Source organism: Burkholderia sp. BCC1972 (assembly GCF_905339605.1).
Taxonomy (GTDB): domain Bacteria; phylum Pseudomonadota; class Gammaproteobacteria; order Burkholderiales; family Burkholderiaceae; genus Burkholderia.
Window position 1 is genome coordinate 57,672 of the sequence record NZ_CAJPGH010000021.1, and the last position, 57,671, is coordinate 115,342.

The 57,671-nt window shown below is 66.4% G+C and carries 50 protein-coding genes (2 of these 50 cut by a window edge); 14 read left to right on the top strand and 36 right to left on the bottom strand.

Going from position 1 to position 57,671, the window contains the following annotated elements; all coding sequences use genetic code 11:
- The 8 genes in view from U5798_RS26130 to U5798_RS26165 are tightly spaced (at most 49 nt apart) and all read right to left on the bottom strand, a layout consistent with a single transcriptional unit that may run on beyond the window.
- Positions 1-190, bottom strand: partial view of an NIPSNAP family protein gene (locus U5798_RS26130; RefSeq protein ID WP_322083673.1) — the 5' portion only. Its footprint begins 143 nt before the window's first position; 190 of the gene's 333 nt are visible here — the first part of the coding sequence; it begins with the start codon at positions 188-190; the stop codon falls past the left edge of the window.
- Positions 180-1,811, bottom strand: coding sequence for a bifunctional 3-(3-hydroxy-phenyl)propionate/3-hydroxycinnamic acid hydroxylase (locus U5798_RS26135; protein WP_322083674.1), 1,632 nt, complete (start codon positions 1,809-1,811; stop codon positions 180-182). The genes U5798_RS26130 and U5798_RS26135 overlap by 11 nt, the downstream gene beginning before the upstream one ends.
- 3 nt (positions 1,812-1,814) lie before the next feature.
- Complete coding sequence (locus U5798_RS26140) at positions 1,815-2,693, bottom strand: alpha/beta hydrolase (protein ID WP_322083675.1); 879 nt, start codon at positions 2,691-2,693, stop codon at positions 1,815-1,817.
- Positions 2,694-2,720: 27 nt separating this feature from the next.
- Complete coding sequence (locus U5798_RS26145) at positions 2,721-3,326, bottom strand: amino acid synthesis family protein (RefSeq protein ID WP_322083676.1); 606 nt, start codon at positions 3,324-3,326, stop codon at positions 2,721-2,723.
- Between the two features lie 48 nt (positions 3,327-3,374).
- Positions 3,375-3,890 (bottom strand): VOC family protein, encoded by a 516-nt coding sequence (locus U5798_RS26150; RefSeq protein ID WP_322083677.1) that lies wholly within the window; start codon positions 3,888-3,890, stop codon positions 3,375-3,377.
- A gap of 12 nt (positions 3,891-3,902) precedes the next feature.
- Complete coding sequence (locus tag U5798_RS26155) at positions 3,903-4,940, bottom strand: glycosyl hydrolase (protein WP_322083678.1); 1,038 nt, start codon at positions 4,938-4,940, stop codon at positions 3,903-3,905.
- Positions 4,941-4,955: 15 nt separating this feature from the next.
- Positions 4,956-5,768, bottom strand: a complete 813-nt coding sequence (locus tag U5798_RS26160) for an SDR family NAD(P)-dependent oxidoreductase (protein WP_322083679.1) — start codon at positions 5,766-5,768, stop codon at positions 4,956-4,958.
- Between the two features lie 49 nt (positions 5,769-5,817).
- A complete protein-coding gene (locus U5798_RS26165) occupies positions 5,818-7,398 on the bottom strand; it encodes an acetolactate synthase large subunit (protein ID WP_322083680.1) in 1,581 nt (526 codons plus the stop codon).
- 392 nt (positions 7,399-7,790) lie between these two features.
- Here U5798_RS26165 and U5798_RS26170 point away from each other — a divergent pair, with 392 nt between their 5' ends.
- Entirely contained in the window at positions 7,791-9,896 is a 2,106-nt protein-coding gene (locus U5798_RS26170; RefSeq protein WP_322083681.1) for a TonB-dependent receptor, read from the top strand.
- Positions 9,897-9,927: 31 nt separating this feature from the next.
- Here the strand turns inward: U5798_RS26170 and U5798_RS26175 are convergent, their stop codons facing one another.
- The 6 genes from U5798_RS26175 to U5798_RS26200 all read right to left on the bottom strand — a co-directional run bounded on the left by U5798_RS26175 (position 9,928) and on the right by U5798_RS26200 (position 16,882).
- Positions 9,928-11,181, bottom strand: a complete 1,254-nt coding sequence (locus U5798_RS26175; RefSeq protein ID WP_322083682.1) for an arsenic transporter — start codon at positions 11,179-11,181, stop codon at positions 9,928-9,930.
- Between the two features lie 37 nt (positions 11,182-11,218).
- Positions 11,219-12,484 (bottom strand): MFS transporter, encoded by a 1,266-nt coding sequence (locus U5798_RS26180; RefSeq protein ID WP_322083683.1) that lies wholly within the window; start codon positions 12,482-12,484, stop codon positions 11,219-11,221.
- Positions 12,485-12,497: 13 nt separating this feature from the next.
- Entirely contained in the window at positions 12,498-13,043 is a 546-nt protein-coding gene (locus U5798_RS26185; protein ID WP_322083684.1) for a hypothetical protein, read from the bottom strand.
- A 42-nt stretch (positions 13,044-13,085) separates the two neighbouring features.
- Positions 13,086-13,667, bottom strand: coding sequence for a hypothetical protein (locus tag U5798_RS26190; RefSeq protein WP_322083685.1), 582 nt, complete (start codon positions 13,665-13,667; stop codon positions 13,086-13,088).
- Between the two features lie 366 nt (positions 13,668-14,033).
- A complete protein-coding gene (locus U5798_RS26195; RefSeq protein ID WP_322083686.1) occupies positions 14,034-15,410 on the bottom strand; it encodes a sigma-54 dependent transcriptional regulator in 1,377 nt (458 codons plus the stop codon).
- A complete protein-coding gene (locus tag U5798_RS26200) occupies positions 15,392-16,882 on the bottom strand; it encodes a HAMP domain-containing sensor histidine kinase (protein ID WP_322083687.1) in 1,491 nt (496 codons plus the stop codon). Before U5798_RS26200 ends, U5798_RS26195 begins: the two co-directional genes overlap by 19 nt.
- 197 nt (positions 16,883-17,079) lie before the next feature.
- On the opposite strand from U5798_RS26200, the gene U5798_RS26205 reads away from it, so the two are divergent.
- Entirely contained in the window at positions 17,080-18,036 is a 957-nt protein-coding gene (locus tag U5798_RS26205; protein ID WP_322083688.1) for a mannuronate-specific alginate lyase, read from the top strand.
- Positions 18,037-18,052: 16 nt separating this feature from the next.
- On the opposite strand, the gene U5798_RS26210 is transcribed toward U5798_RS26205, so the two are convergent.
- From U5798_RS26210 to xylA, 17 genes are all read right to left on the bottom strand, one after another.
- Entirely contained in the window at positions 18,053-19,174 is a 1,122-nt protein-coding gene (locus tag U5798_RS26210; protein WP_322083689.1) for a porin, read from the bottom strand.
- Positions 19,175-19,334: 160 nt separating this feature from the next.
- A complete protein-coding gene (gene speB, locus U5798_RS26215; RefSeq protein ID WP_322083690.1) occupies positions 19,335-20,303 on the bottom strand; it encodes an agmatinase in 969 nt (322 codons plus the stop codon).
- A 47-nt stretch (positions 20,304-20,350) separates the two neighbouring features.
- Entirely contained in the window at positions 20,351-21,940 is a 1,590-nt protein-coding gene (locus U5798_RS26220) for a gamma-glutamyltransferase family protein (RefSeq protein ID WP_322083691.1), read from the bottom strand.
- A gap of 14 nt (positions 21,941-21,954) precedes the next feature.
- Positions 21,955-23,325: an aspartate aminotransferase family protein gene (locus U5798_RS26225; RefSeq protein WP_322083692.1), complete on the bottom strand. Its 1,371-nt coding sequence runs from the start codon at positions 23,323-23,325 to the stop codon at positions 21,955-21,957.
- Between the two features lie 79 nt (positions 23,326-23,404).
- Positions 23,405-24,169, bottom strand: a complete 765-nt coding sequence (locus U5798_RS26230; RefSeq protein ID WP_124455667.1) for an ABC transporter ATP-binding protein — start codon at positions 24,167-24,169, stop codon at positions 23,405-23,407.
- The gene (locus U5798_RS26235; RefSeq protein WP_322083693.1) at positions 24,166-24,906 is read right to left on the bottom strand and encodes an ABC transporter permease subunit; all 741 of its coding nucleotides are present in this window, start codon (positions 24,904-24,906) and stop codon (positions 24,166-24,168) included. The genes U5798_RS26230 and U5798_RS26235 overlap by 4 nt, the downstream gene beginning before the upstream one ends.
- Positions 24,903-25,601: an ABC transporter permease subunit gene (locus U5798_RS26240; RefSeq protein ID WP_322083694.1), complete on the bottom strand. Its 699-nt coding sequence runs from the start codon at positions 25,599-25,601 to the stop codon at positions 24,903-24,905. The genes U5798_RS26235 and U5798_RS26240 overlap by 4 nt, the downstream gene beginning before the upstream one ends.
- A 74-nt stretch (positions 25,602-25,675) precedes the next feature.
- Entirely contained in the window at positions 25,676-26,473 is a 798-nt protein-coding gene (locus tag U5798_RS26245; RefSeq protein ID WP_322083695.1) for an ABC transporter substrate-binding protein, read from the bottom strand.
- Between the two features lie 129 nt (positions 26,474-26,602).
- Positions 26,603-27,280 carry a GntR family transcriptional regulator gene (locus U5798_RS26250; protein WP_322083696.1) on the bottom strand — a complete coding sequence of 226 codons (678 nt, stop codon included), beginning with the start codon at positions 27,278-27,280 and terminating at the stop codon, positions 26,603-26,605.
- 347 nt (positions 27,281-27,627) lie between these two features.
- Positions 27,628-29,979: a hypothetical protein gene (locus U5798_RS26255; RefSeq protein WP_322083697.1), complete on the bottom strand. Its 2,352-nt coding sequence runs from the start codon at positions 29,977-29,979 to the stop codon at positions 27,628-27,630.
- A gap of 198 nt (positions 29,980-30,177) precedes the next feature.
- The gene (locus U5798_RS26260) at positions 30,178-32,463 is read right to left on the bottom strand and encodes a LamG-like jellyroll fold domain-containing protein (protein WP_322083698.1); all 2,286 of its coding nucleotides are present in this window, start codon (positions 32,461-32,463) and stop codon (positions 30,178-30,180) included.
- Positions 32,464-33,026: 563 nt separating this feature from the next.
- Positions 33,027-33,347, bottom strand: a complete 321-nt coding sequence (locus tag U5798_RS26265; RefSeq protein WP_322083699.1) for a hypothetical protein — start codon at positions 33,345-33,347, stop codon at positions 33,027-33,029.
- A 35-nt stretch (positions 33,348-33,382) separates the two neighbouring features.
- Positions 33,383-34,582: a sugar ABC transporter permease gene (locus U5798_RS26270; RefSeq protein ID WP_124455673.1), complete on the bottom strand. Its 1,200-nt coding sequence runs from the start codon at positions 34,580-34,582 to the stop codon at positions 33,383-33,385.
- Positions 34,579-36,138: a D-xylose ABC transporter ATP-binding protein gene (gene xylG, locus U5798_RS26275; protein ID WP_322083700.1), complete on the bottom strand. Its 1,560-nt coding sequence runs from the start codon at positions 36,136-36,138 to the stop codon at positions 34,579-34,581. Before xylG ends, U5798_RS26270 begins: the two co-directional genes overlap by 4 nt.
- 60 nt (positions 36,139-36,198) lie before the next feature.
- Positions 36,199-37,227 carry a D-xylose ABC transporter substrate-binding protein gene (xylF, locus tag U5798_RS26280; RefSeq protein ID WP_322083701.1) on the bottom strand — a complete coding sequence of 343 codons (1,029 nt, stop codon included), beginning with the start codon at positions 37,225-37,227 and terminating at the stop codon, positions 36,199-36,201.
- A gap of 88 nt (positions 37,228-37,315) precedes the next feature.
- On the bottom strand, positions 37,316-38,794 hold the full coding sequence (xylB, locus tag U5798_RS26285; RefSeq protein ID WP_322083702.1) for a xylulokinase: 1,479 nt from the start codon (positions 38,792-38,794) through the stop codon (positions 37,316-37,318).
- 4 nt (positions 38,795-38,798) lie between these two features.
- Positions 38,799-40,121 (bottom strand): xylose isomerase, encoded by a 1,323-nt coding sequence (gene xylA / locus U5798_RS26290; RefSeq protein ID WP_322083703.1) that lies wholly within the window; start codon positions 40,119-40,121, stop codon positions 38,799-38,801.
- 267 nt (positions 40,122-40,388) lie between these two features.
- Here xylA and U5798_RS26295 point away from each other — a divergent pair, with 267 nt between their 5' ends.
- The 3 genes from U5798_RS26295 (at position 40,389) to U5798_RS26305 (ending at position 45,501) form a co-directional block, all read left to right on the top strand.
- Entirely contained in the window at positions 40,389-41,582 is a 1,194-nt protein-coding gene (locus tag U5798_RS26295) for a DNA-binding transcriptional regulator (protein ID WP_322083704.1), read from the top strand.
- Positions 41,583-41,609: 27 nt separating this feature from the next.
- Positions 41,610-42,698 (top strand): aldose epimerase family protein, encoded by a 1,089-nt coding sequence (locus U5798_RS26300; RefSeq protein WP_322083705.1) that lies wholly within the window; start codon positions 41,610-41,612, stop codon positions 42,696-42,698.
- 733 nt (positions 42,699-43,431) lie between these two features.
- The gene (locus U5798_RS26305; RefSeq protein ID WP_322083744.1) at positions 43,432-45,501 is read left to right on the top strand and encodes a phosphocholine-specific phospholipase C; all 2,070 of its coding nucleotides are present in this window, start codon (positions 43,432-43,434) and stop codon (positions 45,499-45,501) included.
- 79 nt (positions 45,502-45,580) lie between these two features.
- Here the strand turns inward: U5798_RS26305 and U5798_RS26310 are convergent, their stop codons facing one another.
- The 4 genes from U5798_RS26310 to U5798_RS26325 form a co-directional block, all read right to left on the bottom strand.
- Positions 45,581-47,047, bottom strand: coding sequence for an aspartate/glutamate racemase family protein (locus tag U5798_RS26310; protein WP_322083706.1), 1,467 nt, complete (start codon positions 47,045-47,047; stop codon positions 45,581-45,583).
- A complete protein-coding gene (locus U5798_RS26315) occupies positions 47,044-48,318 on the bottom strand; it encodes a dicarboxylate/amino acid:cation symporter (protein ID WP_322083707.1) in 1,275 nt (424 codons plus the stop codon). The genes U5798_RS26310 and U5798_RS26315 overlap by 4 nt, the downstream gene beginning before the upstream one ends.
- 178 nt (positions 48,319-48,496) lie before the next feature.
- The gene (locus tag U5798_RS26320; RefSeq protein WP_322083708.1) at positions 48,497-49,411 is read right to left on the bottom strand and encodes a LysR substrate-binding domain-containing protein; all 915 of its coding nucleotides are present in this window, start codon (positions 49,409-49,411) and stop codon (positions 48,497-48,499) included.
- An 83-nt stretch (positions 49,412-49,494) separates the two neighbouring features.
- On the bottom strand, positions 49,495-50,415 hold the full coding sequence (locus U5798_RS26325) for a LysR family transcriptional regulator (RefSeq protein WP_322083709.1): 921 nt from the start codon (positions 50,413-50,415) through the stop codon (positions 49,495-49,497).
- An 81-nt stretch (positions 50,416-50,496) separates the two neighbouring features.
- Here U5798_RS26325 and U5798_RS26330 point away from each other — a divergent pair, with 81 nt between their 5' ends.
- The 9 genes from U5798_RS26330 to U5798_RS26370 all read left to right on the top strand — a co-directional run bounded on the left by U5798_RS26330 (position 50,497) and on the right by U5798_RS26370 (position 57,066).
- Positions 50,497-51,447: a 2-dehydropantoate 2-reductase gene (locus tag U5798_RS26330; RefSeq protein ID WP_322083710.1), complete on the top strand. Its 951-nt coding sequence runs from the start codon at positions 50,497-50,499 to the stop codon at positions 51,445-51,447.
- Complete coding sequence (locus U5798_RS26335) at positions 51,444-51,836, top strand: VOC family protein (protein WP_322083711.1); 393 nt, start codon at positions 51,444-51,446, stop codon at positions 51,834-51,836. The genes U5798_RS26330 and U5798_RS26335 overlap by 4 nt, the downstream gene beginning before the upstream one ends.
- 2 nt (positions 51,837-51,838) lie before the next feature.
- The gene (locus U5798_RS26340) at positions 51,839-52,297 is read left to right on the top strand and encodes a MaoC family dehydratase (protein ID WP_322083712.1); all 459 of its coding nucleotides are present in this window, start codon (positions 51,839-51,841) and stop codon (positions 52,295-52,297) included.
- Positions 52,297-53,517: a CoA transferase gene (locus U5798_RS26345; protein ID WP_322083713.1), complete on the top strand. Its 1,221-nt coding sequence runs from the start codon at positions 52,297-52,299 to the stop codon at positions 53,515-53,517. Before U5798_RS26340 ends, U5798_RS26345 begins: the two co-directional genes overlap by 1 nt.
- Positions 53,517-54,350, top strand: coding sequence for a shikimate dehydrogenase (gene aroE, locus U5798_RS26350; protein ID WP_322083745.1), 834 nt, complete (start codon positions 53,517-53,519; stop codon positions 54,348-54,350). The genes U5798_RS26345 and aroE overlap by 1 nt, the downstream gene beginning before the upstream one ends.
- 352 nt (positions 54,351-54,702) lie before the next feature.
- Positions 54,703-55,059 (top strand): DUF2946 domain-containing protein, encoded by a 357-nt coding sequence (locus U5798_RS26355; RefSeq protein ID WP_322083714.1) that lies wholly within the window; start codon positions 54,703-54,705, stop codon positions 55,057-55,059.
- Between the two features lie 105 nt (positions 55,060-55,164).
- The gene (locus U5798_RS26360) at positions 55,165-56,097 is read left to right on the top strand and encodes a hypothetical protein (protein WP_322083715.1); all 933 of its coding nucleotides are present in this window, start codon (positions 55,165-55,167) and stop codon (positions 56,095-56,097) included.
- 2 nt (positions 56,098-56,099) lie between these two features.
- Complete coding sequence (locus U5798_RS26365; protein WP_322083716.1) at positions 56,100-56,474, top strand: copper resistance protein CopC; 375 nt, start codon at positions 56,100-56,102, stop codon at positions 56,472-56,474.
- Positions 56,475-56,631: 157 nt separating this feature from the next.
- Positions 56,632-57,066, top strand: coding sequence for a hypothetical protein (locus U5798_RS26370; protein ID WP_322083717.1), 435 nt, complete (start codon positions 56,632-56,634; stop codon positions 57,064-57,066).
- Between the two features lie 172 nt (positions 57,067-57,238).
- On the opposite strand, the gene U5798_RS26375 is transcribed toward U5798_RS26370, so the two are convergent.
- Positions 57,239-57,671: the final stretch of a porin gene (locus U5798_RS26375; RefSeq protein ID WP_322083718.1), read on the bottom strand. The gene runs 704 nt beyond the window's last position; the window shows 433 of its 1,137 coding nt (coding positions 705-1,137); its start codon lies off the right edge, out of view — the gene reads right to left on this strand; it ends in the stop codon at positions 57,239-57,241.

Here is a 57,671-nt window from a genome sequence, read left to right on the forward strand (position 1 = left end):
CGCGATCGTCCAGCGAATCGAACGCCCACAGATAGACGAGCTGGTTCAGCGGCCCGATTTCCGTCGCAAAACAACCGACCATCGTGCCGAGCGCCTGCTCCTGCGCGGCGCGCCCGCATTCCGCGTACAGCCGCAGATATTCGGCGACGCCGCCCGGCACCAGCGTGTAGGTGCGTTGCTCAACAAACATGTGCTTCCTCCGGTTGTCGCGGCGCGAACGCCTGAAAGGCTGCGCTCACGCGGGCCATGCCCACGGCATCCGTCTGCGCCGCGACGTAGCGATCCGGGCGCACCACCACGAGCGGGCCGGCGTGCCGGTCGAACCAGTCCGCCAGCGCGTTGTCGACATCCTCGACGCACGTGCTGCCGTGGGTGCTGGTCACCCGCCGCGCGCGGCCGATGCCGCTGCGCGAACGACTGACCTGGACGAACGTCGCGCCGAGCGCCGCCCAGTACGCACGATCGTCGTCGCTCAGGCACGCCTGCGGATCGCATTGCCAGCCGACGATCGAGAACCACGGGCCCAGCACGTCGTCGAGCTTGCGGCGCACGCCGTCGGCCGTTTCGACGTCGGGCTGCGTGATCATCCTGCCGACTGAATCGCCCTGAGCCCCCGGCAGCACGATGCCCCGCGTATAGCTCGGCATCGGCTTGAAACGCATCTGCAGGATGTAGTCCTTCAGGCCCGGCGCATACCGCGCGAGCCCGAGGAAGCAGTCGCGCAGGAACGCGACGAGCCGGTTGGTCGGCATCAGCATCGCGCCGAACGCGTCCGCCAGGTCGATCATCGCCTTCGCATGGTCGCGCCGCTCCGATTCGTAGCTGCCGATCACGCCGGGATGCAATGTGCCGTTGACGACGCCCGCCAGTTTCCACGCGAGATTGCCCACGTCGCGCAAGCCCGCATTCAGGCCCTGGCCGACCCACGGCGGCGTCAGGTGGGCGGCATCGCCGACGAGCGCCACGCGACCGACCAGGAAACGTTCGGCGAGGCGCGAATGGTGCGTATAGGTTCGCGCGCGCACGATCTCGATGCGATCGACGTCATCGACGTACGGCGCGATCAGCGCGCGGATCGAGTCCGGTTGCGCGATCGCCTCTTCGTCCTCATGCGGGAACACGAGAAACTCCCAGCGCCGGAAATTGAACGGCAGATAGATGCAGACGTTCGGGCGGCGCGGGTCGCAGTTCAGCGCCGTGCACGGCTGGTCAAGCCCCGCGTTCTTCACGTCGACCACGACCCATTTGATCGGATGCGTCGTGCCGGCCAGCTTGACGCCCAGCAGCTCGCGCATCGGGCTGCGCCCGCCGTCGGCCGCCACCACGTAGTCGGCCTCCAGCGCATACTGCTGCCCGTCGGTGCGGCGCACCTGCAACGTGACGCGCGCGTCGTCCTGTTCCACGCCGACCACTTCCTCGCTGGTCCGCAGCGACACGTGCGGATAACGGGCCAGCCCGTCGCGCAGCGTCCGCTCGGCCAGTTGCTGCATGAAGATGTTGCGCCGCCACCAGCCGAATTCGCGTCTCGACGGGCGGATGTCGGCAAAGCACTCGCCGTTCGCCTTGAACATGCGCAGCGGCACGTTCTGGATGATGTCACGGCTCAGTTCGTCGGCGAGGCCTGCGGTCTGAAACATCCGCAATGCTTCATCGTCGATGCCGACCGCGCGCGGAAATTCGACGATCTGCGGCGCCTTCTCGATGATCACCGTCGCGACGCCATAGAGGCCCAGCAGGTTCGCCATCGCCACGCCGTTCGGGCCCGCGCCGACGATCGCGACCGAGGTCCGCTCCGGATTGTTCGCTTTCATGCGTCAGCCTCCCGTGCGCCACGCCGGATCGTCGAGACGATCGAGCCACGTGCGCAATGCGTGGTTGAACGCAGCCGGCTGATCGTCGTGCACGTAATGCGTCGCGCCGGGAATGTCGATCCGTTCGATTTCCGCATTGGCGGCCGCCATTTCGGCCGCCACGTCCGCGGACAGGAAATCCGAGTCACCGCCGCGCAACAGCAGCGTGGGCACGTGCAGGTTCAGGACCAGCGGCCACAGATGGACGAGTTGCTCCGGCGTCGCGGCCAGCCGGGCCGCCGCGATCCCTTCCGCGTCGTGCCGCCACACGATCCGCCCGTGCGCATCCTCTTTCAGCGAGTGCGCGATACGCGAATCGAGCGCGGATTCCGCGATGTTCGGCCGCTGGCGCCGCCAGAACGCGCGCGCGTCGTCCCACGATGCGAACGCGTCCGGCGTGTCCTGCAGCTCGCGCTTGATGCGCTCCGAACCCGGCGAGCCGGCCGACGCACCGGGGCCCATGTCCTCGATCACGAGACCCGCGAGCCGTTCCCGCTGTGCCGCCGCGTAGACGAACGCATTGGCGCCGCCCATCGAGTGCCCGACCAGCACGAATCGTCGCAGGTCGAGCGCCTGCACCAGCGCGTCGAGATCGCGCACGTAGGTGGCCGCGTAGTAGTCCCGGCGAGGATCCCAGTCGCTCAGCCCGCGCCCGCGCTGATCGAGCGCGACGACCCGGTAGCGGTCGACCAGCATATCGGCGACAGGCGCCCAGGTCTGCGCATAACTGCGCAGACCGTGCAGCATCACCACGGTCGGCGCGTCGTCGCGCCCCCAGCCTACGTAGTGCAGCCGCAGCCCATCGTTATCGACCCATCCATCCCTGGCGGATGCCGTGTTCATCATGTGCTCCCCGGCCGGCATGCGCACTCAGACCAGACCGTCGCGACCGACGATCTCGCTCGCCTTCAGGCCGCCGAGCCGCGCGTGCAGCCGGCCGCGCGTCGCGAACGCGAAGATCACCAGCACTTCGTCGTCGTTGGGCGCATCGGGAAACAGGCACGTCACCGTGTCGTAGTGCGAGCGCACGTAAAGCGCATCCTTGTGCGCGAGCGGCACGTCGATCACCGTATTGATCGGGCCGCGCTTGCCGCTCGACGGCACCCACGATTTCCCGCCGCCCAACGCCGCCCGGATCGGCTCCGCGAAGATCGACGTGAGGAACGCGTTGCCGTGTTCGTATTCCCCGGCCGAACCGACCAGGCAGGCCTTGCCGTAGCTCTCGATCGCGCGGCCCACGGCGAGTTCCTCGATGCGTCGCGCAAACTCCTTGCCGAGCGCGGGCGACGGGCGCACGAGATCGTCGAGGTTTTCGCTGAATCGCCCCGCATACGGGTTGTGAACGGCCGCGGCGATCACGATCTTGCGCAGCGGCTCGCCATCCGCGAGCTGGCCGGATTCGTTCGCGAGCGAGTCCTCGATCTGCGTGTACCACTTGCGGATATGAAAACCTTCGAAATTGGCGATCTTGCTCATCAGTATTCCTTTATAAAACGTCGATGATTCGTATTGAAAGGCAGCGCTTCAGTCGAACAACGGCTCGAGCTGGAAGGGATCGCTTGGCGCGTTGTAGCGATGCAGCACGCGTTTGCCCTCTTCGTCGTCCGTGACGGTTTCGCAGAAGAATTCGAGCCGGTTGCCGTCGGGGTCCGTGAAATACACGCCGATCCCGACCTTGTGATCGGTGATCTTGACGATCGGCACGTGGCGGCGGAGCAGCATCCCGTACAGGCGGCGCAGTTCGGTCAGGCCGCCGGCGATTTCGAGGCCGTAGTGCTGCAGGCCGATCGTGCCGAGCTCCGCATCCGACGCCGCGCGAATCAGCGCGATATCGTGGTGCTTCTGGCCGAACGACATGAACACCCACTGCTCGCCGCGCGCGGTTTCCGTCATGCCGAGCACCTCGGCGTACCAGGTGCTCGAGTGAACGGGATCGCGCACGAACAGCGACAGGTGGGTGCGCTGCACGCACGGAATCGGCAGCGGCAGGCCGCTCGCGTTCGCACGTTCGGCGTATTGCTGGATATCGGACGGTGTCATCGCTCGCTCCGCTCAGTGGGTCGACTGCGCGTGGGCCACGAGCGGCGCTTCGAACGGGGTCCACGCCACGGCCGTGATCTCGCTGAAATCGCGCCATTCCTTGGTCCAGTTCCGGCCGCCGTCGCGCGATCGGAACAGGTGTCCGTACTTGGTGCCCGCATAGACGAGCGCCGGCTCGGCCGCATGGACGCCGAATGCCCAGAACGTGGAGTTCGGCAGCGTGTGCAGGTCCGTCTCGCGCCACGCGTAGCCGCGATCGACCGAGCGGTAGATGCGGCTGCGGGTGCCCGGCGTGCCGTCGCCGATCGCCATCAGCAGTTCGCCGTCCGGCGTCGGCAGTTGCACGACGGTCCGTGTGTAGTACAGTCCGTCGAAGCGGTCGCGCGACTGCTTGCCGTCCCACGTCAGGCCGTCGTCCTCGCTCACGTACACGGCGTTGACCGTCAGCAGCACCGTGGTCTTCGGCTGGCCTTGCGTGGCAGGCAGCACGGCGATCGCGTGAATGTCGCTGTTGCGAATCGCGCTGCCCGGGCCGTCCACGCGCGTCCAGCTCGCACCGGCATCCCGGCTGCGCCACGCGCCGCCCTCCTCCACGCCGTACCAGACGTTGCGACCGTCTTCCGGGTCCACGCAGATCGTCAGCAGCCGCGGACGATTGACGCCCGAGCAAAATTCCGGAAACTCGGGCGCCGTTCTCGCCCAGGTCACGCCCGCGTCGCTCGACTTGTACAGCGCGGCGCGCGACGGCGCGCCGGTGCCTGCATAGAGCACCGCCGGGTTCGCCGGGTCGATCGCGATAGACCAGACCGTCTGCCCGTTCAGCAGGTTGTCGGGCCGGAACCAGTGCGCGCCGCCATCCTCGCTGATGCACAGCCCCGAATCGGCGCCGGCATAGACGCGCGACGGCGTCGCGGGGTCCACCGCGAGCGCGCGCACGATGCCGTCGAACTCGATCGGTTCGGCAAGCCCGAGGCGATGCCAGGTCGCGCCGTCGTCGTTCGAGCGCAGGATGCCTTGCCCGGCGGTGGCGACCAGTACGGTTGCGGTCATGAAATGCTCCTTGTGTCAGAGAAAAATGCCGCGCGTGAGCCCGCCGTCGCAGCCGATCGATTCGCCGGTGATCGAGCCGGATTTCGGCGACGCGAGAAACGCGACGATCCACCCCATCTCTTCCGGCTGCAGCACGCGGCGGATCGGCGTGACCTTCACGTAGTTGGCCTCGACCTCCGCGGCCGTGAGCCCCTGCTTCTGCGCTTCCTTCTCGTAGAGCTCGTGGATGTGCGGCGTCTCGACGACGCCCGGGTGAATCGTGTTGACCGTGATGCCGAACGGGCCGAGCTGGTCGGACAGCGTCTTGGTCAGATGCACGATCGCCACGTTGCGCATGCCGGACAGTTGCTTGCTGCCGCGGCCGGTCAGGCCGCCGATATTGACGATCCGGCCGAAGCCGTTGCGCCGCATGTAGGGCGCGGCCGCCTTCGCGCAACGCAGGTAGCCGACCACCTTGATATCGATGTCCTGCAGCAGCCCCTGCGGGTCGGCGTTTTCCAGCTCGGCCCGTACGAGCCCGCCCGGGTGCGCGGCGCCGTTCAGCAGGATGTCGAGCCGGCCGAAGCGCTCGACGCTCGCGGCCATCGCCGCTTCGACGGACGCCATGTCGGTCGTGTCCAGCGTGACGGGCAGGATTGCGCCGGCCGCGCTGCCCAGCGGCGCGAGCGCCGCGCGAATCTCGGCGGCCGCGACTTCGAGGTGTTCCATGCGTCGCGCGGCGATCGTGACGTTGACGCCTTCGCGCGCCAGTTCGAGCGCGACCGCCTTGCCGATGCCCATGCTGCCGCCGGTGATGAACGCGGCTTTTCCGTGCAGTTGCAGATCCATATCGATGAAAGGTGAGAGTCGGGATTGAAGAAAGGAGCGCGTTGCGCGATCAGGACAACTGCATTTCGATGAGCGTCGGCCCGTCGGTGCGCGCGAGCGCGCCTTCGAGCGCCTGCGCCAGCGCCTGCGTCGTGCTCGCACGTTCGGCCGGCACGCCATAGCCGCGCGACAGCGCGAGCCAGTCGATCGGCGGGTCGTCCAGTTGCGTCAGGCGGCTGGCGTGCGGCGTGTCGGCCGGCAGGCCGCTGCGCGCGAGCTCGGTCTGCAGGATCCCGTAGCGCCGGTTCGATGCGATCAGCATCACGATCGGCAAACGCTCGCGCGCCATCGTCCACAGCGACTGGATCGTGTACTGCGCGCTGCCGTCGGACTGCAGCGCGAACACGCGGCGATCCGGACACGCGACGGCGGCGCCGAGCGCCACCGGCAGGCCCTGGCCGATCGCGCCGCCCGTGTTCGTGAGGATGGTGTGGCGACGCGCGCGCGCCGAGGCGGTCACGAACGGGTAGCCGCACGTGCCGCCTTCGATCGACACGATCGCATCGGCGGGCAACGCATTCGCCAGCACGCGGCCGACGGCCTGCGGCGTGAGCGGCCCGTCCTCGACGCGCCAGCGCTCGACGCCCACGCCATCGTCGTTCGCCGCCGCGCCGATACGCTCGGCCAGCGCCTCCAGCGCGTCGTCCGCCGCCTCGCCCGGTGTTGCGAGCGTCGTGATGTCCTCCGGCCGCGCGAGTTCGCCCGGAATACCTTCGTAGCCGAAGTAGGTAACGGGCGCGAGCGCGCCCGCCAGCACCACGCGCCGTCCGGCCAGCGCCGCGAGCGCCGGCTCGGGGAAATAAGGCAGGCGGTCGATGTCCGGCAGGCCGCCGCCGCGCTCCGCCCGCGCCGGAAAAGTTTCGCTGAAGCAGGTCGCGCCGGTCGCCGCCGCGATGCGCGCCGCCGCACGCTGCCCTCGCGCCGACAGCGCGCGGGCGCCCATCAGCAGGACGGCGCGCTGGCCACTGAGCAGCAGATCGGCCACCCGTTCGACCCGAGCGGCATCGAACGACACCGCGGCCGGGCGAACGACGACGGGCGACGCCGCGCCGTGCACCCGGGCCGACTGGAGATCGACGGGCAGCACGAGCGTCGCGACACCGCGCTGCGCGCCCATCGCAGCGGCAATCGCGTCGGCCGTATCGGTCGCAAGGTCCGTGTCGCGCGCCACGCTGCGGTACCACACCGACACCGGACGGGCGAGCGATTCGATGTCGGACGTCAGCGGTGCGTCGTACTTCAGATGCTCGCGCGTGTGATCGCCGACGATGTTCAGGATCGGCGTGCGGGCGCGACGCGCATTGTGCAGATTGGCGATGCCGTTGGCGTGGCCGGGCCCGAGGTGCAGCAGCGTCATCGCGGGCTTGCCGACCATGCGGCCATAGCCGTCGGCGGCCCCCGTGCACACGCCCTCGAACAGCCCGAGGATCGAGCGCATGCCCGCCACGGTGTCGAGCGCACCGACGAACGGCATCTCGGTCGTGCCGGGATTGGCGAAACAGACGTCGACGCCGGCGTCTCGCGCCGTGGTGAGCACGACGCTCGCCCCGCTGCTTGCTTCGGTCACGCTGTCCAACTGTGGGAGGTTCATGCGGCTACTCGACGGGTTTGGCTGAAGTGTTTTTACTTTAATCCCGAATTACGGGATTTGTCAAACAACTCGTCTCGCTTTCGCATCCGCCATGAAGCTCACGTTTACCTTCGTAATCGCAGAAATTTCCGAATCGACGAGACGAACGCCTGTCTCTATCTTTGCCACAACAGAATTGATTTCCCATCATTCGGAATTTAATGAAATCGACACATCCCGTTGACCAGGCCCGCGTCTCCTGCCGTTTCGCTTCGGATGCCAAATCTCAAAATTACGATTGCAAATGCCTCTCATTTGCATTAAATTGCCGCGCAAATGTACTGTTTGGAACACAGATGCCGGCGCCAGGCCGCCCGCCGTGCCCGAACGCGAATCACACAAAAAGGAGGGGTATGAGCAGGAGGAACTGGGCGGCCGCACCGATGGCCATCGTCGTCGGCACGGCCGGCATGGGCGCCGCCGACGCGCAGGAAGCGGCGCTGCCCACCATCGAAATCTCCGCGCAACGCGCGACGGCGCCGTTTCGCACACGCGAATCCACGAGCGCGACGCGCAGCGAAGCGGACGTGATGGAGATTCCGTTCGCGGTCAGCAGCGTCGATACGAAGCTGATCCAGACCGTGGCCGCGACGCGCGGCGACGATCTTTACGACTGGGTCGCGGGCGTCTCGCGCCAGAACAACTTCGGCGGCCTGTGGGACAACTACGCGGTGCGCGGCTTCGCCGGCGACGGCAACACGTCCGGCACCGACTACCTGGTCAACGGCTTTTCGTGGAATCGCGGCATGAGCGTGCCGCGCGACACCGTCAACCTCGAGCGCATGGAAGTGCTCAAGGGGCCGGCGTCCGCACTGTACGGCCGCGGCGATCCGGGCGGGATCATCAGCTATACGACGAAGCAGCCGCAATTCGCACGCGCGAACACGATCGGCGTGTCGGCCGGCAGCTACGGCGCGTTGCGCCAGACCCTCGATTCGACCGGTCCCGTCACGAAATCGCTGGCGTACCGCTTCGTCGCGATGAACGAGAACAACGGCAGCTTTCGCGACACGGTGTCGAGCAAACGCTACCTGTTCTCGCCGTCGTTCACCTGGGACATCGGCGCGGACACGACGCTCCACTACGAGTTCGAGAGCGCGCGTCAGAGCGCACCGCTCGATCGCGGCGTGCTCGCGGTCAACGGCCAGCTCGGCATGATCCCCGCGTCGCGCTTCCTCGGCGAGCCGCGCGACGGCGACTACGACGTGCGCAACACGGGCCACCAGTTCACGCTCGAGCATCGCATCGATTCAAGCTGGTCGATCAACGCCGGCGTCGCGCAGCGCAACACCGACCTGTCGGGGCGCTCGTCCGAGGCATTCTCATTGCAGCCGGACGGCCGCACGCTGTGGCGCCGCTACCGGCAAGTCGCATTTCACTCGAACGACCTGCAAGGCCGCCTCGAGACGACCGGCACGTTCCGCACGGGCGGCATCGGCCATACGCTCGTGATGGGCGTCGATGCGTATCGCTTCAACTACGACCAGTTCGTCACGCGCTCCACGCCGACCGCCGCGGCGCCGTATGCGATCGACATCTTCGATCCGGTCTACGGCCAGCCCGCGCCGACGCCGCGCACCGCGACCAACCTGCTCGAACGCGACGACGGTCAGGGCGTCTACGCGCAGGACACGCTCGCGTTCGGGCCGCACTGGAAAATCCTGGCCGGGCTGCGCTGGGATCGCTTCCACCAGTCGATCGACAACCGCCTGAAGGGCGTGACGACCAGCCAGTTGCAGACCGCGGTGAGCCCGCGCATCGGCGTCGTGTATGAAATGAGCCCCGCGTTGTCGCTGTATGCGAACACCGCGTACTCGTTCCGGCCGAACAACGGCGCCGACATCAACGGCAACGCGTTCGATCCCGAGAAGGGCCACGGCTACGAAGCAGGCGCGAAATGGGCCGGCGCGCGCTGGCTCACGACCGTCTCGGCGTTCTACGTCACCAAGCGCAACGTACTGACCGCCGATCCGGCGAATGCGGGCTTCTCGCGCGCGGCCGGCGAAGTACGCAGCCGCGGCGTCGAATTCGAATGGAGCGGCGACCTCGGCCACGGCCTGCGCGGCATCGCCAACTTCGCGTACGTCGACGCCGAGGTCACGCGCGATTCCGTGCTGGCGTCCGGCTCACGCCTCGTCGACGTCCCGCGGTTGAGCGGCAGTGCGCTGCTGATGTACGAGACGACCCTGCCGTTCGCGGACAAGGCCGGCGCCGGTGCCGGCGTGATCTATGTCGGGCGCCGGGCCGGCAACACGGCCAACACGCAGGACGGCTTCGAGCTGCCGGCCTACGCGACCGTGCAGCTCAACGGCTATCTTCAGGTCAACAAGCACCTGCGTGCTTCGGTTGTCCTGAACAACCTGTTCAATCGCACCACCTACGTCAGCTCGTACAACAGCCTGTGGGTCACGCCGGGCGCGCCGCGCAGCCTGTTCGCGTCGCTCGCCTACTCGTTCTAGGGCGGCCGGGGCGGCTGACCGGCTTCGCGCGTCAGCCGCCGACCACGAACCGCGCGGCCAGTGCGAGCAGCAGCGCCGGCAGCATCACGCACGCACCGACCGCGAGGAATTCGCCGAAACCGATCTTCAACCCTTCGCGCCGGATCGCCGCAAGCCACAGAATCGTCGCGAGCGACCCGGTAACGGACAGGTTCGGGCCGAGATCGACGCCGATCAGCATCGCGTCGATCACCGCTTGCGGGCTGTGCGCGGCATCGATCGTCGAGCTCGCGATCAGTCCGGCCGGCAGGTTGTTGATCAGGTTCGACGCCAGCGCGACCGCGACGCCTGCTGCGGCCGCGGCAGCTTGTTCGCCGCCTTGCGTCAACTCGCGCAACAGCCCCGCCAGTACGCGCACCGCGCCGGTCCGGTCGAGCGTCTCGACGACGACGAACAACCCCGCGACGAGCGGCAGCACGCTCCATGAAATCGCACGAACGATCGGCACGCATGCCGCACGATCCCGCATCAGCACGCAAGCGAGCGTGACGACACCCGCCAGCGCGGTGGGCAACCCGAGCGGGCGATCCAGGACCGACACCACCGTCAGTGCGACGGCCGTTGCCGCGATCCCCGCCAGCGCGATGCGTCCGCCGTTCGTCAGCGGCTGCACCGTCAGCCCGGATTCGCAATGGCCGGCAAGCGCACGTCGCTGCACGATCCGCAGCATGACGAACGTGCACGCGATCGACACGACGGACGGCACCGCGAAATGCGCGAGCCATACGCCGAGCGACGGCATGCGTGCGCCATACAGCACCAGGTTCGCCGGATTCGAAATCGGCAGCACGAAGCTCGCGGCATTGGCGACGAATGCGCAGCTGTACAGCAGCGGCATCGGGTCGGCCTTCGCGCGGCGCGCGGCCGCGAAGACGGCAGGCGTCAGCACGACGGCGGTCGCATCGTTCGACAGGAACACCGTGGTGCCGATGCCGACCAGGTAAACCAGCGCGAACAACCGCCGGGCCGAACCATGCGCGAGATTGACGACGTGCGTCGCGACCCAGTCGAACAGCCCCTCGCGACGGGCCACCTCGGACAGCAGCATCATGCCCGTCAGGAACAGGTACACGTCGCCGCCTTTCGCGACGGCGCCCAGCGCCTGTGCGACGGGTAACAGGTTCAACACGACGAGCAGCAGCGCACCGCTCACGGCCCACGTGGCCTCGGGCCAACCGAAGGGGCGCGTGATGACGCCCGTGGTGGCGAGCGCGGAAATCAGCCAGGCAAGCGAAACAGGATTCATGAGCAAGTCGACAGAGGCATGAGAATCGGAACGGCTTTCAAGAGGACGTCGCCGACAGGTCGGCCGGCTTGCCGCACACGCTGCTCAGCGCGCGTGCATGACCGAGCCACAGCGCGAGCGAGCCGGTCGACACGGCACCGAGTACGACGAACGCGGCCGGATAGCCGAAGTGCCGGGCGAGCACGCCGCCCAGCACGGGACTGAGCGCCGCGCCGATCCCCTGTGCGGTCGCGACGGCACCCTGCCCGGCATTCACGCGGCCGGAGCCATGCAGCAGGCGAACGACGAGCGCGGGCACGACGACGCTTTGCAGGCCGGCGCCGATGCCGTCGAGCACCTGCACCGGCCATACGCCCGCTTCGCTCATCCACACCGCGGCGACCGCGCCGCGTACCGGCAGCACGAGGTACGAGAACAGCAACACGCGCCAGTAACCGTGCGCGCGAATCAGCCGGGGCGCGAGCCAGGCCGCCGCGATCATCACGCACTGCGCGATGACGATGGTCTGTGCGGTGAACGCGCTCGCGTTGCTGCGATGCGTGACGACGACGCCCATCCCGTAGAGCGGCAGCATCGCGGCATTGCCGAGATGAAACAGCGCGAGCGATGCGCCGAGCAGAACCAGCAGCCGGTTTTCGGCGAGCGTGCGCAGGCCGCCGACGCGCGACGTCGACGCCGTGTCGAACGCATCGGGATGCGCAGCCTCCGTTCCCGGCGCGGCGCCGGCGGGATCGAGTCCGCGCGCGCACGCATGATCGATCGCCTGCCCGGGAATCGCGAGCGTGCTCGCGATGGCGAGGACCGTAAACGCGCCGACGAGCGCGAACACCGCGTCGAATCCGACATGCCAGCCGAGCCATCCCGCCAGCGCCGCACCGGCGACGTTGCCGGCGTGGTTCGCCATCTGATTGCGCGCGAACTGCCGATCGAAACCCTGCCGACGCACGATGCCAAGCGTCACGCCCGCGACGGCCGGCGCGAGCGCCGCGCCGCTGACCGCGGCCAGGATCTGCGATGCCGCCACCGCCGGATAGCTGTGGACGAACATCATCGCCAGCGACGCGAGCGCCGTCGCGACGGTCGCCACGACGATCAGCGCCCGCTTCGCGCGCACCGCATCGACGAGCGCGCCAGCCAGCGGCGTGACAGCCATCGCGGCAAGCCCGGCCAGCGTCATGACCGAGCCGATCGCATCGGCGCCCCAGCCGCGCGACAGCAGGATGACGCCGACGAACGGGCCGAGGCCGGCCTGCACGTCAGCCAGGAAGAAGTTGAGCGATTCGAGCGCGCGCGCCGGTCTCATGGTCGTCGCACGATCATTCGGCATCCGCATCGACGAGCTCGGCAATGTCGGTCACGTCGAGCGTCGCACCGTGCGGCGTAATGACACCGTGCCCCCACGCCTGCACATGGACGCCGGCTTGCAGGTAATCGTGCAACGCTTCCGCCGCATGCGGCGGCAGCCGCAGCGCGACGCCGCTCGTCAGCAGCGCACCCGTCAACTCGCCCTTCGGGCCGTACAGCGCAAACGCGACTTCGCCTCTCATTTCCATGGGCTTTCGACTCGCCCGCGGCGGCTTCGGTGCTGCGTGCGCAGGCCCGTCGTCGACGATGTCGACGCCGTCGCGCCCGGTCAGTTGCACGGCCGCGATCATCGCCGCGCGGCGCAGCCGGGCGCCCCGCACGCGGATGCGGTCGCCGACCGCGACACGGCGCACCAATTCGCGGCCCAGGTGCGGCGGTACGTGAATCTGCAGGTCACCGTTCAGGATGAAGCCGTCGATGTCTCCGTGCGGATTGAGCAGGAATTGCGTGACGCGGCCGCGCGTTTCGGGCAGGCAGGCGGGATCGATCCAATGCATGGCAGGACTCCTTTTGATGGATTGAGGAACAGCGCCGCGCGATCAGCGCGCGACATCGTCATAGAGATTCACGACATGGCCCGGCGCGCCGAACGCCGTCGCCTGCAGCGCTTCGCCGTATGCGTTGCGCGTGCCGTAGCCGACGGCGGCCACGCGCTCGCCGGGTACAAGCAAGTCGCCGAATTGCCGGGCGGCCGGAACGGTCAGCTTGACGACCGCACCGCTGTCGAGCATCACGCCGTCCGGCTCGCCGCGCGGCGCGCGCGTCACGCGGCGCACGACGCCGGACACGCTCAGGCGGGCGAGGTTGACGCCGCGCAGCATCGGAGGCACGGGCGCGACGGGCGCGGGCGGCCGATCGGACAGCGACGCGCCGGTGCCGTCGTTGCGGACCACGCGCGCACGGATTTCATCGTCGCCGCGCCGTTCGCCGGCTACCGTGACGCGCTCGCCCGCTCGCACGAGCGCCGCCAGTTGCGAACCGAGATGCGGCGGCAGACGGACAAGCGTGCCGTCGGTCAGCACGAAGCCGTCGACGGTCCCTTCCGGATTGATCGTCAGCCGCGACAGCGTGCCGGAAACCAGCGCATCCGCTGCGGTGTCGTTGCCGGGGCCGGCAGGCAAACGTGCGCGAGGCCGAGGAGGCGGCGGAGGGGGCGGCATGGCGCCGGCCGGGTCTTCCACATGCGGCGCCGGCGGCACCTGCGCGACGCTGACCGTTGCGACGGCAACGAGCGCGGCAGCGCAGAGCGTGCGATACGACCGGGGAACGGCGGCACGGCACCGCGGCCGCAATCGAACGACAGACAGGTAGCGCTTCATGACGGGCTCCGGCGACGGGTTGCGATGCATCGCTATCCGCAATACCCGTGCCAACCCACGGCGCCCCATGTGGCCAAGGGCCGAACGATGAAACCCGCCAGACATGTCGGATTTCCCGACACGTTGCTTCACCGGATGTCGTCGATCCCGACAGTCGAATCGGCCCTGCTAGTCGTCGCGCTCGATCCCGAGATTCGCCATGCGCGCATAGAGCGACTGGCGGCCGATACCGAGCTGCCTCGCGGCCTCCGCGCGATTGCCGTTCGCGCGTTCGAGCGCATGCAGGATCGCCGCGCGCTCGACTGTCGCCAGCGCGTCGGGCAGCGGCATGTCGAGCAGGTGCGCCGGAACTGCATCGGTGCCCGACTGGCGCGCCGGCACGACGGCCAGGCCGAGATCGGCCGCACTGACGGCCGGCCCGGGAGCGAGCGCGGCCGCGCGCTCCATCACGTTGCGCAGTTCCCGCACGTTGCCCGGCCAGCGGTGATCGAGCAACGCGCGCTGAGCGTCGTTGGTCAGATGCAACGGACGCATGCCTGCCGCGTTCACCAGGAAATGCGCGGCCAGCGGAAGGATGTCGGCCACGCGATCCGCGAGCGGCGGCAGGTGCAGCGGAATGACGTTCAGCCGATAGAAGAGATCCTCGCGGAACGTGCCGTTCGCGACGGCGGCGGCGAGGTCACGGTGTGTCGCGGCCACGACGCGAATGTCGATTGTCGTAGCGCGATCCGCGCCGAGCGGCGTCACCTCGCGCTCCTGCAGCGCCCGCAGCAGCTTGGCCTGCATCGCGGCGGGCATGTCGCCGATCTCGTCGAGAAAGAGCGTCCCGCCGTCGGCCTCGACGAGGCGCCCCGCGCGATCGGCATGCGCGCCGGTGAACGCGCCGCGACGATGCCCGAACAACTCGCTTTCGAGCAGATCGGCCGGGATGGCCGCGCAGTTGACGGCGACGAACGGCCCTGCATGCCGCGCCGATGCCGCATGCAGCACGCGGGCCGCCACCTCCTTGCCCGTGCCCGTCTCGCCGGTCACGAGCACGGTCGCATCGGTCATCGCAGCCCGGCCGACCTGCTTTTGCACGTCGCGCATCGCGGCGCTCACGCCGAGCAGTCGCGGCCGGTCCGCTGAAGGTTCGCCTGCGAAACCGCCGTCCTCCGGCGCGGGCGCGGGCGGCTGATTCGCCGATACGACGCGTTCGAGCAGTTGCGCGATGTCCCGACGCCCGATCGGCTTCGTCAGGTGATCGAATGCGCCGAGCCGCATCGCTTCGATCGTGTTGTCGCTGGTCGCATGGGCCGTCAGCATGACGACCGGAATCGCGGCGAGCGCCGGATCGTCGCGCAGTTGCGCGAGCACGGCCAGCCCGTCCAGATCCGGCAGGCGGAAGTCCAGAAAGATGCATTCGATGCCGCCACCGTCGCGCAGCGCGCTCAGCGCGGCCCGGCCGGATGCGGCCTCGACCACCCGATGACCAAGATCGGCCAGCGTTTCGGCGAGGCCGTCGCGAAATGCCGCGTCGTCGTCGACTACGAGGATGTTTGCCATGGAATTTCAATCACGAATGCGGCGCCCTCGTCGAGGCGCGCCTGCCCGCCGTGCGCCGCCGCCACTTCGCGGACGACGGCAAGACCGAGACCCGTGCCGTCCGCGCGCCCCGTCACGAAAGGCTCGAAAATCCGCTCGCGCTGCGCGGCCGGCACACCGGGGCCGCTGTCCGACACGGCGATGCGCAGCCAGTCGCGCCCGGCGAACGGGCGCCGCTCGGCGGCGAGCGTGACCGCTCCGCCGTCGCCCGCGTGGTGCAACGCGTTGAGCAACAGATTGTCGAGCGCCCGCCGCATCTGGTCGGGATCGAAGGCGGGAAAATCCGACGGCCACGCGAGCCGTTCACCCTGCCCCGCGAGCGACAACGTCAAGTCGATCGCCTGCCGCTGCGCAAGCTCGCGGTGTGCTTCGACGACCTGCGCGAGCCACGCGTCGACGTCGACGCGTGTCGCATGCGGGCGCACCGGCTGCGTCAGCGCGAGCAGGCTCGACAACTGCGCATCGATGCGCTCGATCTGCCCGAGGATCACGCGCAGTGCATCCTGCTGCCGCCGGCCGTCGCCCGCCAGCGCGTTCTCCGCCTTCAGCCGCATCGCGCCCATCGGATTGCGAATCTCGTGCGCGACTTGCGCGGCCAGTTTGCCCAGCATGCCGAAGCGCTCGGCCTGCGCGAGGCGCGTACGGAGCTCGTCGGCCTGCTGTTGCAGTTGATCAGCGCGCCGCGCCCGCTCGTTGAACGCATCGATGACGCGGTCGAGATCGGGTTCGCCGACGTACGGCAGGTGATGCTCGCGAACGTCGGGGCCCAGCCCGCTTTCGATCCGGGCGAGATTGCGCTTCCAGCGGCGCAGCGCCACGGCCAGCGCCGCCGCGATCGCGAGAATCACGGCGAGCACGGCCGCGAGGCCCGTTGCCAGCAATTCCCCGTGCCGGCCCAGCGGCGGGCGCGCACGGGTCAGCATCCAGACGTACAGCCCCGATCCCCCGCGTACCGGACAGGCCGCCGCGATCACGGCGTCCTGCGCGCCTTCGACGACGTTCGCCGTCGCGCCATGCGTCGCGGCCGCGGCACGCAGCGTGCGGAGGATCAGCGGCGTTTCCGCTTCCGGAACATCGTGTTTGACGCCGCTGCCCTGATAAGTGGGAAAGGAATAGGCGAGAAAGCCGCTCGCGGCGGGTGCGGCGGAGGGCATCCAGAACCCGCCCTCCATGTCCGGGGCACGCGAAAGCACGATGTCGAGGATCGCATGCATCAGCTCCGGGGCAGGCCCGTCGGCCGCCGACGCGGCAGAGGCGCCGTAACGCGAAGCGACCGCTTCGCATGCCGACGCGCCGGCCGCCTTGGCGCTGGCCACCTGCTGACTCTCGGCGGAACTCGCCGTGACCCAGACGACCGCGACCAGCGTCGCGCACAGCGCCGCGACGACTGCCCAGAGCATGACGAGTTGGGTGGAAAACGACGGACGCTTCATTGAATCGAGGTGGTAGTCGAGGACGACAGAATAACGTATTGCATCTCACGTGAAGCCGCCGCGACCGCCATGCATCGCGCCGACGGCCTGGCGGGCCGGAACGGCGGCGGCTCGTCCCGGAAAGCCGGGCGAAAGCCTCGGGCGCTAGACTGCACGCGGTCCCGCGTCCAACCCGAAACGTCCTCGTCGAGCACCCCATGCGCACCGTTTCCGTTCGAGCCTTGTTCGCTGTCCTGTTCGCCGTCGGCACGCTCGTCGGCACGGCCTCCGCCAGCCGCGCATGCGACGTGCCCGCCCCCGTGCGGACGATCGATCCGCCCGGCTACTACGACGACCCCGCCGGTTATGCGCGCGACGTGAAGCCGATGCGCGACTTCGTCGCGAAGCTGAACACCGCGGCGGATCACGGCGACTGGTCGTGCGCATTGACGCTGCTCGACACCTGGGCGCAATCGGATGCGTTGATGGGCCATATCTCCGGTTATCAGGGCTACTACGAACGCTCGTGGGCCGGCACCGATTTCGCGATGGTGATCCTGCGCATGCCGCGCGGCTTGCGTGAAGCGAACCGCGCGCCATTCAACGCGATCGATCCGTGGCTCGAACGCATCGCGATCGCGACGCGCAATGCCGAAGCGATCAACCACCTGCACAACAATCTCGTGTACTGGGCAGGGCTTAACCTGATCGCGATCGGCACCGTCACCGACAATGCCAGCCTGATCGACTCCGGCTTGCTGCGGGTACGCGAAGGCATTCGCGACATCCGCCCGGACGGGTCGCTCGAGCGCGAGGTCAAGCGCGGCGACCGCGCACTCCACTATCACACCTTCGCGCTGCTGCCGCTCGTGTTCGCCGCCGAGCTCGTGCAGCGGCGCAACATCGATCTCTATCGCGAAAACGACGGCGCGATCGGCCGCCTCGCGAACCTCGTGATCGATGCGGTGCAGGATCCCGCGAGTTTCAGGAAGATCACGCCAATCAAGCAGGACCTGTTTCCGTGGACGTTCCGCGACGAACTGAGCTGGGTCGAACCGTACGACGCGCGCTTTCACGATCGCCGCCTGCCGGCGATCATCGCGCCGCGCCGCCCGTTCGCCGAATGGCGGCTCGGCGGAGACGTGACAGCGGCGTGGGGCGCGCCGCTGCCATGACGCACGGCGCATGCGGTCAGAAGCGGTGGCGAATGCCGACGATCGCCAGTTCCTGGGTCGCCTTGCCGCCATCGACATACGCGTCCGCGATCACCGCCTGCGCCGGGCCCGCGCCGTTGCTGCCCGACGCGTGCCCGTAGCTCATCGTCGCGTAGAGATCGGTGCGCTTGCTGAGCGCGTAGTCCGCCGCGAGCGTGACCTGCTGGTACGTCGCCGACGAATCGCCGTGCGATTTCAGGTAGTTGTAACCCGTCTCGAACAGCAGCGCCGGCGACGCCTGCCACGCGACGAACACCGAGCCGTTGTTGAAGCGCTCGGCCGCGCCGAACGTCGAATTTCCGTCGCGCAGATACTCCGCGTAGCTGTAATGGCCGCCCAGCGTGAATGCGCCGAGCACGTAGCTCACGCCGGCGCGCGCGATATTCACCGCGCTTGCCGTCGCATAGGCGTTATTGACCGGCGACAGGAAGATCGTATCGGCACTGCTTGCACCGCGCGTCGACAGCACCGCGTTACCGTTGTCCAGATGCGCATAGCCGGCGGCGACGGTCAACGGCCCGGCCGTGTACGACATCGCCGCGTTGTACGCCTGGCCCGAGCCGACCGAACCGGCCACGCCGCCGAACCCGTACATCGCGGCCACCTGCAGGCCGCCCCACGACGGGCTCACCCATTTGACCGCATTGCTGTTGCGGACCGAGCCGTCGGCGTTGTCGACGTCCCCGGGCGCCGTGAAGTACTCGAGAAAATTGTTCCCCTGCACCGGCAACACCAGATCCTGCAACGTATCCTGCTGACGGCCGGCCGTCACCGTGCCGAATCCGCCCGACAGCCCGACGAACGCCTTGCGTCCGAACAGCAGGCCGGCGCTCATCTTGCCGCTGTTCACGTTGAAGCCGTTCTGCAGGTTGAACAGCGCGCTCAGGCCGCCGCCGAGATCCTCCTTGCCTTTCAGCCCCCACTGGCTGACGGACATCTGTCCCGACTGCAGCTTGACCTGGTTGCTGGCGCCGCCCGTGTTATGCGTGTACTGAATCGATTCGTCGATGACGCCGTAAAGCGTGACCGAGCTTTGCGCAAATGCATTGCCGCACATGCCGGCCGCGCATGCGAGTGTGGTCGATGCGATCCATTTCATTGCCGTGCTCTCCTGTCGTTGCGTGGTTGATCCATCTGATTGACGTAATTCCGACATCATTCGGCATTCAATTCGGATAACGAATTGATATGCGTGATATCGATGCCGTTTTATTCCGAGGCTCACCGACTACGTGAATCGCCGGCGCCCCCTTTGAGCCCTACCTCACTGTGCGAGCGCGATGCCTGAACAGGCAGATCAGCTCGCTCGCCACGTGCGCGGCAGCAAGCGCGGTGATGTCCGCATGATCGTAGGCAGGCGCGACCTCGACCACATCCGCGCCGACCAGGTCGACCGACGTGAGCCCGCGGATGATCGACAGCGCCTGCGCGCTCGACAGGCCGCCCGGCACAGGCGTACCGGTGCCCGGTGCGAACGCCGGATCCAGCCCGTCGACGTCGAATGTGAAATAGGTCGGCCGCGCGCCGACGATCTCGACGATGCGTGCAATAGCCGCGTTCACGCCGTGCTCATGCACCCACGGCGCATCGAGCACCGGCACGCCCATGAAATCGTCGTTCCATGTGCGAATGCCGATCTGCACCGAGTAGGCGGGATCGATCAGCCCGTCCTTGATCGCCTTGTAGAACATCGACCCGTGATTGAGGCTGTCCGGCTGATCGTCGGGCCAGGTGTCGCAGTGCGCATCGAAATGGATCAGCGAAAGCGGCCTGCCGTACTTCTCCGCGTGGGCCACGAGCAGCGGGTAGCTGATGTAGTGATCGCCGCCGAGTGTCAGCATCCTTGCACCGGCATCGAGTACCGTGCGCGCATGCGCGATGATCGCCTCCTTGACGGTCGACGGGTTGTGCACGTCGAGCCAGCAGTCGCCGTAGTCGATCACCGCATAGTCGTTGAAGGGATTGATCCCCCACGGATACGGCAGCAGGACGCCGAGCTGGCTGCTCGCCGCGCGAATCGCGCGCGGGCCGAGCCGCGCGCCCGGACGGTTGGTGGTCGCGATATCGAGCGGCACACCGGTCACGGCGAGATCGACGCCGGCCAGCTCCTTCGTATACAGGCGCCGCATGAACGACACCACGCCCGCGTAGGTGTTCTCCTTCGACGAACCATATGGCGATTCGCGGCGGATCGCGCCGTCTCCGCGCACGACTGACTGCTTCTGCATGATGCGTCACCCCCCATTTTCGTGTGCCGACGATGCGGGCGCCCGTGTCAGATGCCCAGCGCGCAACCGTCCTTGCGATGGTCGGACGCGCCGATCAGCGTGCCGGCCTCCCAGTCGATCCGGATCGCCTGCGCGCCGCCGATCGCCCAGTTCGGCGCCACGAGATTGAAGCCGCGCCGCGCGAGCGCTTCGCGCGTCGCCGCGGGCATCGTGCATTCGACCTCCACCTGATCGGTGCCCGGCCGCGGAAAGATGCGCGGCAGGTCGATCGCCGTCTGCAAGTCCAGGTCGTAGTCGAGCACCTTCGACAGGAAGTGCGCATGCCCCATCGCCTGATAGTGACCGCCCATCACGCCGAACGTGATCTGCACCTTGCCGTCGCGCGTCACCATGCCCGGAATGATCGTGTGCATCGGCCTGGCGTGCGGCGCGATCGCATTCGGGTGGCCCGCTTCCAGCGTGAAACTCTGGCCGCGGTTGTGCAGCATCACGCCCGTTTGCGCGGACATGATGCCGCTGCCGAACGGATGAAACAGCGAGTTGATGAAGCTCGCGCAGTTGCGATCCTTGTCGACCACGCAGATATAGACCGTATCCTTGTGCTCCACCGGCGCCGCAACCGGCGCGCCGAGGGCGTGCAGCGCCGCGATGCGCTTGCGCAGCGACTCGACGGACGCATCCGACAACAGCGTATCCACGTCCATCGGCCGATAGCGCGGATCCGCCAGCAGCACGTCGCGCAGCGCATACGCGACGCGCGCGGCGTCGATCTCCCGGTGCAGGCGCTCGGCGCCGAGCGGATCGTCGTTCGCGTCGAATCCCTCGAGCAGCTTCAGCATCAGCAGCGCGACGACGCCCTGCCCGTTCGGCGGGCATTCGTGCACGTCGTAGCCGCGAAAGCGCGCGGTGATCGGCGTCACGTATTCGCCACGGAACGCAGCGAAGTCGTCCATCGTGTGCAGGCCGCCCATGGCGCGCAGGCGGGCCACGATATCCTCCGCGATCACGCCTTCGTAGAACACGCGCGGGCCCGCTTGCGCGATCGTCTCGAGGGTGCGCGCAAGCAGCGGCTGCCGATGCACGCTGCCCGCGCGCGGCGCCTGGCCGGCAACCAGCATCTGCGCGCGGCTCGTCGCGTCCAGCGACAGCAACTGCACCTGGTGCGCCCAGTCCGCCGCCGCGCGTGGCGCGACCGCATAACCGTCGCGGGCGAGCCGGATCGCCGGCGCAAGCAATGCGGAAAGCGGCAGCGAACCATGATCGCGCGCGAGCGTCGCCCACGCGTCGACCGCGCCGGGCACCGTCACCGCGTGCGGCGAGTGGCGGTCGATCGACGTGACGCCGAGCGCGCTCAGCCGCTCGACGCTGGCGGCGGCCGGCGCCCAGCCTGACCCGTTGAAGCCGACGATGTCGTCGCCGCCGCCGCGGGAATAGAGCGCGAAGCAGTCGCCGCCGATGCCGGTCGAGCCGGGTTCGACGACGCATTGCACCGCGCACGCGGCAATGGCCGCATCCATCGCGTTGCCGCCTGATTCCAGGATCCTGACGGCAGCCAGCGTCGATGCGGGATGCGACGTCGCGGCCATCGCTTCGGTCGACATCACGAGCGAGCGGCCCGGTTGTTCGAAATTCCTCATGGTGTTCTCCCGATTCAGCGTGCGGCCAGCGACCGGCGCCACGCGAGCGTGTCGTCGAGCGCCTGTTTCGACGCATCGAACAACTGATCGATTTCGTCGTGCGTGATGATCAGCGGTGGGCAAAAATTGAACGTATCGCCGAGCGCCCGCGTGATCACGCCGTACGTCAGCGCCCGCTCTCCGGCATGGATCGCCACGCCTTCGGACGGCGCGAACGGCGCTTTCGTCGCCTTGTCGGCGACCAGTTCGACGGCCGCGAGCAGCCCGGACCCGCGTGCCTCGCCCACGAGCGGATGCGCGGCGAGATCGGCCACGCGCTGCTGGAAGTGCGGGATCACGCTGCGCACATGGTCGAGCACGCCGTCTTCGTCGTAGATGCGCAGCGTCTCGAGCGCGACGGCCGCGCAAACGGGATGACCGCTGTACGTGAAGCCGTGGCCGAAGGTGCCGATCTTCTCGCTTTCGGCCACGAGCGCGCGATAGATCGCGTCGTTGACCATCAGCGCCGAGATCGGCAGGTAGCCGGCCGACAACTGTTTGGCGACGACGATCATGTCGGGTTGCATGCCGAAGGTTTCCGAGCCGAACATGTTGCCGGTGCGACCGAACCCGCAGATCACCTCGTCGGCCACGAGCAGGATGTCGTACCGCTTCAGCACGCGCTGGATCTTTTCCATGTAGGTGGCCGGCGGGACGATCACGCCGCCCGACGCCATGACCGGCTCGGCAAAGAACGCGGCGATCGTGTCGGGCCCTTCACGAAGGATCAGTTGCTCGAGCGAATCGGCGCAGCGCGTCGCGAACTGCTCCTCCGATTCGCCGGGCAACCCGTGACGATAGTAGTGCGGGCAGTCCGTATGCAGGACGCGATCGATCGGCAGGTCGAAATCGCGATGGTTGTTCGGCAGGCCGGTCAGGCTCGCGGAGGCGATCGTCACGCCGTGGTACGCCCGTGTGCGCGCGATGATCTTTTTCTTCAGCGGCCGCCCGAGCGCGTTGTTGTAATACCAGATCAGCTTCACCGCGGTGTCGTTCGCTTCCGAACCCGAGTTCGCGAAAAACACCTTCGACATCGGCACCGGCGCCATCGAGATCAGTTTCTCGGCCAGCAGGATAGACGGTTCGGACGACTTATGACCGAACGCGTGATAAAACGGCAGCTTTCGCATCTGCCGGTCAGCCGCGTCGGCCAGCCGCGGTTCGCTGAACCCCAGCGACGCGCAGAACAGGCCGCTCAGCGCTTCGATGTAGCGATTTCCTTCCGTGTCGTACACGTAGACGCCCTCGCCGCGCTCGATCACCATCGGCCCGACGTCGCGGTGGCGGCTCAGGTTCGTATACGGATGAAGGACGTGATCGATGTCGTTCTGCTTCAGCGTGTGCATGAGTACCTTCCTGGTTGAGTCTCTTCCATGGTCGTGTCTTCCGTGTGCGGAACCAGCCCGGATCGGCCGCCGGACCGCACTACTTGAGCCCGCCGGACAGGAACTTCTGCAGCCGGCTGCTTCTCGGCGTCTTCAAGATGTTGCGCGGATGGCCTTCCTCCTCCACCACGCCCTGGTGCAGGAACATGACGTGGTTCGACACCTCGCGCGCGAAGCCCATCTCGTGCGTGACGACGATCATCGTGCGTCCTTCGTGTGCGAGATCGCGCATCACCTTGAGCACGTCGCCGACCAGCTCCGGATCGAGCGCCGACGTCGGTTCGTCGAACAACAGCGCGTCGGGCTCCATCGCGAGCGCCCGTGCGATCGCGACGCGCTGCTGCTGGCCGCCGGACAGGTGCGCCGGATACGCATCGGCGAAGCGCGTCATGCCCACCTGCTCGAGATAGCGCTCCGCCCGCTCGCGCGCCTCCGCGCGACCGAGCTTCAACACGTGCAACGGTGCCTCGACGACGTTCTGCAGCACCGTCATGTGCGCCCACAGATTGAAATGCTGGAACACCATCGCGAGCCGCGTGCGCATCCGGCGCAACTGGGCGGGATCCGAGATCCTGATCCGGCCGCTGCGGTCGACCGACGTCCGCACCTCGCCGCCGCCGAGCGATACGCGGCCCGACGAAGGCGACTCCAGAAAATTGATGCATCGAAGCAGCGTGCTCTTGCCCGATCCCGACGAACCGATCACGCTGATCACGTCGCCGGGGTTGGCTGCCAGCGAGACGCCTTTCAGGACTTCGTTGTCGCCGTAGCGCTTGTGGAGATTTTCGACAGACAGTGCATTCATGTGGCGTTGCTCCGCGATTGCGCAAGCGTGGAAAGCGGCAATGGCCGCAGATGGACGAGCCAGCGCCGCTCGGTTGCCCGGATCAGCAGCGCGACGAGCCCGGTCAACGCGAAATAGACGGTGCCGACGGAAATGAACGCCTCGAACGGTGCGTAGTAGTTCGCGTAGAAATCCCGCGCGGCGCCCGTCAGGTCGATCAGCGTGATCGCGCTGACGAGCGACGTGCCGTGCAGCATCAGGATGATTTCGTTGCTGTAAGCGGGCAGGAAGCGGCGCAGCGCCGACGGCAGCACGATGCGGCGCCATGCGGTCGCACGGGACATCCCGTAGGCCTGCGCCGCTTCGATTTCGCCGTAGGCGGTGGCGCGGATCGCCCCGGCCAGGATTTCCACGGTATACGCACAGGTGTTCGCCGTGAGCGCGATCATCGCGCACCCGAACGGATCGCGCAGCAGCAAGAGCAGCGGATTGCCGCGCTGCCACGCGTCCTGGACCCACTGGAACTGGCCGAATCCGTAATAGACGATCATCAGTTGCGCGAGCAACGGCGTGCCGCGCATGAACCACGTGTAGACCGCCACGGGGCCATGCACGAAGCGGTTCGGCGACACGCGCAACACGGCCAGCGGAATCGCGAGCAGCAGCCCGAGGGCCAGCGAGCCCACGGTCAACTGCACGGTGACCCACAGCCCGCCGGCATACGCGCCGAGCAGCGGGATCCATTGTTCATGGCTCATCCGTGCAGCCTCCCCTCGCGCATGCCGCGGTTCAGGCGCACGCGGGCACGCGCCGCGCACGCCGTCGACCCCGACGTCACCAGCAGATACACCGCGCAGGCGGCGAGATAGAACGTCATCGGCGCCTGGGTCGTGCGGCCGGCCTGGTCGGAGATGAACATCACGTCGTGCAGGCCGATCAGCGACGCGATCGCCGTGGTCTTGAGCAGCACCAGCCAGTTGTTCACGGCGGCGGGCAATGCAAGCCGCGCCATCTGTGGAAGCAGGATGCGGCGAAAGGCGAGCCATCCCGAGAATCCGTATGCGCGCGCCGCCTCCATCTGGCCGCGCGGTACGCCGAGCATCGCGCCGCGGAACGTCTCCGTGTAGTACGCACCGAAAATGAAGCCGATCGTCAGCACCGCGGTGGCGAACGCGTCGACATCGGGCGCATGCAGGCCGAAGGCGGCCGACAGCCGGTTCAACAGGATCTGGCCGCCGTAGAACACCAGCAACATCATGACGAACTCCGGCACGCCGCGAATCAGCGTGGTGTAGGCAGTGGCGGCGGACACCAGCACGCGCGAGCCCGACAGCTTGGCCATCGCGCCCGCCATGCCGATGCATACGGCGAGCGCGACGGACAGCACGGCGAGCACGATCGTCACCTCGGCGCCGCGCAACAGGGCAGGCAGGTATTGCTGCAATGCGGACATGACGCTCCTTTCCAGCGCTCTCGGGATTCGTCCAGGGTGCGCCGGCGCATGCACGCGCGCCGGCGCGGCCCCGGTCAGTAGATATCGAAATCGAAGTACTTCTTCTCGATGGACTGATACACGCCGTTGGCGCGAATGGCCGTGATCGCCTGGTTCAGTTGCTGCCGGAGATCGTCGTCGGTCTTGCGCACCGGAATGCCGTAGCCCTCGCCCAGCAGCGCCTTCTGCTCGGGCGTCGTACCGACGATCGGCGTGCCGACGAACTTGAAGTTCGCGCCTTCCGGTTTCGTCAGGAACGCCGAATACGCGGCCGTCGCGTCCTGCAACGCGGCGTCGATGCGGCCCGAGCGCAGATCGAGGTAGACCTCGTCCTGGGTCGGGTAGCGCACCACTTGCACGCCGTTCTGCACCCAGTACGCGCTCGCGTACTTGTCGGCCAGCGTGCCCCGCTGAACGCCGACGCGCTTGCCCTTGAGTTCCGCCGGCGTCGCGTCCTTGACGGGGCTGTTTTTCGCGACGACCAGCCGGCGCGGCGTGTTGTAGTACTTGTCGGTAAACGCGACCTTCTGCTTGCGCTCGGCGGTGATCGCAACCGACGCGACGATCGCGTCGACCTTGTCGGCCATCAACGCGGGAAGCAGACCGTCCCAGCCGATCTGCACCAGCGTGCAATTGGCGTGCATCTGCGCGCACAGTGCATGGATGACGTCGATGTCGAAGCCCACCGGCGTGCCGTCCGGCTGCATCGACGAAAACGGCGGATACGCGCCTTCGTAGCCGATCCGGATGTCCTTCCACTCTTTCGCCTGGGCCTGCGCGGCCGCCAGCATGACGGTGGCGAGCACCAGGAATCTCATCATGGGTCGTTTCATGTTGCTACTCCGTAACGTGTTTCGGTGGAAATGACTGCGTGGTCGTGTTGCGTGGTTTTGGTACGATAATTGATTCGGATACCTTATCGACATGAACGAGACGCCGACCGCCGCCTCGTCCTGTTTCCGTCAGTTTCCGCCCGTCATCCAGTCACGCACTGCTGGTACGGTCGCTTCGATGTGCTCACGTACCGCTGCCTCGAGCGCGGCAGGATCGCCTCCCCGGATCGCGTCGATCAGCCCCATGTGGTCGTCGCGCGACGTCTTCGGCTTGTAGGCCCGCTCGAGCCACAGACGCATGTGCGGCTCCACCACCGTGTGCAACCCGGCGATCTGGGTGATCAGGCGCTGGCGCCCGCACAGCCGGCACAGATATTCGTGAAAGCTGCGATGCACGGTGACCCACTGCTGGCCGTCGGCTTCAGCGCGCTCCATCGCGTCGATCAGGCGCGTCAGTTCGTCGATATGCTGCGGCGTGATGTTCGGCAGCGCCATGCGCGCCGCCAGCCCCTCCAGCACGCCGCGCATGCCGAACACCACTTCCATCTCGTCGACGTCGAGCCCCCGCACGACCGCGCCGCGATTCGGACGGATCACGACCAGCCCTTCGCTCGCGAGCCGGCGGAACGCCTCGCGCACCGGCATCCGGCTCGTATTGATTTCAGCCGCGATGTCCTCGGGAATCAGGCGATCGCCGGCCTTGTACGTCCCCATCCGGATGCGGTAGAGCACGTGTGCGTAGGCCTCTTCCTCGGCCGTGGCGGGGAACTGGGGGTGCAGCGAAGGCGTACGGGTTTCCATATTCATGCATTGCCCATTCTCGCAAGGCGACCGGAATTGCCGGCGAAGCGCCCACAGCCGAATCGGCATGCGAGGACCCGCGAGCTACCGCCACCCTACATACGAAAGTATTTCGTAATAGTGGATATTTGTATCTATGGATGCACTATATGTCGCCATAAAAAATGTCGAATATGGGTTAACCCGTAGATATGTCATGCCGTGACGGCACGCGCAGGTCATGCTTGCGGACGGCTTCCGCAGTGACGACGCGCGGCCAGGACGAGCGATCGAACGCGTGCTCTGCAGACGTCGCGGCGGCCTCGACATATAGCCTGTCGAGGCCGCCGCAACCATGATCACGCGACGATCGATCAGGTCGACGAAGTGCCGTAGATGATGCCGCGACCGCTGTTGGGCGACACGTAGACGGTGCCGAACGTCCGCGGGTCGCCGACCACCAGCGCGTAGCCGCCCCACTGGTGCTGCGCATCGTTGATCTGCACCCAGGTCGCGCCCTGGTCGACGGAACGGAACAGCGCGATCACGCCGTTGACCGTGCCCGCCAGATAGATGGCCGGATAGTTCGCACCCGGCGCCGCCTTGCCGAACCCGACCGAGATCGCCGACGTGACGATGCCCGGCTGGAATGCATCCCAGCTCCAACCCGAGCTGCCGCTGCGATAGAGGCCGGACGATGTTGCAAGCCAGACCTGCCCCTGGACGCCGGTCACCGTCGATGCTTTGCCGCTCTTGGGCAGGCCGTGGGCGGAAACCAGCCACGTCGCGCCTTGATCGCCGCTGCTGTAGAACACGCCGTTCGTGCTGTCCCACGCATAGAGCAGGTCGGCATTGAGACCGTCCGAGAGCACCTGGATGCCGACCGGCAGCGGCGCTTTCGTCCACGCTCCCAAGCATGCGTTCCAGCTCGCACCGTTGTCTGTCGAGTAGACCGGCGCCACGTCGGACGGCGCCCACACGATCGTGCGGCCATCCGCGGACAACGCCACGGCCCCCGCCCCTTTCGACGAACCGGCCTGATTGGCGAACGCCGTCCACGTCGAGCCGCCGTCCTGCGACACGGCACCGAATGCGGTGCCGCCGGCCACGCCCGTGCCGACCATGACCATCTTCGCCGGCACGTTGCGTGCGAAATCGACACCCGTGCCGTTGCCGCCGTTGATGTTCGCCGCCGACCGCTTCGGCGCCTGGGTCAGATCGGTATGCACGAACCCGCCGATGTCGCCGAGGCCGCTGATGAGCGGAGCACCCGCCGTCGGCGAAGCCAGCGCGAGCACGGCGGTTTCCTCCACGCCGTTGGCGCCGATGGTCCAGCGGGTCGGCAGGCCGCGGTCGGCGTCGGTCAGGTTGGTCGTGCTCCAGATGGTCGCGCCCGTCGAATAGAACGCATGATCGACGTTCGACGGATCGATCACGACCTGCGGCCAGTTACCGAATCCGGCCTGCGCATTGCCATCCGTCAACCAGGGCGACAGGCTGGCGTCCCGCACCGCATTCGCGCCGACGTCCGTCCACGTCTTGCCGCCGTCGCCCGTGCGATACATCGTGTCGCTCGGCCACCAGTGATCCATCGTCATGACGACCGCGACGCCCGGGTTCCACGGATCGACCGCCAGGCCGCTGAAACCCGACGGGTAGTTGGTCGCCCCGGGCGGTGAGATGTTCTCCCACGTGCCGGCGTCGATGCCGTACTTCCACACCTGGCCGGCCGTCATGCCGTTGGGGCCCGCGGCGTTGCCGTACGTGACATACAGGTTGCGGTCAGGCCCGATCAGGCCGCGCTGCGGCATCATCGGGCTCGCCGGGCCGCCCGCGACCGCGTTCCACGTCGCGCCGCCGTCGCCGCTGCGATACAGGGTCGATGCCGCCGTGGCGGTCGACACGCCGGCGAACAGGATCTGGCTTGGCGAACCGTTTCCGCCGGAGCGCGGATCGAATGCGACGAACGCGACGCCGGCGCCCGTATCGTCGCTCGACAGCGCATTGAAGCCGCCCACCCTCGCCCAGGTCCGGCCGCTGTCGGCACTCTTCCACAGGCCGTTGGCGGCCGGTTGCGAACTGGCGTTCGAGCTTCCGTAGAACAGCGTCGACCCGTGGTTCGGATCCACCTGCAGCCGTTCGCCGACCTGGCGCCCATCCTGGTTGCCGCCGACCCGCAGGCCCAGCGGATACGACGTGAAGGTCGCGCCGCGATCCGACGATACGAGCACGGCGCCGTTCTGCGCCCACCAACTGGTGTAGAGGCCCACGACCATGTAAAGCATGTTCGGATTGCCCGGATCGACGGCGATGCTCTCGATCCCCATCCAGTGCGAGGTCGACGGCGGCGTCCAGTCGTTCAGCGGGATCCAGGTACTGCTCGCCGCGTCGTAACGATACGCGCCGCCGATATCGGTGCGCGCATACAGGAGCCCGCTTTGCCACGGATGCGCGACGAGGCCCGTTACATAGCCGCCGGCGACGACCCGCACGTTGCCCCACGTGTAGGCGGGCTGCGCAGCCGCGCCGCCGACGCCGGCAGCAGCGGCCTTGATCGAGGCCGCCAGCGGGCCGCCGCCGTCTGCTCCGCCGCAGGCGGAAAGCAACGTTGCGGCGCCGAGGCCGCCAAGGCCCAGCAGAAAGTGTCGCCGGGCGTTGCTTTCGATGCGGCCGTCCACCGCTTGATGCTCGGCCGGCTCGCATGCCGGCACATTTTTCTGCTCCATGAAACCACTCCTCTTCTCGTTGTGAATGAACGCAAGCCAGCGGCGAACGAACGGCACCGGCTGTGCGACAAACGCGGCGCCAGCGCGACATGGGCATGAGATAACGTAGGATACCGAATCGATTACCAGAACCACGCGACGCGCGTACTTGCGCTGCCGATGCGGGCCGCCATCGCGGCCCGCATGCTCATGCCGCAGTTACGTGGCCAAGGCCACGATCTCGCTGTCGCTCAACGCACGCGAGTACACGCGAAAATCCTGGATACGGCCGTTGAACGACGGATGCACCGCATCGCGGCCGAGCAGGCTCAATCCATCGCCGACCTGGCGCGGCGACAGCAGGATCTGATCGCTGCTGCCGACGGCTTGCCCGTCGATGTACAGCTTCGCGGTGTTGCCCTGCAGCGTGACCGCCACATGCGTCCAGCGGCCGGTGGGCAATGCGATGCCTGCCTCGACGGACTGCTCGTCGTTGTAGCTGGCGCCGGCGATCCCGAAACGCAGATGCCCGCCACCCGCTTGCGGGGCGAGCCGCATATAGGCGATGTTGTCGGTCCCCGCGAAGAAGAGGCAGCTGTCCCAATGGAGCGAGTTCGCGTACACCCACATTCCGGCGGTGAAATCACTCAGTTGACCGAATAACCCGGCCGGAAGCTGCAGACACGCTTGTTGACCGTCGAATGCGACGGCGTTGCCCGAACGCCGACCCGCTCCCCACGCCGCGCCTTGCGCGAGCGTTCCGTCGACGCGCTGGCGCGTGCCGTCGCCTGCGAAGCTCCAGCCGATGGCCGCGGCGCCGCTCCCGTCGTCCAGCCCCATCGACAACTGCATCTCGCCGGGGAAAGCCACGCGCAACGACGCGGAGGCTACCGTGCCTTGACTGGCCGCGCCAATGGCCTCGACGCGGTAGAACCAGACGCCGGCCGGCGGCGTATCGGTAAAGGTCAGGACGTCGCCTGCCGCCACTACGCCAAGATCCGCGAACGAACCGTCGGCGACGGTGCTGCGCTTGATCCGGTAGGACGCAGCGCCTACGCTGCCCCACCACGACAGGACGACGCGCCCGCCCGTACCGGCCGCGGACAGGCCGCCGGGCGCCTTCATCGACCCCGCATACGGCGGCAGGCGATGCGTGAGCGTGCCGAACACCATGTCGTCGCTGTTACTGGACCAGTAGTTCTGCTCGGTCATCGCGACGATCTTCGTGACGTTGGGCGCATCGATGCCCATGCGATTGACGTAGTGGTTGTAGATCGGCTCCCAGCAGCCGCGCATGCTTTGATAAGACTGGTTGTTGGCTGCGGTGAAAACACCCTGCGAGCTCCATTGACGTGCAAACGGCATCACGTAGGGCTTGCCGGCCGCATCGAGCAGGTTGGACTTCGCGACGTATTCCGCGCCGGCCAGGAACCGGTTGTTGTCGAAGCCGTACAGGTCTTCGCCCTGCTTCCACGCCATCTCGCACAGCGCCCCGCACAGCGACATGCCGAGCGTCGCGTGCCCCTGATCGCGCCCGCTCTCCTGCCATTGACCGAGGTAGCCGGGATGCATGAAGTACACGCTGTGCGCCGACGCGCCATTTCCGAAGGTCGCGCGAAAGTTGCCGAGGTTGTTCGCCTTGTAGTAGTCGATCGCCTGCTGATAGAGATCGGCCCGGTCGCAAAACACGCCGATGGCTAACGTGCCGCACAGTGCGGCCATATCCCAGTTCGCAAACGAGTCGAGGTGCAGGCTCTTGGTGCTGGTGTCGGTCAGCCAGCCCGACGACTGGTTCGCGAAGACCGTCAGCAGCATGTTCTTGAAGCGGGCGATGGCGTCCGGCGCCCATTTGGAATACGCTCGCATGAGCTCGCCAACGTTTGCCCATTGGTGCCCCTGAATGCCGGCAATCAGCCAGCCGGTCCAGTCTTCGTGCGCACCTGATCCCGGGGGAACCGACCACACCTCCTTCAGCACGGCCGACCACGCATCCAGCGTCGCCACCGCGAGATCCGCATAGCGATCGTCCTGCGAGATCTTCCAGCGCAGCGCACAACAATACGCGCGCTGGATGTCCCAGTACATCGCATAGACGCTGCGATCGGAGCGATACACTCCGCTGCGCGCGTTCGGCTTGCCGTTGAGATCGGTCGCAGCGCTCGCGCACAGCGTCGTCCACCACGTCGACCACGGCTGTTCCCCCGCCTTGATGCAGTCGCGAATCCGTGCGAAGTCCGCTTCGGCAAGCAGCAGCCCGGGATGGTTGAAACTCCCCTGCGTCGCGACGGTGGCCGATGCCGATGCCGCCGCGACGTTCGTGACGGGGCTGCCCTGCATCGCCGCGGCGGTCTTGCCCGCGACACCGCCATCTCCCCCACCGCATGCCGGCAGTAACGTGACGGCCCCGAGCCCGGCCACGAACCGCCGCCTTGAACGGCTGTCGACGTCCGCACCTGTATCGAGGATCGATACGATCTCCTTGCCCGCGCTGCTTCCTGCTTCCATGTTTCGTGACCTCGTAATCGTTGGCTTTAGTATGTGTTGGTCCGCAGAGACACCGTCCGAGAGGCGCGGGGGCACTGCGGATCACGGAGACTCGCAAGCGACTGTGACAAGCAGATGACTTGCACTCCGAATCGGATCCGCGTCGCGGAAAACTTCCGGCGCATTATCCGCATAACTGAGTAACTTTCCAGTACAAAAATATTTCCGTTTGGAATCGACCGGTCGTTCGACGTGCGGACCCCAGGCGAACGCGCCGGTTCGACAACCGCATGTTTCATTCGATGCCCGCGCGCAATGCATGCGTTATCCGACAGTTGCCCGCAGAAGTTCGCTTTTCCTGAAATTTCCGCAAGGCGTCCGTAGATCGAGCGCATCGATTCACACCGACGCGCAAACCGGTCGGGTAGCGGACAATCGTTCGAAGAAAGGGAACGGTAAAGTTCGCGCGGGGTGCGCGGGGTGCGCTGGACTCATGGGATTGATCGGACAACAACGCGCATGGTCCGGCACGAGCAACCGAACCACACGGCGCGCGGACCGCGCGCCGTCGCACCTCTCGCGCGTCAGCGCGCCGCGACCTCGCGCATAGCGTCGCCGCATCGTTCCGCGCGCTCGACGACACGCGCCAGCCGAATGATGTCGGTCAGCGCGAAATCGTTCGCGTCGGGCCTCGGCTGGTTGCGCTCGTCCGCTACGCGCATCGCGAACGCGAGCGCTTCGGAGCGCTCGCGCAGCAGCGTCCGCAGCGCATCCGCGATGATGCGGCGGTCGCGCGGATCGCCCAGGCCGAGCATCGGCCCATCACCGTGTTCGACGTCCGGCGTGGCGAGCGGCGCGGCCGCCAGCGCGGAGATACCGGGCACGGGAACCGAATTCCGTTTCATGTCTTCCTCTCGTTGACTGGCGGCCAGGCGCCGCCTCACCGCCGGTTCGACCGCGACACCACGTCGATCCACACCGCGAGCACCAGCACCGCGCCCTTGACGATCATCTGCCAGTACGCGTCCACGTCGAGCATCGACATCCCGTTGTCGAGGCTCGCCATCACGAGCGCGCCGATCAGCGCGCCGTAGACCGTGCCCGACCCGCCGCGCATCGACGTGCCGCCGATGAAGCACGCGGCGATCGCATCGAGCTCGCCCATCGTGCCGGCGGACGGCGACCCGGCCGCGAGCCGCGCGGTGTTCACGAGGCCGGCAAACGCGCACATCAACCCCATCAGCGCAAAGATCGCAAGTTTCACGCGATCGGTGTCGACGCCCGACAAGCGCGTTGCCTCGAGATTCGAGCCGACCGCATAAACGCGCCGGCCGAATACCGTCTGCGTCGCGATCCACGAGAACACGCCGAGCAACGCGAGCAGCAACAGCACCGGCACCGGAATGCCGCCGTAACGGTCCAGCGTCGCGACGAAGGCGAACAGCACCGCACCGGCCCCCGCGACCTTCACACCGTCCTGCCATAGCGGCGCGACCGCGAGCCGATAGCGTCGCCGCGTGCCGCGCTGCCGCACCACCAGGAGCGTCACGAGCACGAACAGCAGGATCGCGAGGCCGTCCCCCGCCATGCGCGGCAGATAGCCTTGCCCGATGAACACGAAGCCGTCGGACACCGGTGCGATCGTCGAGCCGCCCGTCACGCCGAGCAGGATGCCGCGGAAGGCAAGCATCCCGCCGAGACCGACGATGAACGACGGCACGCGCCGATAGGTCGACCACCAGCCGTTGAACAGCCCGATCAGCACGCCGAGCGCAAGCACGGCCGGGACCGTTGCCGCGACCGGCCAGTGGCGGTTGACATCGAGGATCGCGGCGACGCCGCCGAGCAGCCCGAGCAGCGAACCGACCGACAGGTCGATCTCGCCCGCGATGATGACGAACACCATGCCGCACGCGAGCATGCCGGTGATCGACATCTGCCGCAGCAGGTTCGATACGTTGCGCGGCGTGACGAACGCGCCGTCCGTCAGCACCGAGAAGAACGCCCAGATCGCGGCCACCGCGAACAGCAGCGCGAGCACCTTGTAGCGCACGAAGATGCGTCGCAGCGGATGGCCGCCCGCGGCGCGCGTTTCGGGGTCCGCCGATACGGGCCGGGAAGACGAAAGTTCGGTGTTCATGTCGCACTCGCTGCAATGGGTTCGGCCGGACGCCGCGCGGGCTTCAGCGCGGCGCCGAGAATCTGTTCCTGCGTGAGACCGTCGTTGACGAAATCGCCGCGCAGCTCGCCCTCGCCGATCACGAGCACGCGATCGGCAAGCCCGAGCACTTCCGGCAGCTCCGACGACACGACGATCAGCGCGACGCCGCGCTTCGCGAGCGCGAAGATCAGCCGGTAGATCTCCGCCTTCGCGCCGACGTCGACGCCGCGGGTCGGTTCATCGAGGATCAGCACCTGCGGGTCCGCCAGCAGCATCCTGGCAAGCACTGCCTTCTGCTGGTTGCCGCCGGACAGGCTCGCGATCGGCAGGAACGGATGCGCGGCGCGCACCGACAGCCGCTGCATCTCGGTGCGGATCGCGTCGAGTTCGGCGGCCGCGTCGATTCGGCCGCGCGTGGCGAAACGGCGCAGTACCGCCAGCGTGATGTTGTGGCCGACGCCGAGCTGCGGCACGATCCCGTGGCGCTTGCGGTCCTCCGGCACCATCGCGATACCCGCACGGATCGCATCGGCCGGCGAGCGGATCGCCAGCGTGCGGCCGTTCATCCGTACGGCCGCCGTGCTCTCGCCCGGATACGCACCGAAAATCGCCTGCATCAACTCGGTCCGGCCCGCGCCGACCAGCCCGGCGACGCCGAGAATCTCGCCGCGCCGCACGCTGAACGACACGTCGTCGACGCGCTTGCGGCGCGGGTTCGTCACGTCGCGGCAGGTGACGTGATGGGCCTCGAGCACGACGTCGCCGATCTCGTGAGGCTCGCGTGGATAGAGATTGTCGATCTCGCGCCCGACCATCATCGCGATGATGCGGTCGGTGGTGAGCGTGCGCATCGGCTCGGTCGCGACGTGGCGGCCGTCGCGGATCACGGTCACGGTATCGCACACCGCGTCGATCTCGTCGAGCTTGTGCGAGATATACACGCACGCGACGCCGCGGCGCTTCAGGTCGCGCACGATGTCGAGCAGGATCCTCGTTTCGGCCGCACTCAGCGATGACGACGGCTCGTCGAGAATCAGCAGCTTCGCGCGCTTGTTCAGCGCCTTCGCGATTTCGATCAGCTGCTGGTGGCCGCCGCCGTAGTTCATCACCGGCTGCGCGACGTTGATCGCATCGATCCGCAGCTCGCGCAGCAACGCTTCCGAGCGCCGCACCATTTCCGCGTAATGCATGCGCCCGCCGGGCAGCGTGATCTCGTTGCCGAGGAAGATGTTCTCGGCGACCGACAGCTCGGGCACGAGCATCAGCTCCTGGTGGATGATCACGATGCCCGCACGCTCGGTGTCGCGCACGCCGGACGCGACGAGCGGCGCACCTTCCCAGCGGATCTCGCCGTCCCACGTGCCGTGCGGGTACACGCCCGACAGCACCTTCATCAGCGTCGACTTGCCCGCGCCGTTCTCGCCGCACAGCCCGACGCATTCGCCCGGGCGCACGGTCAGGTCAATGCCGTCGAGCGCCTTCACGCCGTCGAATGCCTTGACGATGCCGCGCATCGTCAGCAGGGGTTCCGTCATTCGTTCATGCCTCGCAGGATGCGCGCGGGTGCGCCGGTGCGCTGCCCGCGCGTCGTGCCGTTACTGGCTCGCCAGCTGGGCCTGGGTATAGAAGCCGTCCTTCACGACGATGTCGACGTTGCGCTTGGTCAGCAGCGTCGGCTGCAGCAGCACCGTATCGACCTTCTTCTTGCCGTTGTCGTATTGCGCGTTGAACGCGGGCTTCGTCCCCTTCGCGAGATCGACCGCGAGCGTCGCGGCTTCGCTCGCGATCAGCTTCAACGGCTTGTACACGGTCATCGTCTGCGTGCCGGCGATCACGCGCTTGACCGCAGCCAGATCCGCGTCCTGCCCGGACACCGGCACCTTGCCGGCCAGATGCTGCGCGGCGAGCGCCTGGATCGCGCCGCCGGCCGTGCCGTCGTTCGACGCGACGATCGCGTCGATCTTGTTGTTGTTCGCGGTCAGCGCGTCCTCGACGATCCGCAACGCGGTCGACGCACTCCATTCGGGCACCCACTGCTGGCCGACGACCTTGATGTCGCCGCGGTCGATCGCCGGCTTCAGTACCTTCAGTTGTCCTTCGCGCAGCATCTTCGCGTTGTTGTCGGTCGGCGCGCCGCCCAGCAGGAAATAGTTGCCCTTCGGCTTCGCGTCGAACACGCCCTGCGCCTGCAGCTCGCCGACCTTCTCGTTGTCGAACGAGATATAGGCGTCGACGTCCGCGTCGAGGATCAGGCGGTCGTACGACACGACCTTGATACCGGCCTTCCTCGCCTCGGCCACGACGTTGCCGAGCGTCTTCGAGTTGAACGGCACGATCACGATCACGTCGACGCCGCGCGAGATCAGGTTCTCGATCTGCGAAATCTGCCGCGCCTCGCTCGCGTCGGCCGACTGCACCGACACCTTCGCGCCGAGCTTCGTCGCCGCCGCGACGAAATAGTCACGATCGCGCGACCAGCGCTCGACGCGCAAATCGTCGATGCAGAAGCCGATCTCGGGCTTGTCCTTGCTCGCATGCGCGAGCGGCGTGCCCAGCGCAAGGATCGCCAGCGCAGCGGCGCCGGCAAGCGAACTCAATACGGTACGACGCGTCACGGTTTTCATGTCTCCAAACTCCTTGTTATGGAACCACCTCACGAACCGCGGGCGGCCGCCGGATGGCACCGCCCGCATCGAGTCACTGCAACGTGCGTCACGCGCCCGTTGCAAATACCGGTTCGAGCGCGCGGTACAGCGCGCGAAACGTCGGCCGCCGCGTGTCGCGATACCACGCATGCCGTGCAAGATCGGGCTCGCGCACCGCGACGACCGGCGGCTGCGGACACACGTCGGCGAGCGACGCATCCGGTTCGAGCGCGAGATGCGCAAGACGCGCGGCGCCGAGCGCCGGCCCGATCTCGCCGCCCGCGCGCAGCGTCAGCACACGACCGCTCAGGTCGGCGAGCATCTGCGTCCAGTACGCGCTGCGCGAGCCGCCGCCGATCACCGTGATGCTGTCCGGCGCGAGACCGGCCGCATGCAGCGCGTCGATGCCGTCGAGCAGCGCGAAGCCGACGCCTTCGAGCGTCGCGTTCGCGAGATCCGCGCGCTGCGTATCGGGCGTGAGCCCGTAGAACACGCCCTTCGCGTTCACGTCGTTGTGCGGCGTGCGCTCGCCGCTCAGGTACGGCAGGAACCACGGGCGGCGCTCGCGTGCGTTCGCCTCGGCATCGTCGAGCAGCGCCGCGACGCCGTCGTAGCCGGCGAGTTGCGCGGTGAAGTCGATACAGCCGGCCGCGTTCAGGATCACGGACATCAGGTGCCATGTATTCGGCAGCGCATGACAGAAGCTGTGCACCGCCGATTCGGGATTCGCGCGGAACCCGTCCGACGCCGCGAAATACACACCCGACGTGCCGAGCGACAGCAGCGCGTCACCCGGCCGCACGATGCCGACGCCCACCGCGCCGGCCGCATTGTCGCCGCCGCCGGCCACCACCGGAATCTCGCGCAGGCCAAGCGCACGCGCGACGGCCGGCAGCAGCGTGCCGGTCACCGCGTTGCCCTCGAACACGGTCGGCATCTGCGTGCGCGACAGCCCGCAGGCCGCGAGCAGCGTGTCGTCGTAATCGCGCTTCGCGACGTCGAGCCACAGCGTGCCGGCGGCATCCGACGGGTCGGTCGCGAACGCGCCGGTCAGCCGGTAGCGCAGATAATCCTTCGGCAGCAGCACGTACGCGATGCGGGCAAACACGTCGGGCTCGTGCCGACGCACCCACAGCAGCTTGGGTGCCGTGAAGCCCGGCATCGCGATGTTGCCGGCCACCGTGCGCAGCGCGGGCGCGAGCCGTTCGAGTTCCTCGCACTCCGCGTCCGCCCGCCCGTCGTTCCACAAAATCGCGGGACGCAGCACGTCGCCATGGGCATCGAGCAGCGTCGCGCCATGCATCTGCCCGGTCAACCCGAGTGCGTCGATGTCGCGCGGATCGATGCCGGCCGTGCGCGCATCCGACACGAGTGCGGCGAGCGCGGCGCATGCGGCGGCCCACCAGTCGCGCGGCGCCTGCTCGGACCAGCGCGGTTGCGGCCTGCTGACCGTCAACGGGCGGCTCGCGCTCGCGCGCACCGCGCCGTCGCGATCGAGCAGCACCGCCTTCACGCCCGACGTGCCGAGATCGAGTCCGATGTACATGGCTTCAGCGCAGCCCGTAGATCGCCTGGTTCACGATGTTCTCGAGCCGCTCCTGCGCGCCGCTCGCGTGCTGCGGATCCACGCCGCGCGCGAGTGCATCGGCCGCGAGCGACTCCAGCGTATAGCCGCCCGACAGGATCTGGCGGCCGAACGCATCGTCCCACTTCGCGTAGCGCTGCCGGCGCAGGGCATCGAGCCGGTCGTTCTCGACCAGCACCGCCGCGCGTTCGAGCGCGAGCGCGAGCACGTCGATCGCGCCGACGTGGCCGTAGAACAGGTCTTCCGGATCGACGCTCTGGCGCCGCACCTTCGCGTCGAAGTTCATGCCGCCGGTCGTGAAGCCGCCGTGACGCAGGATCTCGTAGAACGCGAGCGTCAGTTCCTCGACGCTGTTCGGAAACTGGTCGGTGTCCCAGCCGTTCTGCGGATCGCCGCGGTTCGCGTCGACGCTGCCGAACACGCCGAGCGCGAACGCGTTCGCGATCTCGTGATGAAACGAGTGGCCCGCGAGCGTTGCATGATTCGCCTCGATATTCACACGGATCTCGTTCTGCAGTCCGTACTGCACGAGGAAGCCGTGCACCGTCGCGACGTCGTAGTCGTACTGGTGCTTGGTCGGCTCCTGCGGTTTCGGCTCGATGAGCAGCGCGCCCGTGAAGCCGATCTTGTGCTTGTGTTCGACGACCATCGACAGGAAGCGGGCAAACTGGTCGCGCTCGCGCTTCAGGTCGGTATTCAGCAGCGTCTCGTACCCTTCCCGCCCGCCCCACAGCACGTAGTTTTCGCCGCCGAGCCGGTGGGTCGCGTCGAGCGCATGGCACACCTGGGTCGCGGCCCACGCGAACACGTCGGGGTTCGGGTTCGTCGCGGCGCCGGCCGCGAAGCGCGGGTGCGAGAACAGGTTCGCGGTGCCCCACAGGAGCCGCACGCCGCTCGCCTGCTGGCGCTCGCCGAGATAGTCCACCATCCGCGCGAAATTGGCCGCGTATTCGCGCAGGCTGTCGCCTTCCGGTGCGACGTCCGTGTCGTGGAACGTATAGAAAGGCGTGCCGAGTTTCGTGAAGAACTCGAACGCCGCATCCGCTTTCTGCCGCGCCCGCTCGAGTGCGTCGCCCGGCTGCTGCCAGGGCCGCCGGAACGCGCCCTGCCCGAAGATGTCGTGCCCCGGCCATACGAACGTGTGCCAGTAGCAGACCGCGATCCGCAGATGCTCGGCGAGCGTCTTGCCGAGCACGCGCTTCTCGGGGTCGTAATGATGATAGGCGAGCGGGTTGTCCGACTGCGGGCCTTCGTAGCGAATCGCGGGAATATGTTCGAAATACGACATGGCGTCTCCGTGCAGGTTCTTGTTGCAGCGCAACGCGCGTCGCGGCGACGCACGCGGCCGAATTCGGTTGGCTGGATCGTGCCCGTGCGCCTGCCGGCCGGCAATTGCGAAATTGCGCAGCACGCTTGATGTTTCTTGCCAGCCGCGCTCGCGCCGCGCGCATTCCGTCCTACAATCGCCGTACACCAATCCACCGCGCGCCGCCGCTGCGAGCGCACCCAGGAGACAACGGCGCCGCGTCCTCGACGCGTTTGCCCCGACACCCAGATGACACGCGCCCCTTCCGCCCAGACACCGCATCGCATCGCGTTGCTGTTCAACGCGAACAAGGTCTACGACCGCGAGATCATCAGCGGCATCGGCCAGTACCTGCACACGACCCGCGTGGTGTGGGACCTGTTCCTCGAAGACGACTTCCGCTGCCGGCTCACGGGCATCGAGCGTTTCGACGGCGACGGCATCATCGCGGACTTCGACGATCCTGCCGTCGCCGACGCACTCGCCGGCTCGCCGCTGCCGATCGTCGCGGTCGGCTCGTCGTACGAGGATCCAGCGCAGTACCCGGACGATGTCCCATATATTGCGACGGACAACCCGAAGCTCGTGTCGCTCGCGTATTCGCACCTGATCGGTGCGGGCCTTGCGCACTTCGCGATGTACAGCCTGCCGATCGCACAGGAGAACCGCTGGGCGCAGCAGCGCGAGCTGGCGTTCGACCAGCTTGCGCGCGCGGACGGGCTCGACGCGCCGATCTATCGCGGGCTGTCGACCAGCGCGTCGGGCTGGAATCACGCGATCGAGCAGTTGATCGGCTGGCTGCACGCGCTGCCGAAACCCGTCGGCGTGATCGCCGTGACCGACGCGCGTGCGCGGCATCTGTTGCAGGCCTGCATGATCGCCGGCATCGCGGTACCGGAACAGGTCGCGATCATCGGCATCGACAACGATCCGCTCACGCGCACGCTGACGCGCATTCCGTTGTCGTCGGTCATTCAGGGCACCGAGGAAATGGGCCGCACCGCCGCACACCTGCTGCACCGGATGCTGCGCGGCGCGCGTTTTCCCGGGCAGCGCATTCTCGTGCCGCCGGTCGGCATCAACGTGCTCGAATCGACGCGCCACCAGCCGCTTGCCAGCCAGCACGTGATGCGCGCGCGGCATTTCATCCGCCAGTACGCGTGCCAGGGGATCAAGACCGAACAGGTCGCCGACTATGTCGGCGTATCGCGCTCGCTGCTCGAGGAGCACTTCCGCCGCGAACTGCAGCGCACCGTGCACCAGGAAATCCTGCGTCACAAGCTCGAGGCCGCACAGGCGCTGCTCGCGGGCCGCCATGTGTCGAGCGCGGAAGTCGCGATCCGCTGCGGCTTCACGTCGTTGCAATACATGTACGCGGTGTTCCGACGCGAACTCGGCTGCACGCCGCGCGAATATCAGGAACGCGCGGCTGCCACGAACTGACGCCTGCCGCCCATCCGACCTCCATCCATGCACCTCGATACCGACTCCTCACACCTGACACCCGGCGTTGCACGCGTGCCTTCCGAGCCGTGGGGCACGTTGCCCGACGGCGAGCCCGTGCGGCGCTACACGCTGCGCAATGCGCACGGGATGCGCGTCGGCATCAGCGACCTCGGCGCGACCGTCGTGTCGTGGCTCGCCCCCGACCGCGCGGGGCGCTTTGCCGATATCGTGCTCGCCCACGACACGCCGGCCGAGTACCTCGAATCCGGTGTCTACCTCGGCGCGACGATCGGCCGATGGGCGAACCGGATCGCCGGTGCGCGCTTCGCACTCGACGGCGTCGACTACCTGCTCGACCGCAACGAGAACGGCAACCTGCTGCACGGCGGCGCGAACGGCTTTCATCGCGTGCGCTGGGACGTGATCGACGACTGCGGCGGGCTGACGCTGCGGCTCGATTCGCCGGAAGGCGACGCAGGATTCCCCGGCAACGTGAGCGTCCAGGTTCGCTACACGCTCGATGACGACGGCACGCTGACGATCGACTACGCGGGATGGACCGACGCACCGACGCCGCTGAACCTGACGAATCACAGCTACTTCAACCTGAACGGGCGCCCCGGCAGCGATGTCCGCGGCCATCTGCTGCACATCGCCGCCGATGCGTTCCTCGAAGTGGACGACGCGCTGATCCCGACCGGCACGGCCGACGTGACCGGCACGGCGTTCGACTTCCGCCAAAGCGCACCGATCGGCGCGCGCCTCGATTGGCCCCATTCGCAACTGGCGCGCGCGCGCGGCTTCGACCATTGCTTCGTCGTGGGCGACGGCGCCCGCGAGGTTCGGCCCGTCGCGCGGGTCTACGATCCGGAAAGCGGGCGCGAGTTGCTCGTGTCGACCGATCAGCGAGGCCTGCAGCTCTATACGGGAAATTATCTCGACGGCGTACGCGTGAGCGGCGGCACGCTTTGCGCGCGACACGCCGCGCTGTGCGTCGAGGCCGGCGGCTTTCCGAATCAGGTCAACATGGCCGGCCTGCGCGACGACGTGATCCTCTATCCGGGCGCTACGTATCGGCAAACGACACGGTACCGGGTGGGCGTCCACGCGTAGTCCGCACGAGCCGGCATCGACGCCCACGTCAGGCAACGGCCGCTCCCGCTCCCTGCTCCGAGCCGTCACGGGCGATGCAGCCTGCGCGCGCATCGCCCTCCATTCCTCGAAACCATTCCGCAGTCAAACCCGCACGGAACCTGACCGGCAAGGCGGTCTTCCGTCGCATCAGCGTGCCTTCCGGGCAATACGAAACTAGAACGACTTCGAAAGCCATCCGAAATGATTTGAAATGGAAACGAATATGTCCGTCTCCGTCTCGTCATCTTTCGATGTTCGAATGCGCACGCCCGGGCACTGCCCTGTCGCTCCGGTCCAGGCTCCGGCATGGATTCGGGTCGACGGCGCGCCCGGCGTTCCGGCGTGCGGGGCGGTCGGCATTGCGCCCTTGCACGGTCTTGCGTCTTGCGTCGAGTCGTCCACTGCCTGACCACCAGGAGCAGGCCTGCGGAAAGCGGCTTGGCCTGGACTCGGCAGAATCGTCTCCCGCCGCTTTCATGCCAGTACGAGCATCGGCAGCTCGATTTCACGTATACGGCCGACAACGATAGCGACGCATCGACGTCGGCCAAGGATAGAAGATGAAAAAAACCCGGGCAGTCACCTGTCTGTTCTTGTTGCTCGCGAGCGCAATGCTCTCGGGATGCGGCGACGACGGCGGCCATATCGATTCCACGCCGGTCGCCAAGAAGATTTTTCACTGCGGCAACTGATCAATTGTACGAAGCGCATCATGACCGTTAACCGTAGAGATTTCATCAGGCAATCTGCAGCAGTATTGGGTGCGACGACAACAATGACGCTGTTGCCGGCCAGCATACGGCGCGCGCTCGCGATTCCGGCGGCCTCGAAGACCGGCACGATCGCCGACGTCGAGCATGTCGTCATCCTCATGCAGGAAAATCGCTCTTTCGATCACTACCTTGGCCAGCACGCCGGATTTCGCGGCTTCAACGATCGATCGACGTTTCCCATCGACAATCAACGCTCGATGTGGAATCAACCGGACGGCAAGGGTGCGTATGTGAACCCCTTCCATCTCGATACCAACGCGACGAAAGCGCAAACGATCAGCTCGCTTCCGCACGGCTGGGCCGACGGGCACGGCGCGTGGAACGAGGGCCGCTGGGACAACTGGGTGTCGGCGAAAGGCGCGCTCACGATGGGCCACTTTTCGCGGAACGATATCCCGTTCCATTACGCGCTGGCGGACGCATTCACCGTATGCGATGCCTATTTCTCCTCGTGCATGGGGCCGACCAACACGAACCGGCTCCATCTGATGACGGGCATGATCGACGTGGCCGGCACGGGCGGCGGACCGCTGATCGACAATACGCCGGCGAATATCTTCACGTGGACGACGTACCCGGAGCGGCTGCAGAAGGCCGGTATCAGCTGGCATGTCTATCAAGGTTCGGACGGCACCGAATCGTTCAAGACGACACTCACGCCGGCCCCCGCGGGATCCACGAACGTCGATTTTCCGAATCCGTACAACGTCCTGAATTTCTTCCAGGCCTATACGTCGGCGAATGCGGACCCGGCACTCGTGGCAAACGGCACGACCAAGCGCACCCTGGCGGACTTCACCCGTGACGTGAAATCCGGCACGTTGCCCCAGGTATCCTGGCTCTTGCCGCCGTACATGTGCTCGGAACACCCCGCTCGCTCGCCGGCCGACGGCGCGACCTATATCGCCGCCGTGCTGGACGCGCTGACGTCCAATCCCGATACATGGAGCAAGACGGCCCTGTTCGTCACCTACGACGAGAACGACGGATTCTTCGACCACGTCGTTCCGCCGTCGCCACCGGCCTCCGGCCAGGACGGCCTGTCGAACGTCCCCACCGCGCGTGAATTCTATTCGGGCAGCGCGACGAACCCCGCGGGCCCCGTGGGACTCGGCGCGCGCGTGCCGATGTTCGTCGTCTCGCCGTGGTCCAGGGGCGCGTGGACATGCTCGGAGGTGTTCGACCATACGTCGATCATCAAATTTCTCGAGAAGCGCTTCGGTGTGGTCGAGCCGAACATCAGCGCATGGCGCCGTGCAGTGTGCGGCGACCTCACTTCGGCGTTCGACTTCACGAACCCCGACGCGAGCGCCGTTACCGTCCCGTCGGTGGCAGGATTGAGTGCGGCGGCGGCCGCACAAAGCACGCTGCCGGCCCCCACGGCGCCGCTCACCCAGGTGATGGCGCAGCAGGAGCGCGGCAGTCGAAACGCGCGCGCACTGCCGTACGAGCTGTTCGTCAATGCCGCCGAAAGCCCCGCATCCGGCGGCCTGACGCTCACGTTCGTGAACAGCGGAAGCGTCGCGGCCGGGTTTGCCGTCCATTCCGGCATTTCACCCACGTCGGTCAAGCGCTATACGGTCGATGCGCGAACGCGGCTGTCCGACAACTGGCGCTTTGCCGCCGCCGCGGCCGGTGTCGCCGCATACGACATCACGGTGGTCGCGGCCAACGGCTTCGTGCGGCGTTTCAGTTCCTCCGGTTCGAATGCGGGTACACGGGAAGCGACGGTCTGCTATGAAGTCACCCAGGGCGACCTCGAGATCAGCCTGACGAATAGCGGAACATCCGGCGTGACATTCACGATCACGGACAATCGCTATGGTGTCGCGGCGCAATCCATGACCGTGCAGGCCGGACGGACGGTACAGGTTCCGTGGTCCCTCGCGGCAAGCAAGCGATGGTACGACATCAGCATCACGTGCGACGCCGATGCCCGTTTTCTGCGGCAGTGTGCCGGATATGTCGAAACCGGCGCCCCCGGCGTGACCGATCCGTCGATGGCCTGAGCCATTCGACGCTGGCGCGAACGCACCGAGAGGCAAAGCAACGACGCGCGCCGGGAGCATGACCGGTCGAGCGGCCCGGTCATGCTCGCTCGCCGGCCGTGGCGGCATAGGCGATGCATCGACGTGCCAACACCTCGGTCGGATCGACAAGCGTTGCCCGAACGCCGTTTCGCGACACGTACTCCGTGCCAGGCAACAGGATCGGCAGCTCGGTACAGCCAAGCACGATCACGTCGACGCCGTCGGAAATCAATCCATCGACCGCCGCCTGGATGTCTTCTGCACATCGTCCCGTCGAGAAACCCGCCTTGACGCCGTGCCTGCCGTAAATCGCTTCCATCACGCGCGCCTGCAACGCGGGCCGCGGCGCAACTTGCGTGAGCCCCTGTGCATCGAGCGCCTTCTTGTACACGCCGCTCTCGATCGTCCCGGACGTTGCCAGCACGCCAACCGCGCGCAGCGCCGGGTAGGTCTCGCGCAGATAGGCGACCGTGACCGTCAGCATGTTGACGATCGGGATGCCGAGCCAAGGCTGAATGCGCTCCACGAACGCATGGGCGGTGTTGCAGGGGATCGCGATGATGTCCGCGCCTCCGTCTTCAAGCTTCTTGCAGGTCGCATACAGCGAAATCGTAGGGTCCGTGCCGGCGCCGACGAGATTTTCCGTTCTATCGGGAATTTGCGGGTTTTGCTCGACCAGCAGCTTGATATGGTCCTGGTCGCGCGACGCCGGCGTGTTGCGAACGATCTTGTTCAGAAAATCGACGGTCGCAGCCGGCCCGACGCCGCCGACGACGCCGACCTTGAACGTCGGCGCGCACGAACCGCCCGGCGCCGAAACGGCGTACTGCGCGTACACCAGATTGGAATCGATCAGCGGCACGCGCTGCGGGCCGAGCGCGTCCGCGACAAGCGCGATTTCCGTCAGGGCCGGGACGATGACCTGCGCCCCCTGATCCGTCAGGTCCTCGCACGCGGCGCGCAGTCGTTCGACCGGCCGCCCTCGGAGGTTGCCGCGCTTGATCCCGTCCGGCCCGTAGATCGCGTCGGTCACGGGATCGATGTCGCCCTGCGCCCGCGGATAGAGGATCTCGAACCGCGGTGAAGGAAAGTACGTCTCGAACAATTTCTTTCCGCGTACATAGTCCGAAGCCATCACGCCAATGCGGGTAACGCCGGGGAACTTTTGCCGCACGTAGGTGCGAAGCGCGTCGACCATGTCGACGATCGGCAGCCGCGTGTTCGCCTTCAGTTCATCGATAAACGTATGGCTCAGAAAGCATGGGAGCACGACGGTCGTCACACCACGCTTCTCGAACTCGCGGATCATGTCGAACACGTAAAGCTTGCGCTCCGTCGTGGCGGCGCTGCTCGATCCCGAACCGCTGAAGGGGCGCTGCTCGAAGATCATGTCGGCATGCTCATCATCGGACGACGCGGCGGCTGCCTTCACCATCTTGAAGAACACGTCGGCGCTTCCGAGCGGGCCAAGACCGCCGACGACGCCGAACTTCCGCCGAGCGGCCACGGATTCGGGGTGTTTCATGCGTTCAGCTCCGGCGTGTCGAATGCGGCATTGCCCGGCGCAGCCGACCGATTACCTTCCCACTTCGCAATCACGGCCGTCGCGACGCTATTGCCGATGACGTTCGTCATCGTGCGCCCCATATCGAGAAGCTGATCGATCGCGAGAACCATGGCGACGCCCGCGGCCGGCAGGTGAAACATCGGGGCCACCGCGGCCACGACGACGACGGATCCGCGCGGCACGCTTGCCATGCCCTTGCTGCTCAGCATGAGAATCAGCAGCATGACGATCTGTTGCGACAACGGCATGTGCACGCCGAAGGCTTGCGCGATGAAGATCGCTGCGAACGCCTGATACATCATCGAACCGTCGAGGTTGAACGCATAGCCCAACGGAAGCGTGAACCCGACCACCTTCTTGTCGACGCCGAACTTCTCCAGTTGTTCGGTCAGGCGTGGATAGGCGGCCTCGCTGCTCGCGGTGGAAAAGGCGATCAATGCGGGTTCGCGCACGGCTTTCAGCAGGCCGACGACGCGTCGCCCAAGAAATGCATAGCCGATACCGACCAGGACCGCCCAAAGGACGAGCAAGCCGAGATAGAACGCGCCGATCAGCTTGCCGTACGTGTAGATCACATCCAGGCCGCGAAGCGTGACCGCTGAAGCGATCGCGCCGAACACGCCGAGCGGCGCCGCTCGCATGACGTAGTTCGTCAGGCGCAACATCACCGGCACCAGTCCGTCGATTGCCTGGATCACGACGCCGACCCGCGGGTCTTTCCTGAGTGCGCTCAGCGCGATGCCAAGGAATACCGAGAATACGAGGATCTGGAGAATGTCGTTGCGCGCCATCGCATCGAGCAGGCTGGTCGGGAATGCGTGCGTGATCACGTCCCGCGCGTTCAACGCAGCCGTATTCAGCCCCGTGTTGACCTCCGCGGCGGAGTCCGTGAGATGAAGACCGGCTCCCGGCTCCAGCGCATTGGCCATGACGAGCCCAAGGCCCAAGGAAACCAGCGACGCGCAGATGAACCAGCCGACCGAACGGAAGCCGATCCGGCCGACGTCGTCACCGCTGTCCATCCCGGCCAGGCCCGACACGAGCGTGGCGAAGACCAGCGGCGCAATGATCATCTTGATCAGCCGCAGAAAGATGTCCGTCACGATCGAAAAGTAACCGGCGACCGCTTTGAGCGTACCGGGATCGGCGAGGTTCTTGTGACACACGTAGCCGGTAACGACACCTAGAACCATGCCGACGGCGATGTTGAGAGTGAGGCGATTTTTCATGTCCATTCGTCCTTGGATGGCGCCGGGTGGCCGAAGCCTGCGGGGCGCTGGGAATGGGCTCAAATGACGCCGGCCGGACGTCACAATTGCCGCTGGAACGAATGGTAGGGAGCGTCAATAAAACCGCGATGCCAGTGCATCATGAGCGTATGCGAGATTCGCATACGCTGGGAAAACCCTAGCCGAGCCGCGGCGACGCCGAACGGAGGTGCTGCCAGAGCGTGTCCAGGAATTCGCTGCGGTTGGAGACATCGCGATAGACGCGCAGCTCGACTTCGAGATGCCACGCCGCCGGCCCGGCAGGCACGAGATCGCCGGTTTCCAGCTCTGCGGCGATCGAACTCCTGGGCAGCCACGCGACGCCCTCACCCGCCAGCACGAGCTTCTTCAACACTTCGGCCATGTCCGACTCATAGTGCAACTGCAGCACGGGCGTTCCGGGCGCCCGGGTGAGCAGCAACGCAAGACAACGTCCGAAGTAGCTGGTGTCCGTATACGAAATGAGCGGCAGCGGAACCTGCTTCGTGCCCGGCAGGCGAAACATGGGCCCCGAGCGCCGGTTCGGCCTGCATGCGGGCATCAGCGTATCGATACCGACGGTCACGTGCTCGTATCGGCCCGGGTCGAGATGCAACGGCAGTTCGGGATGGTGATACGCGAACATCAGCTCGCAGTTCCCGTTGACGAGCATCAGGATCGAGTCGTGAACATTGGTTGGAATGACGCGCGCCCGAACTTCTCCGAAATGGGGCGCAAGCGCCTTGAGCCAGCCGGGCAGAAAATTGAGCGCGATCGTGTGGCCGGCCGCAATCTGCAGACTCTTGCCGGCGATTCGTTGCTCGGTGCGAATGATTGCACGCGTATCGAACAATCGGCTGAGCACGTCTTCAGCCGTCTCGCGAAACAGCTGTCCGGCCGGCGTAAGCACCGGCGGGAAGCTGCTGCGATCGATCAGCTCCGCGCCGATCCACTGCTCGAGCGACTGGATTCGGCGACTGAAGCCCGACTGCGTGACGTTGCGAAACTCCGCGGCGCGGGAGAAGCTCTGGTATTGCGCGAGGGCGATGAAATCCTCGATCCACTTGATTTCCATAGTTGCCTGGGCAAGCCGTGAGCGGTCCGAATTGGAGACACATTAACAAACGGGCAGACAAATCGTTAGGCAAAAAACGCCGGTCAATGCACTGCACCGAACAGTCGAATCACGACGCCGCGCAACCACCGGTTGCCGGCCTCGTGGTGATAGCGCGCGTGCCAATGCTGCCGTACCGCGAAACCTTCGACCGGAATCGGGCATGCATGAACCGCCAGATCGCTCGCCTGAGCCAGCGTCTCGCCGATGTGACGAGGTAGCGTCGTAATCAGGTCGGTCGTCTGGACGATCGCCCCCAAACCCAGGAAACCCGGCAACTCCAGCACGATGTCCCGCTCGATGCCCGCCTGCCGCAATGCCTGTTCGAGGAGTTGCGCCCCCGTCCCCCCCGTGATGGCGACATGTCCTTCGGAACGGTACTGCTTTGCCCCGAGACGACTACGGATCCTCGGGTGATGCCGGTTCGCCAGACATACCCAGTCCTGGTCGTACAGCTTCTGCTGATAAATGCCGCCGCCCAGCCATGGCACATAGCCGATGGCGAGATCGGCTTCGCCGGATTCGAGCGCGCGTTCCGTATTGCCGTCGATCCGTGCGGCTTCCAGCCGAACGCCAGGCGCCTGCGCCCGGACATGGGCCAACAGCCGCGGCAGCAGCGTGATGTGGCTCGCATCGGTCATGCAGATGCGAAAGCGCCGCTGCGCCGTCGCAGGATCGAACGCGATCTCCCACGCGGTGAAGCGCCGCAGAGACTCGAGAATTTCCCGGCAGGGCCCGATCAGCGCGTCGGCCTGCGGCGTCGGCGCCATGCCGCCGGGTGTCCGGACGAAGAGCGGATCGTGCAGGTATTCCCGCAGGTGCCCGAGCCAGATGCTGACCGTCGGCTGGCTCTGGCCCAGTTGCTCGGCCACGCGCGTGACGCTGCGCACGTCGTACAGGAGATCGAAAAGCTGAAGCAGCTTGAGGTCAGGCAGGTCGGCGGGCATCGTCACGTTATTGTCCACAGCAATGACGTCATTGTATCCATTGTATTGTGGATATGAACGGCGACTCCTATCGTGAAGCCAACCATCAAGGAGACACCGTTGAAAATTGCCATTCTGGGCGCTGGCGCACTGGGCTGCGCGATCGGCGCCACCCTCACCCAAGGCGGCCATGAGACCTGGCTGATCGGCCGCTCGCCCGCGCACGTCGATGCGATGAACCGCGACGGCCTGCGCGTCGACGACGCGGGCGGCACCCGCCAGGTACGCGTGCACGCGACGACGCAGGCAGCTGAAGTCGGCACGGCCGACGTGGTCGTGGTGCTGGTCAAGTCGTTCCACACCGACGCTGCGATTCGCGGCGCCCTGTCGCTGGTCGGGCCCGATACCGTCGTGCTGTCGCTGCAGAACGGCCTCGGCCACGAGGACATCCTCAGCGACGCCGTCGGCCGCGAGCGCGTCCTCGCCGGCAAGACCTACGTCGGCGGCGTGCTGCGCGGCGCGGGTCATATCGAATCCGGCGTGATCGGCAAATACACCTACATCGGCGAACTCGACGGCCGCATCACGCCGCGCGTGCAGGCGATCGCGGACGCGTTCAATACGGCCGGCCTCGCGACGACGATCAGCGACAACATCGTCGGCACGATGTGGGACAAGCTGCTGGTGAATGTCGCGACCGGCGCGCTGACGGGCCTGACCGGCCTCACCTACGGGCAGCTCTACGACGAGCCGCTGCTGAAGGCGACGTCGCTCGCGGCCGTGGCCGAGGCGATCGCGGCCGCGCAAGCGGCCGGCGTCAAGCTGTCGATGACCGATCCCGAGCAGGCGTGGACGCTCGCCGCCGAGGGGTTGCCGGCCGCTTTCAAGACCTCGATGCTGCAGAGCCTCGAGAAGGGCTCGATCACCGAGATCGACTTCATCAACGGTTCGGTCGTGCGTGCCGGGCAGCGCTACGGCGTGCCGACCCCGGTCAACGCCACGCTCGTCGCCTGCGTCAAGGGGCTGGAGCGCGCGATGGCCGATCGCCAACGTGAGGAGGCTGCCGCATGAGCGCCACGAAAGCTTATCTGGAACACGTCGCGATCTGGGTGAAGGATATCCACTGGCACATCCGCTTCTTCGAGGACGTGCTCGGCATGACGCTGCGCGAAGTGGACGGCACGCTCGACGCGCCGCGACAGTACTGGACGCTCGGCGGCCTGCAGTTCATCCACGCGCCGGAACACGAAGGCCCGGAAGGCCGGCTCGCCCATCTCGGCGTGATGTGCGAAGACCTGGAGGCCGCGCTGGCCGCCGCACAACGATTCGGCGTGACGGAGATGCCGCAAGGGCGGAACTGGATTCGCCTGCCCGACGGGCTTGCCGTCGAACTGATCCAGGCCAGACCGGCTTCCTGCGTCGCGCAGGCGCTGGCCATCAACCCGCGCGCGGAGGCGTGAACATGACGATCGTCGAAAAATACTGGGACGACGCACGCGAGGGCGACGTGTGCACGAGCCCGAGCTACATCGTGACCAAGGAGCGCATTCTCGCGTACGCCGATCTCACCGGCGACCATACGCCCGTCCACGTGGACGAGGAATACGCGAACGCGAGCCATTTCGGCTGCCTCGTCGCGCACGGGCTGTTCGGCCTGTCCATCGCCGACGGCCTGAAGACGCAAAGCGACTACCGCTTCCTGCCCGGCATGTCGCTCGGCTGGACGTGGGACTTCGTACTGCCGATCAAGGTCGACGACGTGCTTCACGTCAAGTTCCGCGTCGGCTCGATGCGGGCCAGCAAGAGTCGCCCGGGTTGGGGCATCGTGGTGCTGCCGTCGGAGCTGATCAATCAGGACGGCCAGGTCGTTCAACACGGCGAACATCGCCTGATGGTGCCGCGGCGCCCGGAGGCCCTGTAATGCAGGCTCGCCCACTCGAAGGCATTCGCGTCGTCGACTACAGCCACTTCCTTGCCGGCCCGTATGTCGGTCGCTGTCTCGCCGCGCTCGGCGCCGAAGTCATCAAGGTCGAGCGCCCCGGCTCCGGCGACGCCGGACGCCAGCACGCGACCGTGCTCGACGACCAGCAAAGCGGCTACTTCCTCCAGCTCAACATGGGCAAGCGCGGCGTGAGCGTCAACATGAAGGACGCGCGCGGCAAGGCGTTCATGCAGCGCCTGTGCGACTCGGCCGACGTGTTCATCGAGAACTATCGGCCGGGCGCGCTGGACAAGCTCGGGCTCGGCTATGCCGAACTGTCGGCACGCAATCCGGGCCTCGTCTACTGTTCGATTTCGGCGTACGGTCACACCGGTCCCGATGCGCACCGCGCGGGCTTCGGGCTGATCGCGGAAGCCAAGAGCGGCATCATGCAGATGGTGGGCACGCCGGGCGAGCGGCCGCCGCTGCTGCGCATCTCGCTCGGCGACATGTACACCGGCATTCATGCGGTCGCGGCCATCAATGCCGCGCTGCTGGGGCGCGTGAAGAGCGGTCGCGGGCAACACGTCGACATGGCGCTGTACGACACGCTGGTATCGATGCACGAATACGCGGTGCAGTGCTACACGCTGCAGGGCGTGCTGCCCGAGCAGACCGGGCACGACATGCCGACCTCGACGCTCTACGGCGTATTCCGTGCCGCGGACGGCGATCTCGTGATCGCCGCGCAGGTCGACGACGCGTGGAAGCGCTTCGCCGGACTGATCGCGGCGCACGGCGGCCCGGCTGGCTTCGGCACCGACACGCTGTATCACGACAGCACCGGACGCAACGCGCACCGTGCGGAGATCCTGTCGGTCGTCGAGCCGTGGGTGGCCGCGCGTTCCGTCGCGTCGGTACTGGATCTGCTGGACGGGATCGACGTTCCCTGTGCGAAGGTGCAGCGCATCGACGAGGTATTGAACGATCCGCAGATCCAGGCCAGAGGCATGGTCGTCGAGCAACACCATCCGCGCTACGGGACACTGCGCCTGCCCAATCTGCCGTTCCGGTTTTCCGATTGCGATACGACGATTCGCGACGTCGCGCCCGATCTCGGGCAGCACAACGCGGAAATCGCGCGCTCCCTCGGGTTCGATTCGGCCGAAATCGATGCGATGCAGGCCGATGGCGTCCTCTATTCGAAGGAGAACCAATGATGACCGACCAATACGCGGTGATCGGCAATCCGATCGGGCACACGAAATCCCCGCTGATTCACGGTCTCTTCGCACAAGCCACGCGGCAGGACATCGTCTATACGGCCATCGAGGGCCCCGTCGAGCCGGCGGGCGCCTTTGCTGACGCGGTTCGCGCGTTTTTCGACGGCGGCGGCAAGGGCATCAACGTCACCGCGCCGTTCAAGCTCGACGCGTTCGCGATGTCGGACGAACGCAGCGAGCGTGCACAGCTCGCGGGCGCGGCCAATGCGCTGAAGTTCGACGGCGGCCGCATCCTGGCGGACAACTTCGACGGCATCGGACTGGTTCGCGATATCGAAGCGAACCTCCATCTGCCGATGGCCGGCAAGCGCGTACTGGTGCTCGGTGCAGGCGGCGCCGCACGCGGCGCGCTGTTGCCGTTCCTCGAAGCCGGACCGGCCGAACTCGTCATAGCGAATCGCGACGTCGACAAGGCGCGTGCACTCGCCGCGCAGGTCGCAGGACGCGGTTCGCTCGTTGCCAGCGGCTATGCAGACCTCGCGCGGATGGGGCGTTTCGACCTGGTCGTCAACGCGACGTCGGCCAGCCTGACCGGCGACCTGCCGCCGGTCCCGCCGAGCGTCTTCAGTCCGGCCGGCACGGCCTATGAACTTGCATACGGCAAGCGCCTCACGCCGTTTCTCCGGCTCGCGAAAAACGCGGGGGTGCACGGGATCGCGGACGGCGTCGGCATGCTGGTCGAGCAGGCGGCCGAAGCGTTCGCGTGGTGGCGCGGCATACGCCCCGAGACCAGCTCGGTGATCGACCGGCTGGCCGTGCCGTTCGACTGAACACCGGCGGGGTGCCGTGTCGTGAGCAGGTACCCTGCCGCTGCAACCGCTACCGTCGCCCCGATGATGCGTCAGTACCTGAGCCTTGTCTGACAAGGCTCGGCACATGAATCTTCGCCAAGACCGACGCTCGCCCTCCTTCGAGCACCTTTAGCGACCCCAAGCAAGCAGTCGAACATTGCAAGGCGGACGCAGGCGAATCGCGCGAACAGGCGCGAAGCACCTCCCGATGCCTACGCACAAGTAGGGTGCTTACCCATCCGGACCCTTCGGCGCCCATGCCATAATTCCGGCAACGTACCGTCCGGTACGCGATTGCGCCACCGTCATGTCCGCTCTTTTTCGCAGGAAGATGGGCAGCATCCTGGGATTGCTTGCAATCCTGATGGCGACGCTCGCGCCAACGGTATCGCAGAGCCTTTCCTCCGAACGCCAGTTCGACGCGGTATCCGGGGCACTCTGTACCGCGCGCAACGGCGCGGACATTGCAACTCCCGACCACTCGCCGTTACCCGAGAATGCGGCCCACTGGCAGGCATGCGCATATTGCGGGCTGCTTGCCGACATACCCGCGTTACTGGGCGGGGCCACGGGATTCGTGCCGATCGATTCGGCGGTTTATCGCGCCTCGGCTACCCCGTTTCAAACACTCCACGGCACGTTCCACTTCGCTGCGGCCCAGCCGCGTGCGCCTCCATTTTCGTCCTGATCGAGTCAGCCCGACGACGATGCAGATGCCTTTGCATCGCCGTGTTCTCGCGCGTCGTTTAACAGGCTCGCGAGCACATTTCGCGCCTCACACAAGGATCGAATCATGCGCACCATTCCTCCACGCGGCGGTATGCCGATGCTCGCGGCCCTGATCGCGCCGGCTACGCTCGCACTCCCGCTTCTGTTCCCCGCACCCGCATCCGCGCACGCTATCGCCGGTAATCGGGTTTTCCCGGCGACGATGGCGGTCGACGACCCAGGTGTCGGCGACGAACTCAATCTGGAATTCGGCCACGTCAAATCGTTGACCGACGATGGCGACCAGCAGCACACCAACACGACATCGCTCGAATGGGACAAGCTGATCACGCCCAGTTTGGCCCTTTCAGTCGTCGGAACCTACGTCAACATCAACGCGCCGAACGGCGGATCGGCCCACGGCTTCGACAATTTCGCCATCGGCGTCAAATACCGCTTTTACGTGAACGAAAGGCACGAGTTCATGGCCTCGGTTGGCGCGGTCGCGGAACTGGGCGGCACCGGAGCAAGCTCGATCGCCGATCCACACTCGGCGATCACGCCGACGCTTTACGTCGGCAAGGGATTCGGCGATTTGCCGGATAGCCTGAAGTACCTGAAGCCGCTCGCGATCACCGGGACCCTCGGTCCGCGCCTGACGATGAACAGCGCTGACCCGGATGCGTTGAGCTGGGGCGTCACCGTGCAATACAGCCTTCCGTACCTGCAGAATGTCGTACAGGATGTGGGACTCAAGGCGCCGTTCAACAACTTGATCCCGGTCGTCGAGTTCCCGATGAGCACCTGTACCGGCGGTCCCTGTTCGGGACACACGACGGGCAGCATCAATCCCGGCCTGCTCTGGCTCAACCGATGGGGCCAGTTTGGCGCCGAAGCGGTCATTCCAGTCAACCATGCAAGCGGAAAGGGTGTAGGTGTCCTGTTTCAGGCGCACCTGTTTCTGGACGACGTCATGCCTCGCTCGCTTGGCAAGCCATTTTTCGGGAAAGGGGAATAGCCATGCCGGCATTTAAACGAGATCGTCCCGGTTTGCGCGCAGCCGCCATCGCGGCAGGTATCGTGCTCGCGTCGACGGCATTCGCTCACGTGTTTCCGCAAAAGCAGTCACCGTCGGCGGGCGCCGAAGTCGTGCCACCGACAAGGGTGGCGATCGAGTTCGACGGACCGCTTGAACCTGCGTTCAGCTCGTTGAACGTCAGCAATTCGAAGGGTCAACAAGTGAATACCGCGAAGGCGGAGGTCGATCCGAACAACACGAAGTCAATACATGTTTCGCTGCCCACGTTACCGCCCGACACGTACACGGTGCATTGGGTCGCGGTCGCGTCGGACGGACATCGCACGCACGGAGACTATTCGTTCAAAGTGAAGTAATGAACCCGGCGACGGTGTTCTCATCGCGTGGTCACCGTCGTCGCCAACGTAGCAGCCGCGTGTGCAATCGGCGCTGTTTCTTGCTGGAAGATGCGTAGAAACTTTACTAAGATCATCAGGCTAGCCGGCCTCGACATCGAATCTTGCGGAGGTTTCCTTGAAAGCGAAAAGCAAGTTCAGCTTTTTTCCCGACCACCAAGCTCCGCAATCCGTTCGAGCCGCAGTCGCGGTCTACTGGCTTGTATTTTCAGTCTCCTTCCTGCGAATCGTTGCTGAAGTGGGCGTTCCGCCTTTCAACACGACGAATGAAAGGGAAGCGGCAATCACGTTGTTTGGGTTGCTTGCGGTATTTCTTGTATCTTACGCATTCACCATCACGCGCCTTTCAGCCGGAAAGCTCTGGGCAAGGAACCTTGCACTTTTCGTTACGGCACTCCTCGCCGCAACAGCGCTCCATCATCTTTTTGCGGATGGACTTTCCTCCGGGCAGAACAACGTCGTGGGCTTGATAAGCATTGCCATAGAAATTGTTGCGGGGTTATTTTTGCTGACCTCGGAAAGTATCGCGTGGTTCAAATCAAAGGTCAGCTAAACCGAGGTACTCTGCGGTCACCCGGGACCTGCGCTTGCGAGTGTCCGTCATGCGACGGATCGCGTCCCGTCAGGCGACCACGATCTGCACGACTATTCCAGTCTCGACTGTGTTCTTGAACGGCGCACCACGCGTGAACGCCGTGCATCCGTGGTCGTGTCGCGCCTGCTCGTCAGAAGCGATGGTGCAGGCCAGCCATGACGCCCAGTTGGGTCGAGCCCGCTGCTGCGCTCAAGCCGTTGAACCCTTGCAGCTGTGCGCCGATCAGCCCGCCGCGATAGAGCGAGTAGTCGGCCTCGAGATAGACACTTGTGCGCGAAGACAGGCCGTAGTCGGCGACGAGCTGGAACTGCGTGGCGTTGCCGTTGGCACTCGCCGTCTTCCCATTCTGCAGCGTGCGCCAGAAGTTGGCCGACAGATGCGTCCAGTTTCCGACCCGTTGCGTTACGCCGCCATAAAACATCTCGCGTGAGGAGAACTGGGTAAAACCGAGTGCCGTCAACTTGGCAGGCGTGAAGGGGCCGTTCGGCGAATTGCCCGCATAGTCGTGATCCTGGCGATTCACCGCCCAGCCGGCGCTGACTGTCGTATCGGTGCTGAACGTA

Excerpts from the sequence above, each read along its gene's own strand:
- U5798_RS26305 (WP_322083744.1), top strand. The coding sequence starts at position 43,432 with ATGACCGTTAACCGTAGAGATTTCATCAGGCAATCTGCAGCAGTATTG.
- U5798_RS26365 (WP_322083716.1), top strand. The coding sequence starts at position 56,100 with ATGCCGGCATTTAAACGAGATCGTCCCGGTTTGCGCGCAGCCGCCATC.
- U5798_RS26150 (WP_322083677.1), bottom strand. The coding sequence starts at position 3,890 with ATGACACCGTCCGATATCCAGCAATACGCCGAACGTGCGAACGCGAGC.
- U5798_RS26345 (WP_322083713.1), top strand. The coding sequence starts at position 52,297 with ATGCAGGCTCGCCCACTCGAAGGCATTCGCGTCGTCGACTACAGCCAC.
- U5798_RS26205 (WP_322083688.1), top strand. The coding sequence starts at position 17,080 with ATGCGCACCGTTTCCGTTCGAGCCTTGTTCGCTGTCCTGTTCGCCGTC.
- U5798_RS26200 (WP_322083687.1), bottom strand. The coding sequence starts at position 16,882 with ATGAAGCGTCCGTCGTTTTCCACCCAACTCGTCATGCTCTGGGCAGTC.
- U5798_RS26265 (WP_322083699.1), bottom strand. The coding sequence starts at position 33,347 with ATGAAACGGAATTCGGTTCCCGTGCCCGGTATCTCCGCGCTGGCGGCC.
- U5798_RS26300 (WP_322083705.1), top strand. The coding sequence starts at position 41,610 with ATGCACCTCGATACCGACTCCTCACACCTGACACCCGGCGTTGCACGC.
- U5798_RS26260 (WP_322083698.1), bottom strand. The coding sequence starts at position 32,463 with ATGGAAGCAGGAAGCAGCGCGGGCAAGGAGATCGTATCGATCCTCGAT.
- U5798_RS26245 (WP_322083695.1), bottom strand. The coding sequence starts at position 26,473 with ATGAAACGACCCATGATGAGATTCCTGGTGCTCGCCACCGTCATGCTG.
- U5798_RS26235 (WP_322083693.1), bottom strand. The coding sequence starts at position 24,906 with ATGAGCCATGAACAATGGATCCCGCTGCTCGGCGCGTATGCCGGCGGG.
- U5798_RS26180 (WP_322083683.1), bottom strand. The coding sequence starts at position 12,484 with ATGAGACCGGCGCGCGCGCTCGAATCGCTCAACTTCTTCCTGGCTGAC.
- U5798_RS26145 (WP_322083676.1), bottom strand. The coding sequence starts at position 3,326 with ATGAGCAAGATCGCCAATTTCGAAGGTTTTCATATCCGCAAGTGGTAC.
- U5798_RS26225 (WP_322083692.1), bottom strand. The coding sequence starts at position 23,325 with ATGCACACGCTGAAGCAGAACGACATCGATCACGTCCTTCATCCGTAT.
- U5798_RS26320 (WP_322083708.1), bottom strand. The coding sequence starts at position 49,411 with ATGGAAATCAAGTGGATCGAGGATTTCATCGCCCTCGCGCAATACCAG.
- U5798_RS26270 (WP_124455673.1), bottom strand. The coding sequence starts at position 34,582 with ATGAACACCGAACTTTCGTCTTCCCGGCCCGTATCGGCGGACCCCGAA.
- U5798_RS26165 (WP_322083680.1), bottom strand. The coding sequence starts at position 7,398 with ATGAACCTCCCACAGTTGGACAGCGTGACCGAAGCAAGCAGCGGGGCG.
- U5798_RS26230 (WP_124455667.1), bottom strand. The coding sequence starts at position 24,169 with ATGAATGCACTGTCTGTCGAAAATCTCCACAAGCGCTACGGCGACAAC.
- U5798_RS26355 (WP_322083714.1), top strand. The coding sequence starts at position 54,703 with ATGGGCAGCATCCTGGGATTGCTTGCAATCCTGATGGCGACGCTCGCG.
- U5798_RS26220 (WP_322083691.1), bottom strand. The coding sequence starts at position 21,940 with ATGAGGAATTTCGAACAACCGGGCCGCTCGCTCGTGATGTCGACCGAA.
- U5798_RS26310 (WP_322083706.1), bottom strand. The coding sequence starts at position 47,047 with ATGAAACACCCCGAATCCGTGGCCGCTCGGCGGAAGTTCGGCGTCGTC.
- U5798_RS26315 (WP_322083707.1), bottom strand. The coding sequence starts at position 48,318 with ATGAAAAATCGCCTCACTCTCAACATCGCCGTCGGCATGGTTCTAGGT.
- xylG (WP_322083700.1), bottom strand. The coding sequence starts at position 36,138 with ATGACGGAACCCCTGCTGACGATGCGCGGCATCGTCAAGGCATTCGAC.
- U5798_RS26340 (WP_322083712.1), top strand. The coding sequence starts at position 51,839 with ATGACGATCGTCGAAAAATACTGGGACGACGCACGCGAGGGCGACGTG.
- U5798_RS26155 (WP_322083678.1), bottom strand. The coding sequence starts at position 4,940 with ATGACCGCAACCGTACTGGTCGCCACCGCCGGGCAAGGCATCCTGCGC.
- xylF (WP_322083701.1), bottom strand. The coding sequence starts at position 37,227 with ATGAAAACCGTGACGCGTCGTACCGTATTGAGTTCGCTTGCCGGCGCC.
- U5798_RS26250 (WP_322083696.1), bottom strand. The coding sequence starts at position 27,280 with ATGAATATGGAAACCCGTACGCCTTCGCTGCACCCCCAGTTCCCCGCC.
- U5798_RS26295 (WP_322083704.1), top strand. The coding sequence starts at position 40,389 with ATGACACGCGCCCCTTCCGCCCAGACACCGCATCGCATCGCGTTGCTG.
- speB (WP_322083690.1), bottom strand. The coding sequence starts at position 20,303 with ATGCAGAAGCAGTCAGTCGTGCGCGGAGACGGCGCGATCCGCCGCGAA.
- U5798_RS26335 (WP_322083711.1), top strand. The coding sequence starts at position 51,444 with ATGAGCGCCACGAAAGCTTATCTGGAACACGTCGCGATCTGGGTGAAG.
- U5798_RS26195 (WP_322083686.1), bottom strand. The coding sequence starts at position 15,410 with ATGGCAAACATCCTCGTAGTCGACGACGACGCGGCATTTCGCGACGGC.
- U5798_RS26210 (WP_322083689.1), bottom strand. The coding sequence starts at position 19,174 with ATGAAATGGATCGCATCGACCACACTCGCATGCGCGGCCGGCATGTGC.
- U5798_RS26135 (WP_322083674.1), bottom strand. The coding sequence starts at position 1,811 with ATGAAAGCGAACAATCCGGAGCGGACCTCGGTCGCGATCGTCGGCGCG.
- U5798_RS26240 (WP_322083694.1), bottom strand. The coding sequence starts at position 25,601 with ATGTCCGCATTGCAGCAATACCTGCCTGCCCTGTTGCGCGGCGCCGAG.
- U5798_RS26185 (WP_322083684.1), bottom strand. The coding sequence starts at position 13,043 with ATGCATTGGATCGATCCCGCCTGCCTGCCCGAAACGCGCGGCCGCGTC.
- U5798_RS26140 (WP_322083675.1), bottom strand. The coding sequence starts at position 2,693 with ATGAACACGGCATCCGCCAGGGATGGATGGGTCGATAACGATGGGCTG.
- xylB (WP_322083702.1), bottom strand. The coding sequence starts at position 38,794 with ATGTACATCGGACTCGATCTCGGCACGTCGGGCGTGAAGGCGGTGCTG.
- xylA (WP_322083703.1), bottom strand. The coding sequence starts at position 40,121 with ATGTCGTATTTCGAACATATTCCCGCGATTCGCTACGAAGGCCCGCAG.
- U5798_RS26255 (WP_322083697.1), bottom strand. The coding sequence starts at position 29,979 with ATGGAGCAGAAAAATGTGCCGGCATGCGAGCCGGCCGAGCATCAAGCG.
- U5798_RS26170 (WP_322083681.1), top strand. The coding sequence starts at position 7,791 with ATGAGCAGGAGGAACTGGGCGGCCGCACCGATGGCCATCGTCGTCGGC.
- aroE (WP_322083745.1), top strand. The coding sequence starts at position 53,517 with ATGACCGACCAATACGCGGTGATCGGCAATCCGATCGGGCACACGAAA.
- U5798_RS26360 (WP_322083715.1), top strand. The coding sequence starts at position 55,165 with ATGCGCACCATTCCTCCACGCGGCGGTATGCCGATGCTCGCGGCCCTG.
- U5798_RS26160 (WP_322083679.1), bottom strand. The coding sequence starts at position 5,768 with ATGGATCTGCAACTGCACGGAAAAGCCGCGTTCATCACCGGCGGCAGC.
- U5798_RS26175 (WP_322083682.1), bottom strand. The coding sequence starts at position 11,181 with ATGAATCCTGTTTCGCTTGCCTGGCTGATTTCCGCGCTCGCCACCACG.